A 56,875-nucleotide genomic window follows, 5' to 3' on the forward strand; every position below is an offset into this window, starting at 1 on the left:
AAGCCATCGAGCAGGCCCGCCGGGCCGCGGCCGACCTCGGCCACGACTGGGTCGGTACGGAACACACGCTGCTGGGCCTGATCCGCGTCGAGGAGAGCCCGGCCGCCCGGATCCTGCGCCAACTCGGCTTCACGCCGGACGAGTTGCGCGAGACGGTCAGGGCCGGGAGCGGCAGGTAGTCGACAGGCGGTCGGCAGGCGGTCGGGGCGTGGTCGTCAGCGCGCGGCGACCAACTCCTGGGCACTGCTGACCGTTCCGTCGGCGTGCCGGGTGAGCCGCAGCACCAGTACGTGCCGCCGGTCGGCCGGCGCGGTCACATAGAGCGGCCGGCCCTTGTTCAGGCCGGGTGCCTTGAACTCCAGCCGGGAACCGAAGGCTCCCGCGGCCATGTTGCAGCCCTTGGCCAAGGTCCGGCCGAAGGGATCGTGGTCGTGGGCGGTCGCGTCGACGTCGTAGTCGACCTTCTTGTTCTCGGGCTTGGCCACCGTCCCGACGTTCATCGTGACCCATGCGTGGACCTTCACGTCCGTGCAGACGGAGACCGTGCTGACGGCCTGCGGATCCGGGTCGCCGATGTCGACGCCTTCGGTGTCCTTCCCGGTCGACAGGAGGGCGCCGCCCAGCGCGGCGACCCCCACGACGACGATGGCCGCGCCGAGCAGAATCATCGAGCGGGTGCGAACGATCGGGAACATGGCCCCTCCGGGGAAGCGGTGTTGTCGCTTCGTAGGAGAGCCGCAGCAGTGCGGGAGTTGCGGCCGGAGTCGCTTCAAGACACCTCTGTGACAGGTGAGTTGACGGACCGTTACGGGTTCTGGCGACGGCTGGGTCCGAAGTGCTGCTCGCCCGCCGGATCGATGTCCACGTCCAGGCCGTTCAGGAGGCCGGCCAGCATCGTGAAGTACCCGACCGTGGTGATCAGCTCGACCACCTGACGGTCCGTGAAGTGCTTGCGCAGCGCGCCCAACGTGGCCTCCGCGAGGGTGTGTCGGGCCAGCAGTTCCTCCGTCGCGGTCAGCAGCGTCCACTCCACCTCGTCGAACTCGCCCTCCTCCGCCCGGAGTTCGACGATCGCGGCCAGCTGATCGGCCGTCACCCCCGCGTCCAGCGCGATCGGACGGTGCTGGACGAGCCCGTACGCGCAGTCCGTACGCGCCGCCACCGCCATCACCGCCAGCTCGCGCAACCGCACCGGCAACGACGACCCGAGCACGGCCATGGCCAGGTCTATCGCGGGACCCGGCAGATCCGGGGCGTGCGAGAGCATGCGGAACGCGTTCAGGGGAGTGGGGAGCTTGTCCACGGCGGGGGCGGAATGCTCGGGGTACGGGATGCGAGCCACGGGTGACCTCACTGGGATCCGGCCGATCGAGGGGCGGGTAACGGGTACGGGGGGGCGGGCAACGGGCGACGGGCAACGGGCACGGGCACGGGCACGGGCACGGGCACGGGCACGGGCACCCATCGCCGTACCCTCCTCACTCCTGCCGGAACCTCTCCCGCAACTTCGGGAACCGTTCCGCCAGTACCGCCTCGTTCTCCAGGTCGAGCGCTGCCCCGAGCGGCTCGGCGGGCGCCGGGGGGATCCCCAGGTCGGGGGCGACGGTGCCGGTGAGCTGCTCGTACGCCTCGTCCGCCGCGAACCCCAGCTCCTCACCGTCGCCGTCGATCTCGTCGTCGAAGTCGTCGATGAGGTCGGCCAGCGCGTCGGGATCGTGCACGGCACCCTCGTACACCTCGCGGCCCTGACCGATCAGCCAGCACCGGAAGAAGTCGAACGCGTCGTCGCTCGCCCCGTCGAGCAGCACCCACGCGGCACCCCACAGGTCCCAGGTGTAGGCGCGGTTGTAACGGGCCTCGAAATGCCGGGCGAAGTCCAGGACCAGCTCCGGGTCCAACTGCAGAAGCCGGTCCACGAGCAGGTCGGCCTGCTCCTCGGGGTCGCCCTCGGCGGCCTCGCGGGTGCCGTCCACCAGCTCCCAGAACTCCGTCTCGTCCATCACGGGTCAAGCATCGGTCCTGGACGGGTGGCGCGCACGTGGAGTGCAGCGGATTGTCACCTGGAGCGGGGCAGATCGTTATGGGCGGTACAGCGCGCCCAGCGGCACCACGCCGCTCACCAACCGCTCCCGCAGACTCTCCGGAGAGGGCACCGCTGAGTCGGGCCAGGACTCCGCGAGCTGGTTGGCGGGTGATCTTCTCGATCCCTCCGGGCCGGCCGGTCGCCTGGAGGGGAGCGGATCGCTACGTCCCGTACAGCGCCGCCAGCCGCAGCGTGTCGCTCGTGAACCGTGCCCGCAGACTCTCCGGCGCCAGCACCTCCACGTCCGGCCCCAGCCCGGCCAGCTGCGCGTGGGCGACCTCCTCTGACTCCACCGGGAGGGTCACCGTCAGCCATCCGTCGCCGTCCTCCGGCGTGCCCGCGCGCTCCAGTGCCTCCCTGGCCGCGGTCGGATCGACGGCGTACGGCAGTCTCCGCGCGCCGTCGGGCGACAGCCGCACCACCACCTCCGCCCGGAGGATCGACCGCGCGAACTGCCCCGCCCGCTCCTGCCAGAACGCCGGAAGATCGAAATCCTCCTGCCGTACGAAGCGCTCGTCGGCCCCCGCCGGATCGATCGCCGTGAACCGGTCGATCCGGTACACCCGGAAGGAATCACGGCCGGCGACCCGGGCGCACAGGTACCAGACGCCCGCCTTGAGCACGAGCCCGTACGGCTCCAACTCCCGCTCGACCTCGGCGTCCCCGCGCCGGTACCGCGCGACCACCCGGCGGTCGTCCCACACCGCGTCCGCCACGGCGGGGAGCAGTTCGGGGGTCTTGGGCTCCGTGAACCAGCTCGGCGCGTCGAGGTGGAACCGTTGCGCCGCCGCCCGCGAGGCATCCGACAGGGAGGGGAGAAGAGCCGCGGAGACTTTCAGCCGGGCGGCCGACGCCGCGTCCTCCAGCCCCATCTCGCGCAGCGCCCCCGGCACCCCGCTCAGGAACAGCGCCTCCGCCTCGCCGCGGGCCAGCCCCGTGAGCCGGGTCCGGTACCCGCCGACGAGCCGGTACCCACCGGCCCGCCCCCGGTCCGCGTACACCGGGACCCCCGCCTCCGACAGCGCCTGCGCGTCCCGGGTGACGGTCCGCTCGGACACCTCCAGCTCCCGCGCCAGCTCGGCGGCGGTCATGCCGGCGCGGGACTGGAGCAGCAGCACCATTTTGATGAGACGGGCAGCGCGCATGCGTTCATGATGAGGGGTCTGATCTCGCCCCCGCCGCCCCTACCCGTCCCATCCTTCCGGGGCTCCGCCCCAGACCCCGCTCCTCAAACGCCGGAGGGGCTGCATTTCAGCCCCTCCGGCGTTTGAGGACGAGGCCGTTCAGGCCGAAGCGGGGGTCTGGGGGCGGCAGCCCCCAGGGACGGGACGGGTAGGGGCGGCGGGGGCGAAAACACCCCCTACAGCCCGTAGCGCTCCCGCGCCTCCTTCACCGCCGTGGCCTTCACTTCCCCGCGCCGCGCCAGCTGCGCCAGCGCCGCCACGACGATCGACTCCGCGTCGACGCCGAAGTAACGCCGAGCCGCGTCACGGGTGTCGGACAGACCGAACCCGTCCGCCCCCAGCGACGACCAGTCCTGCTCGACCCACTGCGCGATCTGGTCGGGAACCTGCCGCATGTAGTCGGAGACCGCGAGCACCGGCCCCTCGGCCCCGTGCAGCGCCTGCCGCACATACGGCACCCGCTCCTCGCCCCGCAACAGCGCCGCATCCGCGTCCAGCGCGTCCCGCCGCAACTCGGTCCAGGACGTCGCCGACCAGACATCGGCCGCCACACCCCACTCCTCGGCGAGCAACCGCTGCGCCTTCAGCGCCCAGTGGATCGCCGTACCGGAACCGAGCAGCTGGATCCGCGCCGCGTTGGCGGCGGGCGAAAGCCCCGCCGATTCCGCCGTGTTGAAGCGGTACAGGCCCTTGACGATGCCCTCGTCGATACCGAGGCCGGCCGGCTTGGCGGGCTGCGGGATCGGCTCGTTGTAGACGGTGAGGTAGTAGAAGACGTTCGGGTCCTCGCCCTGGGCCGTCTCGCCGTACATCCGGCGCAGACCGTCCTTCACGATCGCCGCGACCTCGTAGGCGAACGCCGGGTCGTACGAAAGAGCCGCCGGGTTCGTCGCCGCGATGACCGGCGAGTGACCGTCCGCGTGCTGGAGACCCTCGCCCGTCAGCGTCGTACGGCCCGCCGTCGCGCCGACCAGGAAGCCGCGGCCGAGCTGGTCGCCGAGCTGCCACATCTGGTCGGCCGTGCGCTGCCAGCCGAACATCGAGTAGAAGATGTAGAAGGGGATCATCGCCTCGCCGTGCGTCGCGTACGACGTCGACGCGGCGATGAAGTCGGCCATCGAACCGGCCTCGGTGATCCCCTCGTTGAGGATCTGGCCGTTCTTGGCCTCCTTGTAGTACATGAGCTGGTCGCGGTCGACGGGCTCGTACGTCTGGCCCTTGGGGGAGTAGATCCCGAGCGACGGGAACAGCGACTCCATGCCGAACGTGCGCGCCTCGTCGGGGACGATCGGCACCCAGCGCTTGCCGGTCTCCTTGTCGCGGACCAGGTCCTTCACGAGACGTACGAACGCCATCGTCGTCGCCACGTTCTGGCTGCCCGAGCCCTTGTCGAAGGACGCGAACGCCTTCTCCGCGGGGGCGGGGAGCGCGGGCAGCGCGTGCGTACGACGGGCCGGGGCCGGACCGCCGAGGGCCGCGCGGCGCTCCTGGAGGTACCGCACCTCGGGGGAGTCGGCGCCGGGGTGGCCGTAGGGCACGACCCCGTCGACGAAGTCGCTGTCCTTGATGGGGAGTTCGAGCAGATCACGCATCTGCTTGAACTCGTCCGTCGACAGCTTCTTCATCTGGTGGTTGGCGTTCTTCGACGCGAAGCCCTCGCCCAGCGTGTGGCCCTTGACCGTCTGCGCCAGGATGACCGTCGGGCCGCCCTTGTGCTCCAGGGCCGCCTTGTACGCGGCGTAGACCTTGCGCGACTCGTGACCACCGCGCGAGAGGTGGAAACACTCCAGGATCTTGTCGTCGCTCAGCAGCTTCGCCAGCTCGACGAGCGCCGGGTCCTTGCCGAAGAAGTCCTCGCGGATGTAGGCGGCGCCGCGCGTCTGGTACGTCTGCACCTGGGCGTCCGGTACCTCGCGCAGCCGTCGTACGAGCGCGCCCGTGGTGTCGAGCTGGAACAGCTCGTCCCAGGCGTTGCCCCACAGGGACTTGACGACCTTCCAGCCGGCGCCCCGGAACTGGGCCTCCAGCTCCTGCACGATCTTGAAGTTCGCGCGGACCGGGCCGTCGAGGCGCTGGAGGTTGCAGTTGATGACGAAGGTCAGGTTGTCCAGACCCTCGCGGCTCGCCAGTGCGAGGGCCGCCGTCGACTCGGGCTCGTCCATCTCGCCGTCGCCGAGGAACGCCCAGACGTGCGACTCGGAGACGTCCTTGATGCCGCGCGCGGTCAGATAGCGGTTGAAGCGCGCCTGGTAGATCGCGGAGAGCGGGCCGAGGCCCATCGACACCGTCGGGAACTCCCACAGCCAGGGCAGCCGGCGCGGGTGCGGGTACGACGGGAGGCCGTTGCCGCCCGCCTCCTGGCGGAAGTTGTCGAGGTGCGCCTCGGTGAGGCGGCCGTCGAGGAAGGCGCGGGCGTAGATGCCGGGGGAGGCGTGGCCCTGGATGTACAGCTGGTCGCCGGAGCCGGGCGCTTCCTGGGATTCCTTGCCCTTGAAGAAGTGGTTGAAGCCGGTCTCGTACAGCCAGGCCGCCGAGGCGAAGGTGGCGATGTGGCCGCCGACGCCGTGTTTCGCGCCCCGGGTCACCATGGCCGCCGCGTTCCAGCGGTTCCACGCGGTGATCCGGTGCTCCATCGCGTCGTCGCCGGGCGCGGACGGCTCGGCGGCGGTCGGGATGGTGTTGACGTAGTCCGTCTCAAGCAGCTTGGGCAGCGCGATGCCGTTGCCCTCCGCGCGCTCCAGCGTGCGGCGCATCAGGTACGCCGCACGGTGCGGGCCGGCAGCCTTCGTCACGGCGTCCAGGGAGGCCTGCCATTCGGCGGTCTCCTCGGGGTCGCGGTCCGGGAGCTGGTCGAGCTCGCTCGGCTGGATGGCGTAGGGGTCGGTCATGTCGCCGCCTTCCTCAGTCGAAGGGGGGTGCCCTCGTCGGCAAGGGGTGTTTTCGGGGGTGCCCTTGGTCTTTGGCAGGACAGGGCGGCGGGCCCCGTGGTGGGAGCCCGTCGGTGACTGTAACTCCCTGATCGATGATCGATCAAAGGTTCCCGGGCAAAATATCTTGATTACGAGAAAGTCGGCACGGGGTGCCTTTTGCGAGGGCACCGGGTGCCGTGTTTTTCGCCGGTTTCCGGGGAGTTTTCGCAGGTGAGCATAGCTGCGCTCGGCTGCGTCACGGGCGCGGCGCGCAGCCCAGAACGTGCGCCTTCACCAACTCCGCGATACGCGGATCCCGGCGCCGGAACGCGGCCACCAACTCCTCGTGCTCCTCCGCGTACGACTGCTGCACCGTCCCCAGCCAGCGGATCGACAGCGCCGTGAACACCTCGATGCCGAGGCCCTCCCAGGTGTGCAGCAGCACCGAGTTCCCGGCCGCCCGGACCAGCTCCCGGTGGAAGCCGACCGTGTGCCGCACCTGACCGGTGCCGTCCGCGTCACGGTCCGCCTCGTACAGGGCGGCGACATGCGGCTCAAGTGCTGAGCAGTCCTCCGCCAGCTTCTCCGCCGCCAGCTCCGCCGCGATGGCCTCCAGGCCGGCCCGCACCGGGTAGCTCTCCTCCAGGTCGGCCGCGGTCAGATTCCGTACCCGTACGCCCTTGTTCGGTGCCGACTCGATCAGCCGCAGCGACTCCAGCTCGCGCAGCGCTTCGCGCACCGGCGTCTGGCTGACCTCCAGCTCGGTCGCGATCCGTCGCTCCACGATCCGCTCGCCCGGCTTCCAGCGCCCGCTGACGATCCCCTCCACGATGTGCTCGCGGATCTGTTCGCGCAGCGAGTGGACGACGGGCGCGGTCATGAGAGCTCCTTAAGGGCGTTTGACATCTAGACAATAAGGCCGCGCGCCCGCTCGGGAGGGGCGCACGGGGGCGCTTTCCTGCAGGTGAGACGAGACTTACACGCTGTCAGGGCAACCGGCTCCGTAAAGACCCGTACCGGCCCGGGACCGGAGCCGTCACCGCCGTGTCACCGGCAGAGCCTCCCCGCCCCGAACGGTGTCGCCGTCCATAGGGGGTGTCGGGAGAGGTACCCCTCGGCACATCGGGGGATGGCGTGAACAGTGGACTTTCTCGCGGCGCGGGGCTCGGACCGGTGGCCGTGGCGGCGCTGACCCTGGGGGTGGCGGGGTGCGGGCCGACACCTTCCCACGCGGCGGCGACGACCGGTACGCCCCTGCGGAACATGTCCGGCATCGCGTCCGGCGGCGGCGCCTGCGTCTTCGTGAAACCGGACGGCGCCCAGAAGCTCGGCCACGTCGGCCGGGGCTTCCGTATCACGGGGACGAACCAGTGGGAGTACGGCGCCGTCGAGAACCCCACCGACAAGCCGTACACCCCGCCCGGCGGCGACATCGGCGCCTGGCACACCACGGGATCGTACGCCCGGATGCTGAGCGACATGTCCCGGGACGCCCTCCCCCGCTCTCGGCTTCGCCGGGCCGCCCAGGACATGGTCCGGCAGGTGGAGGGACGGGGCTTCCTCGTCGGCATCGCCCCGAGGACCGGGAAGCTCACCTCACGGGACTGCCTGAGAAACACGGCGCCCCCGCCCGGAAGGCTCCGGAACGGGGGCACCGTACAAACGGACCAGGTGGCTTACAGGCCGAGCTCGACCTCGAACTCGCCCGCCTCCAGGATCGCCTTGACGGCCGTCAGGTAACGGGCCGCGTCGGCGCCGTCCACCAGGCGGTGGTCGTAGGAGAGGGTCAGGTACGTCATGTCGCGGACGCCGATGACCGTGCCCTCCTCCGTCTCGATGACGGCCGGGCGCTTGACCGTGGCGCCGATGCCGAGGATCGCGACCTGGTTCGGCGGCACGATGATCGTGTCGAAGAGCGCGCCGCGCGAACCGGTGTTGGAGATGGTGAAGGTCGCGCCGGACAGCTCGTCCGGGGTGATCTTGTTCGCCCGGACCTTGCCCGCCAGCTCGGCGGTGGCCTTGGCGATACCGGCGATGTTCAGGTCGCCCGCGTGCTTGATGACCGGGGTCATCAGGCCCTTCTCGGAGTCCACCGCGATACCGACGTTCTCGGTGTCGAAGTAGGTGATCGTGCCCTCGTCGACGTTGATCCGGGCGTTGATGGCCGGGTGGGCCTTCAGCGCCTGGGCCGCCGCCTTCACGAAGAACGGCATCGGGGAGAGCTTGACGCCCTCGCGCGCCGCGAAGGAGTCCTTCGCCTGGCCGCGCAGCCGCATCAGCCGCGTGACGTCGACCTCGACGACCGAGGACAGCTGCGCCTGCTCGTGCAGCGCCTTGACCATGTTGTCGCCGATGACCTTGCGGATGCGGGGCATCTTGACGGTCTGGCCGCGGAGGGGAGAGGCCTCCAGGGTCGGCGTCTTCTTGGCGGCGGCGGCCGGAGCGGCGGCAGCGGCGACGGGCGCCGGAGCGGCTGCGGCGGCCTTCGCGGCCTCGGCGGCGGCGATGACGTCCTGCTTGCGGATACGACCGCCGACGCCGGTGCCCTTGACGGTGCCCAGGTCGACGCCGTTCTCGGCGGCGAGCTTGCGCACCAGCGGGGTCACGTAGGCGCCGTCGTCCGTGGCCTGCGCGGCGGCGGGCGCCAGAGCGGCCGGGGCCACCGGAGCCGGAGCCGGAGCCACGACCGGCGCGGGGGCCGGGGCGGCGGGGGCGACCGGAGCCGGAGCGGCGGCGACCGGGGCGGGCGGTGCGACCGGAGCCGCGGGGGCCACCGGCGCGGGGGCCGGAGCCGGAGCGGCGGCCACCGGAGCGGGTGCCGGGGCGGCCGGAGCCGGAGCAGCCGCCGGAGCGGCACCCGGGGCGCCGACGACGGCGAGCTTGGCGCCGACCTCGGCGGTCTCGTCCTCGCCGACCAGGATCTCCAGCAGGACGCCGGCGACCGGCGAGGGGATCTCGGTGTCGACCTTGTCCGTGGAGACCTCAAGGAGGGGCTCGTCCTCAGCGACCTCCTCGCCGACCGCCTTCAGCCAGCGGGTGACGGTGCCCTCGGTGACCGACTCGCCCAGTGCGGGCAGCACGACGTCGGTACCGGAGGCGCCACCGGCCGGAGCGGCGGCAACGGGGGCGGGCGCGGCCGGGGCGGGCGCCGGAGCCGCGGGGGCCTCGGCGACGGGCGCCGGAGCGGGAGCCGCCACGGGCTCGGCGGCCGGGGCCGGGGCAGCGGCGGGGGCGCCGGTGCCGTCGTCGATCACGGCCAGCTCGGCGCCGACCTCGACGGTCTCGTCCTCGGCCACCTTGATGGAGGCCAGCACACCGGCGACGGGCGAGGGGATCTCGGTGTCGACCTTGTCGGTCGACACCTCCAGCAGCGGCTCGTCGGCCTCGACGCGCTCGCCCTCGGCCTTCAGCCAGCGGGTGACAGTGCCCTCGGTGACGCTTTCACCGAGCGCCGGAAGGGTTACGGAAACCGCCATGGTTTCGGTTGCTCCTTACGAATTGCGGAAGTCTGTGTCGTCGTCCGACCGAGGGGGTCAGTCGTGGGAGTGGAGAGGCTTGCCCGCCAGTGCCAGGTGGGCCTCGCCGAGCGCCTCGTTCTGCGTCGGGTGGGCGTGGATCAGCTGGGCGACCTCGGCGGGCAGCGCCTCCCAGTTGTAGATCAGCTGGGCTTCGCCGACCTGCTCGCCCATACGGTCGCCGACCATGTGGACGCCGACCACGGCACCGTCCTTCACCTGGACGAGCTTGATCTCGCCCGAGGTGTTGAGGATCTTGCTCTTGCCGTTGCCCGCGAGGTTGTACTTCAGAGCGACGACCTTGTCCGCGCCGTAGATCTCCTTGGCCTTGGCCTCGGTGATGCCCACGGAGGCGACCTCGGGGTGGCAGTACGTCACCCGGGGGACACCGTCGTAGTCGATCGGAACGGTCTTCAGACCGGCCAGACGCTCCGCCACCAGGATGCCCTCGGCGAAGCCGACGTGCGCGAGCTGGAGCGTCGGGACCAGGTCACCGACGGCGGAGACGGTCGGGACGTTCGTCCGCATGTACTCGTCGACCAGGACGTAGCCGCGGTCCATGGCGACGCCCTGCTCCTCGTAGCCGAGACCGGCGGAGACGGGCCCGCGGCCGACGGCGACGAGCAGCACCTCGGCCTCGAACTCCTTGCCGTCGGCGAGGGTGACCTTGACACCGGACTCGGTGTACTCGGCCTTCGAGAAGAAGGTGCCCAGGTTGAACTTGATGCCGCGCTTGCGGAAGGCGCGCTCAAGAAGCTTGGAGGAGTTCTCGTCCTCAAGGGGGGCGAGGTGCTTCAGGCCCTCGACGATCGTCACGTCGGCGCCGAAGGACTTCCACGCGGAGGCGAACTCCACGCCGATGACACCGCCGCCCAGGATGATCGCGGACTGCGGCACGCGGTCCAGGACGAGGGCGTGGTCCGAGGAGATGATCCGGTTGCCGTCGATCTCCAGGCCCGGCAGCGACTTCGGCACGGAGCCGGTCGCCAGCAGGACGTGGCGGCCCTGAACGCGCTGGCCGTTGACGTCGACGGAGGTGGGGGAGGTGAGCTTGCCCTCACCCTCGATGTAGTGCACCTTGCGGGATGCGATCAGACCCTGCAGACCCTTGTAGAGGCCCGAGATGACGCCGTCCTTGTACTTGTGGACGGCCGGTACGTCGATGCCCTCGAAGGTGGCCTTGACGCCGAACTGCTCGCTCTCGCGGGCCTGGTCGGCGATCTCGCCCGCGTGGAGCAGAGCCTTCGTGGGGATGCATCCTCGGTGCAGGCAGGTGCCGCCGACCTTGTCCTTCTCGATCAGGGCGACGTCCAGTCCCAGCTGGGCCCCGCGCAGCGCCGCGGCGTAACCGCCACTACCACCGCCGAGGATCACTAGGTCGAAAACGGTGCTGGCGTCGTTCGCCACGTCACGTCCTCCATGCATGTGCGCCGTACGCCGGTCGTCAGTGACCGCGCGGCGGCTGGTGTCCGGCCGCTCTTTCTCCGGCCCTGTGGTGGGGGCCCTGTCCTGCCGAGCCCATCTTCGCACTTGTCCGGGGCCAACGAGACGCCGGGCCGGGGTGTGAGACGCCACACGCTCACTTGAGAGACAGCGGATTGGTGAGACACCTGGGTGCGACCCCCAGGGGCGCGGGGCTGTATCGATATGCAGCTCCGCTGCGGGGCGCGACCGGACCCGCAGTCGCCGCAGAGCTAGGTGCGACCCCCTAGGGGCGCGGGGAACTGCGCGACCGGCCACAACCGACCCGCAGTCGCCCACGCACCTAAAGGCATCGAGCTATTGGGCGAAGAAGGTCAGCCCAGATCCCCCGCCGCGGTCAGCTCCGCAAGCCGCACCAACGTACGCACAGCAGACCCCGTCCCACCCTTGGGGGTGTAACCGAAGGGGCCGCCCTCGTTGAACGCGGGCCCAGCGATGTCGAGATGCGCCCAGGTGATCCCCTCACCCACGAACTCCCGCAGGAACAGCCCGGCGACCAGCCCGCCCCCCATCCGCTCACCCATGTTCGCGATGTCGGCGGTGGGAGAGTCCATCCCCTTACGCAGGTGCTCCGGCAACGGCATCGGCCAGGACGGCTCCCCGACCTCCTCCGCGGCCTCGACAATCGCGGAGCGGAACGCCTCGTCGTTGGCCATCACACCGAACGTCCGGCTCCCCAGAGCCAGAACCATCGCCCCCGTCAGCGTCGCCACGTCCACGATCGCGTCCGGCTTCTCCGCCGACGCCGCCCACAGCGCGTCCGCGAGGACCAGCCGGCCCTCCGCGTCCGTGTTGAGGACCTCGACGGTCTTGCCGCTGTACATGCGCAGCACGTCACCGGGACGGGTCGCGGAACCGGACGGCATGTTCTCGGCGAGCGCCAGCCAGCCGGTGACGTTGACCGCGAGGCCGAGACGGGCGGCGGCGACGACGGCGGCGAACACGGCGGCGGCACCGCTCATGTCGCACTTCATCGTCTCGTTGTGCCCGGCCGGCTTGAGCGAGATGCCGCCCGAGTCGTAGGTGATGCCCTTGCCGACGAACGCGAGGTGCTTGGTCGCGTCGGTGTGCGTGTACGTCAGCTTGACCAGGCGCGGACCGGCCGCAGAACCGGCGCCGACGCCGAGGATGCCGCCGTAGCCGCCCTTCTCCAGGGCCTTCTCGTCGAGCACCTCGACCTTGATGCCGTGCTCCTTGGCCGCGGTCTGCGCCACGGCCGCGAAGGCCTCGGGGTCGAGGTCGTTCGGCGGGGTGTTGACCAGGTCGCGGGCGCGGTTCAGCTCCTCGGTGACCGCCAGCGCACGCTCTACGGCCGCCTTGTACTCCTTGTCGCGCGGCTTGCCGCCGAGCAGGGCGACCTCGCCGAGCGGGCCCTTGCCGTTGCCCTTCGCGTCCTTGCCGTTGTCCTTGTACGCGTCGAAGGAGTACGCGCCGAGCAGCGCGCCCTCGGCGATCGCGCCGGCGTCGGCCGCGTCGGTGAGGGGGAGCGCGAAGGCGGCCTTCTTGGCGCCGGTGAGGGCGCGGGCGGCGACGCCCGCGGCCCGGCGCAGTGCCTCGGCGCCGTAGGCCTCGTCGTCCTCGGGCTCCGGGCCGAGCCCCACCGCGAGGACGAGCGGCGCCTTGAAGCCGGCCGGGGCGGGCAGCTTCGTGATCTCGCCCTCGGCACCGGAGGCGCCCAGGGTCTCCAGGATGCCGGCGAGCCTGCCGTCGTACGCCTTGTCCACGGCGTCGGCGCCCGGTGCGACGACCGGGCCCTTGCCGCCCTTGCCGACACCGATCACGATCGCGTCGGCCCGCAGGCCGGGCGCCGCGGCGGTGCTGAGAGTGAGAGCAGTCACAGTGGTGAATTCTCGCTTCCGATGTGGAGTTGCTGTGGTCGAGCGGGGTGGGTCGACCGGGCCCGACAGCCGACCCTATTTCCGACCTGCGGCGGCGGTAGGCAGGGGGTGCTGGCGAGTGCCCAGGACGAGCCTACGCGCGTCTGCACGACGGCTCATTCACGCCAGGGGTTCACCTGGCGGGACGGAGTGGCCGCTTCTCGATCCTCGCCCCGGATGTCCACCCTCCTCGCCACCACCCCCGTCGTCGCGGTACCGGGCATGGGCGATCATCCTGGGGTACCCGGCCCCACACCGGGAAGCGCTGGCAGCCCCGCCCGGGCGCCGCCCGGCAGTGGCAGCTCAGCGGGCGCCTGGACACCTCCGTGGACGTGCCGGTCTACGACACCGGCGCCTGGGAGGGCTTCCGCCCGGACGCCGGGAAGTTCCCCAAGTCGGCACTGGGCAAGGGCAACGGCTGGAAGGGCGAACGCCGGCTCGACATCCGCCTCGTCGCCAAGCTGGCCCACGCCCGGGGCATGGCGGTCGGCCTGAAGAACGACCTCAAGGCGGTCTTCCACGTCGAGTACGAACTCCCGACCACAAAATTCTGCGCGAACTCCCGCCGCCTGAAGCTGAGTTCGCTGAACATGCCCGAGGGCAGCCAACCCGGGGGCGCGGGGCTGTGACATGTGCGGCTCCGCCGCGCGGGCGCGACCAGCCACCACGCACCCGCACTCACCCACTCAGCGCAAGCACCACGAGCGCAGTCGTAGCAGCAGTCTCCGCAAGCCCCCCGAATACGTCCCCGGTAACCCCACCGAACCGCCGCCGACAGTGCCGCAGAAGAATCTCAGCGACGACGAGTGCCACGACAAGCGCAGGCGCGATCCCGTACATCCTGAGAGCCGACCCGCACGCCCAACCCACGACCACAAGCCCCACCACCAGGCCCAGCGCCCAGCGAACCGGCACAACCCCCGCAACCGCGGCCCCCAGCCCCTCCGGCCGGGCCGCCGGCACCCCCGCACGAGCACCCCAGGTCAACGCGAGCCGTGCGGCGACCGCCGATACGACCGCCGCCCCCGCCCCCCGGGCCCACGAGTCGCCGTACAGCTGCGCCAGCACGGCCACCTGAGCCAGCAGGACGAAGACAAGGCTGAGCACCCCGAACGGCCCGATGTCCGACTGCTTCATGATCCGCAGCGCGTCCTCCGCCGGCTTCCCGCTCCCGAGCCCGTCCGCCGTGTCCGCGAGCCCGTCGAGGTGCAGACCCCGGGTGAGGACGGCGGGTACGGCGACGCCGCCGACCGCGGCGAGCAGCGGGCTCGCGCCCAGGAACAGGAGCAGCAACCCGAGCCCCGCCGCGCAGCCACCGACGACCACCCCGACAACCGGCGCCGCCATCATCCCGGCGCGCGCGGCTTCGCGGTCCCACCGGGTCACCCTCACCGGGAGCACGGTCAGGGTGCCGAAGGCGAAACGGAGGCTGTCGAGGCGCGGGGTCTTGGACACCGGCGCAGGTTACCCGGCGATCAAGGAGAGGCTCCCGGCGGCCGTCGCTAAAGTGCGCATATGGGACATTGGCTGCACCGCAACATCGTCGAGCCGGGCAAACTGCCCCTGCTCCTCGCGCTGACCGCCTTCGTCCTGACGTTCCTCATCACCCGGGTCATCACCCGCCTGATCCGCGCCGGCAAGGGCCCCTTCGGCAACATCAAGGCCGGTGACGTCCACATCCACCACGTCGTCCCCGGAGTCGTACTCACCGTGCTCGGCGGCTTCGGCGCGGTGGCCAGCACGCGCTACGGCGTCGGGTCGGCCCTGTTCGCGATCGTGTTCGGGATCGGCGCGGGCCTGGTGCTGGACGAGTTCGCGCTGATCCTCTACCTCGACGACGTGTACTGGACCGAGGCGGGCCGCAAGAGCGTGGAGGCGGTGGTGCTCACGGCGGCCCTGGTCGGCTTCGTCCTCGCCGGTTTCTCACCGTTCGGCGTCAACGACCTCAGCGCCGCCGAACTCCACGACCGCGCCGGCGTCATCGTCAGCGTCGCGGTCAACTTCCTCTTCTCCCTGATCGCCCTGAGCAAGGGCAAGGCCCGTACGGCGGTCTTCGGTGTGCTGGTCCCGCTGGTCGCCGTCGTCGGGGCGATCCGCCTGGCCCGCCCGGGTTCCCCCTGGGCGAAGCGCTTCTACCGTCGGCGCCGCCACCGGGCCCGGGCCCGTTCCACCCTCCGCGCCTACCACCACGACCGCCGCTGGGCGGGCCCGCGCCGCGCCTTCCAGGACTGGATCGGCGGGAAACCGGATCCGGAGCCGGCGCGGATTCCCGGGCGCCGGTGAGCGCGTCCCACCACGCCCGCCCCGCCGCGCCTAGCTCCCTCGGCGCCGCCGATGCCGTACCGCCGAAGCCAGGCACAACAACCCCACCGCGATGATCGCCGCCAAGTGCTCCTTGCCGGCGAGGTTCCCCTTCAGCATGACCTCGACCGCCATCGCCCCGGTCACCGCCAGCGCCGTCGCGTACGCGCCGTAGCGCCACGCCACGAACACCGCGAGGCCGACCACCGCGGCCGAGGGACCGGTGTCCACGACCAGCCGGTCCGAGCTGGGCAGCCCGAACGGGTTGTCGAAGCCGAGCCAGATGCCCAGCCGGGCGTACAGCGTGCCGGCGAGGGTCGCGGTGTAGGCGATGACCAGGGTGCGCCAGCGGCCGATGCAGATCTCCGCGATGCCGAACACGAAGAGGATCTGCGCCAGCGCGCCCCACACGGGCAGGTCGAGCGCCGGGACGAAGAGGGAGAGCGGGGTGCGCAGGAGCGCCAGCCACAGCGGGTCCTCGGCCCGTACCGCGCCCGCGTCCTGCACGAACTGGTAGCCCCACGACTGGTTCTGCACGACCTGCAGCGCCGCCGTCAGCAGTACCGCCCCGAGCGTCATCGGGATCGCCCACCGGCGCCGCTTCAGCAGCGGCTCGCGCACGGTGACGTAGAGCAGTCCCCATTCGGCGCGGGCCCAGCGGGCGAGGCGGTTCATCTGTGCGTCTCCAGGTGCTTGCGGTGCAGCCACTTCGGCAGTCCCGGCGCCTCCAGGAACCCCTCCGCGCGCGCCGCCGCGAGGCCGATGCGCAGCAGGTCCGCGCTCTTCTCGAAGAGCAGGAACCGGGGTTCCCAGATGGGCCGGTACTTGGCGTTGGCGCGGTACAGCGACTCGATCTGCCACCAGCGCGAGAAGAAGCTGAGGAGTGACCTCCACAGCCGCAGCACCGGCCCGGCGCCGATCCGCGCCCCCCTTTCGAAGACCGAACGGAACATGGCGAAGTTGAGCGAGACCTGGGTGATCCCGATCTCCTGGGCGCGGCGCAGGAGTTCGATCACCATGAACTCCATCAGCCCGTTGTCGGAGTCGCGGTCCCGCCGCATCAGGTCGAGCGACAACCCGCGCGGACCCCACGGCACGAAGGACAGCACCGCCCTCAACTCACCGTCCCCGTCGGTGCATTCGAGCATCACGCAGCGCCCGTCGTCCGGGTCCCCGAGCCGCCCCAGCGCCATGCTGAACCCGCGCTCCGTCGCCCCGTCCCGCCAGTCGTCCGCCCGCTTCAGCAGATACGCCATCTCCTCGGCCGGAATGTCCTCGTGCCGCCGGATCCGCACGGTGTACCCGGCCCGTTTCACCCGGTTGTAGGCCTGCCGTACGGTCCGCATGGCGCGCCCCTCCAGCGTGAAGTCGGCGACCTCGACGAGGGCTTCGTCCCCGAGTTCGAGGGCGTCGAGTCCGTGCCGCGCGTAGACGGTGCCCGCTTCCTCGCTCGCGCCCATGACGGCCGGAATCCATCCGTGAACGCGGGCTTCCGCCAGCCACGGCTCGATCGCGCCGGGCCACGCCTCGGGATCGCCGATCGGGTCGCCGGACGCCAGCGACACCCCGCCCACGACCCGGTACGCGACGGCCGCCTTGCCGGTCGGCGACCACACCACGCTCTTCTCCCGGCGCAGCGCGAAGTACCCGAGCGAGTCCCGCTCGCCCTGCCGCTCCAGCAGTACCCGCAGCTTCTTCTCGTCGTCCTCGGTGAGCGGGTCGACGGCACGCCGGGAGCGGAACGCGGCGTAGAACACGGCGAGGACGAGGATCGTGCTGAGCACGTTGATGGCGACGTTGGCCCAGTTCGGGGTCCAGATCCCGGGGAAGCGGTTCTCCGGGGCGTCGATCGTGACCAGCCGGAACGCGCCGTAGTGCCAGCGCTCCACGAACGTCGAACGGGACGCGTCGTGCGCCTGGTTGGTGACCGTCACCAGCAGCCCGGCCAGCAGCGAGGCGACCAGGGTCCCGCCGACGGCGACGACGGCGGCCAGCCGGGGGTTGGACCGGTCGCCCTTGGCGTAGAACTCCCGCCGCCCCACCAGCAGCGCGGCGACGAAGGCCGCCGTCAGCGCCAGGGAGACCCAGTTCTGCGCGTAGCGCCGGATCTCCGGGAACGACATGGCGAACGCGAACAGCGCCAGGAACAGCCCGCTGACCACCAGGTTCAGGATCCACGCGGCCCGTTTGCGGCGCCGCATGGTGATGGCGAGGAACGCCGTGAACACCCCGGAAGCGAAACCGGCCGTCAGCAGATACGGCGTGAAGAAGTTCTCCTGGTTGTGCCGTCGTACGTCCTGCCCCAGCGAAAACCACGCCGCGCTGAGGAAGTTGATGAACGCGACGGCCCGCAAATACCAGACGGCGAAGGCCGCGGCCCGCCGCGAGGCGCCTGAGCTATGACGTTCTTGAACGGGCCCGACCCGGACATCTCCCATGAAGGAGGATCATATGGGCGTTGCTGCGGCGAACACTTCTTTTCCGTCGCCGCAACGACCGGGCCCACGTTACTTACTCCCGGGGCTTCTCCACGCCGGGCCTCGCCGCCTATCCGTCGGGCTTCTCCACACCGGCCCCCGTCACCTACTCCTCGGGCTTTCCCACACCGGCCGACTTCTCGACGTCGGCGGGCTTCTGCGCGTCGGCTGATGTCCCGGCGGCGGGCTTCTCGACGTCGGCCGGTGTCTCTGCGTCGGTCGGCTTCTCCGGGTCGGCCGGCTCCTGCACGTCGGTCGGCTTCTCCGGGTCGGCTGGCGCCTGCACGTCGGCTGGCGCCTGCACGTCATCGGGCGTCTCGGCGCCGACCGGGTCCTCGGTCTTCTCCGGGCCTGCGGCCGGTTCCTGCCCCGCGGTCTTCTCCGGGCCTGCGGCCGGTTCCTGCCCCGCGGTCCTCTCCGGTCCCACGGCCGCCTCCGGCCGCGCGGCCTGTTCCGACCTCGCGGGACTCTCCGGCTCTGTGGCCCGCTCCGGCCGAGCGGCACCCTCCGGCTCCGCAACGGATACGGGCGGCTCCACGGCAGCCACGGGTTCCGTAGCCGCGTCGGCCTGCGCGGCAGGTACAGGTTCCGCAGCTACATCGGGTTCTGCGGCAGGCACGGGCTCCGCAGCCGCATCGGCCTTCACAGCAGCCGCAGGTTCCGCAGCGACGTCGGCCTTCACAGCAGCCGCAGGTTCCGCAGCGACGTCGGCCTGCGCGGCAGCCGCAGGTTCCGTAGCCGCATCGGTCTCCACGGCAGACACGGGCTCCGTAGCCGCGTCGGCCTCCACGGCAAGCACAGGCTCCGCAGCCGCAGCCGCCTCCACCGTGGCAGGGGAACCCTCCGCCAACTCATCCCGCTTGAGCGGGAGTTCGGCGGCGAGTGCCGCCGCGGCCTGCACCAGGGGCAGCGCGAGCAGCGCGCCCGCGCCCTCGCCGACGGTCACGCCGTGGTCGAGGAGGGGCTCCAGGGCCATCCGGTCCAGCGCCTTCGCCTGCCCCGGCTCCCCGCTGTTCTGCCCGGCCAGCCACCAGTCCGGCGCCCGGAACGCGACCCGCTGGCCCACCAGCGCACAGGCCGCGGCCACGACCCCGTCCAGGATCACCGGCAGCTTCCGTACGGCACTCTGGAGAAGGAACCCGGTCATCGCGGCGAGGTCGGCCCCGCCCACCGTCGCGAGGAGCTGCAACTGGTCGCCCAGCACCGGCCGGGCCCGCCGCAGAGCGTCCCGGATCGCCGCGCACTTGCGCATCCACGCCAGGTCGTCGATCGGGAGGCCGCCACGCCCGGTGACGACGGACGCGTCGGTGCCGCACAGCGCGGCGATCAGGACGGAGGCCGGGGTCGTACCGCCGACGCTCACATCGCCGAGGACCACCAGATCCGTACCGGAGTCGGCTTCGTCGTTCGCGACGGCGACGCCGGCCTCGAACGCGGCCGTCGCCTCCTCCAACGTCAACGCGTCCTCGATGTCGATCCGCCCGCTGCCCCGCCGTACGCGGTGCTTCACGACCTCGTCGGGCAGTGCGCCCGGCTCGCAGTCCAGGGCCATGTCCACGATCCGTACCGGCACCCCGAGCCGCCGGGCGAGCACCGCCGCCGGGCTGCCGCCCTCCAGGACCGAGCGCACCAACTGGTCGGCGCTGCCCGCCGGTCGGGCCGACACGCCGAGCGCGGCGACCCCGTGGTCACCCGCGAACAACACGACACGCGGCCGTTCGACCGGCCGTACCGGCACGGCGCCCTGCGCCGCCGCCAGCCACTCACCCAGGTCGTCGAGTCGGCCCAGCGACCCGGGCGGCACGATCTGACGTTCACGCCGCGCCTCGGCGTCGCGCCGCACACCGCCGTCGGGGCGCTCGATCAGGTCGGTGAAGTCGTCGAGATTAAGCGAGCTCATTCGCCGAACAGTACCGGCAGCGATCGCACGCGACAGAGCCACATGGCCACCACGCGCCCCGGACGTCCTTGCCCTCAAGATCGAGATCCCGTACGTATCGTTTTGCACCGTTTTGCCGTACGTCTCCGGGAGCCGCCCATGAACAGCCTGCGCACCCGCGTCAGCACGCGCGTCAGCGCCCTCGACGAACGCCGCCGCCACCGGGCACTGGCCCGCGCGATCCTGCGGCTCCTCCCCGAACCGGAGAGCTGGCTGGACATCGGCACGGGCGACGGCCACTTCCCCGAGACGGCGAAAGAACTCTTCCCCTACACGTCCTTCGACGGCCTCGACCCCACCCCACGGGTCGTCCGGGCCCGCGCGGCCGAACGCATCGAGGAGGCCTACGCCGGCCACCTCACGGACCCGCACATCACATCCGCCCTGCACGCCCGCTACGACGTCGTCAGCCTCCTCCGCGACCGCTCACCCGCCCCCGACCCCGAGGCCGAACTCCAGGCGGCCCTCGCGGTCCTGCGCCCCGGCGGCCTCCTCCTCATGGAAGGCCGCCCGGACGACCTGCGCGCCCAACTGGTCCCCCAGGACTGCGAGATCGTCACCGAACACCGAGGCTTCCAGGACCGGCTCCCGCCCCCGCAACGGATCATCGCCCGCAAAAACCACCAGCCGTGACCGCCCTAGCCGCGCAGCTTGAGCGCCTGCCCCGCCACCACCAACAACACGTGCTCGCACTCACCGGCGATCGCGGCGTTCAACCGCCCCAGCTCGTCCCGGTACCGGCGCCCGGACGCGGTCGCCGGCACGATCCCCGAGCCCACCTCGTTCGACACGGCGACGAGGGTCCGCCGCGTGGCACGCACGGCCGCCGTCAACTCCCGTACCCGCTCCCGTAGTTGCTTCTCCCCGCCGTCCCCCCACTCCGTGTCGTCCCAGGCCCCCACGGAGTCCATCGCGTCCGTCAGCCACAGCGACAGACAGTCGACGAGCAGCGGCGGCCCGTCCTCGGCCAGCAACGGCACCAGGTCGCACGTCTCCGCCGTACGCCACGAGCCCGGCCGCCGTTCCCGGTGCGCGGAGACCCGGGAGGCCCACTCGGTGTCCCCTTTGCGCGAGCCGCCGGTGGCGACGTACAGCACGTCAGGGAAGGCCTCCAACCGCCGCTCGGCCTCCGCCGACTTCCCGGACCGCGCCCCGCCAAGGACCAGCGTCCGCCGCGGCACATCGGGCACGTCCTCGTACACCCCCACGGTCAGCGTCGTCCCGTCCGGCACGGCCCGCGCCCCCACGGCCGCCAGCCGCCGCGCCAACTCGGCCCCCGGCGCCACATCGTGATCGAGATGCACGGCGACGACATCGGTGGTCGGCCCCATCGCCCCCACCGCCCGCAGCTTGGCGAGCGCGTCCGGCCGCCCCACGACATCGGCGAGCACCATGTCGTACGAGCCGCCGTTCCCCTCCTCCAACCCGGCCGGCGCGCCCCCCGGCGGCAGATACAGCACCCGCTGCCCGTCGGGGCCGGTGACGGCGTACCCGGTACCGGGCGCGTCCATCGCCACCGCCCGCACCCGATGCCCCGTCAGCAGCGCCAGCTCCCGCCCGTCCGGCACCCGCCCCGGCTGCGGCAGCCCCGCCGGCACCTCCACCGGCGGCCCGTCGTGCGGATGCGACAACAACACCTGCCGCACACCTCCGAGCGAATGCCCCGCCCGCGCGGCGGCAAAGGCCGCCCCCGGCGTCAGATCGAGCAACAGCGTCCCGTCCACGAGCACGGCGGTAGCAGCCCGAGCATCCACCCCGAGCGAAACGGCACAGGCCGCACAGGGACAGTCGAGGCGGGGGAGTCCAGCGGGGGCACCGGTGCCGAGCAGAGTGAGTTCCACGGGCTGATTTTCGCCGTTCACCGGTGAACATGCGCGCCCTGGTCCCACATAGGGGCGCGGGGCTGTGACATGTGCGGCTCCGCCGCGGGGCGCGATCAGCCCCCACCGGCCCGCAGACCAAGAACTTCCGGAACATGATCACGGCCAACCCGGCGGAGCGCATACGCTGCTGGTCTGCATACGCTCAGACCTTGGAGGCGTACATGGCGGCATGGATCTGGCGGTTCGAGAAGTCCGACGGGACCGAGGTCGAACCGGCGGTACAGCCGGAGGAGTTCACCACACAGGGCGACGCGGAGTCCTGGCTCGGCGAGATCTGGAAGGACCTCGTCGCAGGCGGCGCGGACCAGGTGTTCCTCTTCGAGGACGGCACGCAGATCTACGGTCCGATGAGCCTGCACGCCGAGGACGCGTAACCCGTCGTAGGCCAAAGAGGTCGGGGGCGGCCGGAGAATCACCGGCCGCCCCCGCCTCGTTCCCCATTCCGCGAGTGTCTCTTTGGGGTGAATATCCGGCCCGCACTGCCCACCCGAACGGATGTGCGATCAGCCCCGCACGCCGCACAGATGCAGCAGCGCGGCCACCGCCCGATACGGATCCGTCCGCCCCGCCCGCTCCTCGGCGGCCAGCAGCGGCGCGAGGTCCGCCGGGATCTCGACGCCCTCGGAAGCGGTGTCGGTGAAGACCCGCACCCCGTACCAGGACTGCAACGGCGCCCCGATCCCCGCCAGCGTAGCGGTGAGGGTGTCCAGCCGGTCCGCCCGCACATCGAGGCCCAGCCGGTTGCGATAGGCCGTCGAGTCGAACGCGGTCAGCGCGCCCGCCCAGTCCCAGGAGAGTCCGGGCCGCATCGCCAGCGCGTCGGCGTTCCGCACGAGAAGCGACAGCAGGCCGCCCGGCGCCAGCATCCGCGCAAGACCCGCGAGCAGCGGATCGGGCTCGGACACGTACATGAGTACGCCATGACAGAGCACGACGTCGAAGCTGCCCGGCAGGAAGTGCACGCCCGTGTCCCGGCCGTCGCCCTCGATGATCCGCACCCGCTCCCGGATGCCCTCGGGCTCGCCGGACAGCGCCTCGCGGGCCGCGGCGATCATCCTCGGTTCCTGTTCCAGCCCGGTCACCTGGTGTCCGGCCCGGGCCAGCCGCAGCGCCTGCGTGCCCTGGCCCATCCCGACGTCGAGCACCCGCAGCCGCTGCCCGACGGGATACCGGCCGGCTATCTGCTCGTCGAGCTGCCGGGCCACCAGTTCCTGTCGTACGACATCCCGCAGCCCGCCCAGCCTGCTCAGCCAGGCGTCCGCCGCGCCCCCGGAGAAGGAGTCCGCGCTCAGGGCTTCTCTCCGCGCTTGACCAGCGGCTTCGGCAGCCGGAGTCGACGCATCTGGAGGGAGCGCATCAGCGCGTAGCGGACCGTGCCCTTGGTGTTCTGGCCCGGGAAGCGCTCGGCGAGCAGCTTGCGCAGCCGGAACGCGCTCCAGAAGGAGTCGACCACGATCAGCACGATCACCACGAGCCACAGCAGCAGCGCGATGCTCTGCAGCGCGCCCACCCGCACCACGCTGAGCACGAGGATCACCACGGCCAGCGGCAGGAAGAACTCGGCGATGTTGATGCGCGAGTCGACGTAGTCACGCCCGAACCTGCGGACCGGGCCCTTGTCACGCGCGGGCAGGTACCGCTCGTCACCGGTGGCCAGCGCGGTGCGCTGCCTCTCCATCGCCGCACGCCGCTCGTCGCGCTGGCGCTTGGAGGCGTCCTTGCGCGTCATCGAGGTGTTGGCGACGCTCCGGCGCTGGGTCTGCGACTCACTGCGCTTGGGCGTGGGCCGACCCTTCGGTGCCTGAGGGTCTCGGGGCTGCTTGGAGTCGGTCGGCGACGCCTTGTCGGCGGTCGCGGCCTTCTCTTCCTTGGAACGGCTACGGAACACAAAAGCCAAGCTTACGGGGTGGACGGGGTTGGACCCCAGTCCCCTGGGGAACGATCCGGCAACACCGGTCGTCTGTAGGGGGACAAGGGGAACGCTGCAGACGGTCGGCCCGGGCGCTGATCCGGGTGGTTGTCCGGAGAGGTACCCGGGGTGTTACCCGGGGAACACCTACTCCTTACGCCGGAGCGGGACCGTAGGCAGTCGTCCTTGGGGATGACCGCATCAGTCCCCGAACAGTGCGGTAATGGATGCAGGGCCCGTACTGTGGGTTCTGTTGCAGTCGCTGGAGCTGGAGTCCGTCAGAAGGGGGCGCGCGAAGCCCATGAGCGGTGTCATGAAGCGTATGGGGATGATCTTCCGCGCGAAGGCGAACAAGGCCCTTGACCGGGCCGAGGACCCGCGCGAAACCCTCGATTACTCGTACCAGAAGCAGCTGGAGCTGCTTCAGAAGGTGCGCCGGGGAGTGGCCGACGTCGCCACCTCCCGCAAGCGTCTGGAGCTCCAGCTCAACCAGCTGCAGTCGCAGTCCTCGAAGCTGGAGGACCAGGGCCGCAAGGCGCTCGCCCTCGGCCGTGAGGATCTGGCCCGCGAGGCACTCTCGCGCCGCGCCGCGCTCCAGCAGCAGGTGACGGACCTGGAGACGCAGCACACCACCCTCCAGGGCGAGGAGGAGAAGCTCACCCTCGCGGCCCAGCGCCTCCAGGCCAAGGTGGACGCCTTCCGTACGAAGAAGGAGACCATCAAGGCCACGTACACGGCGGCCCAGGCGCAGACCCGGATCGGCGAGGCCTTCAGCGGCATCTCCGAGGAGATGGGCGACGTCGGGCTCGCGATCCAGCGCGCCGAGGACAAGACCCAGCAGCTCCAGGCCCGCGCCGGCGCCATCGACGAACTGCTCGCCTCCGGCGCCCTCGACGACCCCACCGGCATGGCCAAGGACGACATCCAGGCCGAGCTGGAACGGCTGTCGGGTGGTACGGATGTAGAGCTGGAACTCCAGCGCATGAAGGCGGAGCTGGCCGGCGGCTCGTCGGCGCAGCAGCAGGCGATCGAAGGCGGCAAGGACCAGTCCCAGTCGCAGTCGAATGCGTCGGCTCAGCCGCAGGACACTCCGCGCTTCGACAAGCAGTGACCTGATGTGACGGCCCACGCCTGAGGAGGGCGACATGATCGTACGGATCATGGGGGAGGGGCAGGTGAGGCTGGCCGACAGCCACCTCACCGAGCTGAACAAGTTGGACGACGTACTCCTGACGGACATACAGAACGGCGACGGCCCCGCCTTCCGGCAGACCCTCCAGGCCCTCCTGGCCAAGGTCCGCGAGCTGGGCGAGCCCCTGCCGGACGACTCCCTGGAGCCGTCGGAACTCATCCTCCCGGCCGAGGACGCGACCCTGGAGGAGGTCCGGGACCTGCTGAGCGACGACGGCTTGATCCCGGGGTGACCGCTCCTTTGTGCGCATTTCAGCGTCGGCCGGCACAATCCAGCCCGTCCGGCGTTTGAGGACCAGGCCCCTCCAGGGCCTAAGGGGGGTCTGGGGGCGCAGCCCCCGGGAGGGACGCCATACGGTGCCAGAATGAGCGTTCTCGACCGAGCCCGCTGCCAAGCGAAGGCGCACCCCTCCGCGCTGGACGCGGCCCTCGCCGCCGCAGTGCTCGTGTGCATGGTGGCCGGGTCGTTCGTGGACCCGCACGGAGGGCACGGCGTCAGCTGGGGCATCCGCACCCCGGACCCGCTCAGCCTGGTCATGATGACGGTCGGCGCCGCCGCGCTCGTCTTCCGCCGCTACGCCCCCATGACGGTCCTCGCCGTCACCGGCACCGCCTCCCTCGTCGAGAGCGTCACCAGCGACCCCCGCGCCCCGGTCGCGATGGGCGCCGTGGTCGCCCTGTTCACCGTCGCGGTCACCACCGACCGCGCCACCACAATCCGGGTCGGTCTGCTCACGATGACCGTGCTGACCGGCGCCGCGATGCTCGGCGGCCCCCTCCCCTGGTACGCCCAGGAGAACCTCGGCATCTTCGCCTGGACCGGCATGGCCGCCGCCGCGGGCGACGCCGTACGCAGCCGCAAGGAGTTCGTGCACGCCATCCGCGAGCGCGCCGAACGGGCGGAACGCACCCGCGAGGAGGAGGCCCGCCGCCGCGTCGCCGAGGAACGCCTGCGCATCGCCCGCGACCTGCACGACGTCGTCGCCCACCACATCGCCCTGGTCAACGTCCAGGCCGGCGTCGCCGCGCACGTCATGGACAAGCGCCCCGACCAGGCCAAGGAAGCCCTCGCCCACGTCCGCGAGGCCAGCCGCTCCGCGCTCAACGAACTCCGCGCCACCGTCGGCCTGTTGCGCCAGTCCGGCGATCCCGAGGCCCCCACCGAACCGGCCCCGGGCCTGGACCGTCTCGAAGAACTCGCCGGCACCTTCCGCAGCGCGGGCCTGCACGTCGAGGTCGCCCGCGCGGACAACGGCACCACCCTCCCCGCCGCCGTCGACCTCGCCGCCTACCGCGTCATCCAGGAAGCCCTCACCAACGTCCAGAAGCACGCCGGTACGGAGGCGAAGGCCGAGGTCAGCGTCGTACGTGTGGGCCCGAACGTGGAGGTCACCGTCCTCGACAACGGCTCCGGCGAGGACGAGGACCCCGACTCCGGCGGCGGCCACGGCCTGCTCGGCATGCGCGAGCGCGTCACCGCCCTGCGCGGCACCCTCACCACCGGTCCCCGGTACGGGGGCGGCTTCCGCGTCCATGCGATCCTGCCCGTCAAGACCCGCCCACGCGCTTCGGGGGACCCCGTATGACGACGATCCGTGTCCTGCTCGCCGACGACCAGGCCCTGCTGCGCAGTGCCTTCCGCGTACTCGTCGACTCCGAGCCCGACATGGAGGTCGTGGGAGAGGCCTCGGACGGCGCGGAGGCCGTACGGCTGGCGAAGGAGCAGCGGGCCGACGTCGTGCTGATGGACATCCGGATGCCCGGCACGGACGGCTTCGCCGCCACCCGCATGATCAGCGCCGACCCGTCCCTCGCCCACGTCCGGGTGGTCATCCTGACGACGTTCGAGGTCGACGACTACGTCGTGCAGTCGCTGCGCGCGGGCGCCTCCGGCTTCCTCGGCAAGGGCTCGGAACCCGAGGAACTCCTCAGCGCGATCAGGGTCGCGGCGGCAGGGGAAGCCCTGCTGTCCCCGGTGGCGACCAAGGGCCTGATCGCCCGCTTCCTCGCCCAGGGCGGCGCGGCGGACGACGACCGCGACCCCGCCCGCGCCGAACGCCTCGAAGCCCTCACCGTCCGCGAACGCGAGGTCCTCGTCCAGGTCGCCGGCGGCCTCTCGAACGACGAGATCGCCGAACGCCTCGAAGTCAGCCCGCTGACGGTGAAGACCCACGTCAACCGCGCCATGTCCAAACTGGGCGCCCGCGACCGGGCCCAACTCGTCGTCATCGCCTACGAGTCGGGGCTGGTCCGGCCGCGGGTGGAGTAGAACTGAGACGTCTACGGCAGCGCCAGCATGCGCTCCAGCGCCAGCTTGGCGAACGCCTCCGTCTCCTTGTCCACCTCGATGCGGTTGACCAGGTTGCCCTCGGCGAGGGACTCCAGGGTCCAGACCAGGTGGGGGAGGTCGATGCGGTTCATCGTCGAGCAGAAGCAGACCGTCTTGTCGAGGAAGACGATCTCCTTGCCCTCGGGCGCGAAACGGTTCGCGAGCCGTCGTACGAGATTCAGCTCGGTGCCGATGGCCCACTTGGAACCGGCCGGAGCGGCCTCAAGTGCCTTGATGATGTACTCCGTCGACCCGACGTAGTCCGCCGCCGACACGACCTCGTGCTTGCACTCGGGGTGGACGAGGACGTTGACCCCGGGGATGCGGGCGCGGACGTCCTCGACGGACTCCAGCGAGAAGCGGCCGTGCACCGAGCAGTGGCCGCGCCACAGGATCATCTTGGCGGCGCGCAGCTGGTCGACGGTCAGCCCGCCGTTCGGCTTGTGGGGGTTGTAGAGGACGCAGTCCTCAAGGGACAGGCCGAGATCCCGCACCGCGGTGTTGCGGCCCAGGTGCTGGTCGGGAAGGAACAGGACCTTCTCGCCCTGCTCGAAGGCCCACTCAAGGGCCCGCTCGGCGTTCGAGGAGGTGCAGATCGTGCCGCCGTGCTTGCCCGTGAACGCCTTGATGTCCGCGGACGAGTTCATGTACGAGACGGGCACGACCCGCTCGGCTATGCCGGCCTCGGTCAGCACGTCCCAGCACTCGGCGACCTGCTCGGCGGTGGCCATGTCGGCCATCGAGCAGCCGGCCGCGAGGTCCGGCAGGACGACCTTCTGGTCGTCGCCGGTCAGGATGTCCGCGGACTCCGCCATGAAGTGCACACCGCAGAACACGATGTACTCGGCCTCGGGGCGCGCGGCGGCGTCCCGGGCCAGCTTGAAGGAGTCGCCCGTGACGTCGGCGAACTGGATGACCTCGTCGCGCTGGTAGTGATGGCCGAGCACGAAGACCTTGTCACCGAGCTTCTCCTTGGCCGCACGGGCCCGCTCGACCAGATCCGGGTCGGACGGCGAGGGCAGGTCACCGGGACACTCGACGCCGCGCTCGCTCCTCGGGTCGGCCTCACGGCCGAGAAGCAGCAGGGCGAGGGGCGTCGGCTGTACGTCGAGCTCCTGGGTCTGGGCGGTGGTCACGACACGCACCCTTTCTTTTCTGACAGACAAGCCTTTTCGTCGAATTGACGTTATCTATCATAACTGCTTCACGTCAGTTTGACGATGCCCATAGCGTCGATGTGACATCAATCCCGGTACGCGCTCGGAGTTCGCTCGGAGTTCGCTCAGCGGGGGACCTTGCGGGGGTGTGCGAGCATGGAGAGAGGTGCCGGGGGAAAGACACCGGGCGCGGCCCGGAATGAATCCACGGCCCCGGCGGTTGACATCGTCGGCAAGCAGTCTCCGTACAACCCGGGAGAGATGTAGATGTCCGTATCGGACGAGACCAGCACCGTCACCGACGGCATCCTTCTGTCCGACGCCGCCGCGGCGAAGGTCAAGGCCCTGCTCGACCAGGAAGGCCGGGAGGACCTGGCCCTGCGCGTCGCCGTGCAGCCCGGTGGCTGCTCGGGCCTGCGCTACCAGCTCTTCTTCGACGAGCGCTCCCTCGACGGCGATGTCGTCAAGGACTTCGGCGGTGTCAAGGTCGTCACCGACCGCATGAGCGCCCCGTACCTGGGCGGCGCCTCCATCGACTTCGTCGACACCATCGAGAAGCAGGGCTTCACGATCGACAACCCGAACGCGACGGGCTCCTGCGCCTGCGGCGACTCGTTCAGCTAAGCCTGACGCGTCGCGCGACTGAGCGGAACGAAGGCGGCGGCCCCCTCCGACAGGGCCGCCGCCTTCGGGCTTCTCCGCTGCGCGCGCGCCGGTTACCGGGCCAGCGAGGGCCCGGCCCCCACCTTCCGTACGGTCTCCACGGGGATCGCCTTGCCGTCCGACCCCACGACCTTCCGGTCGCCGAGCGGCGCCTTCAACCGCACGGTCTGGTGGTAGATCTTGGCGATCATGATGCAGATCTTGTTCGGCCAGGGCGTCGCGGTCACCGTGACGGTCACCTGGTCCGACCCCTCCACGGCCGCGGCCTTGTAGTCCGCGCACACCCCGCCGGTGAAGGCCACGGTGAGGCTCTTCCCGTCGGCCGAGTAACCGTCCACCTTGACGTCACGCGACGCCGCCGACGAGGTCGAAGTGGGGGTGGGCGCAGACGTGCCGGCCGAGGTCAGGTACTGCGGATCGATCGCCGGATACGTCACCGTGAAACCGTCCTGCCCGCTCGCCTCCCGCACCTCGAACAGCCAGGACGGCACGAGCGTCTGCTTCCCGTTCACGGAGTGCGCGGCGAGCCCGAACACCGCGTGCTCGACGGTCGCGGAAGCCTGCGTCGGCGTCGGTGTCGCGGGGGAGCCGGTCGACGATCCGCAGGGCTCTTCCAGCCGGTCCTTCAGCGGTACGGGACTGGCGCAACCGCCGATGCCCATGCGGTGGTCGGTCTTCGGCGCGGCGTTCATCAGGTCCAGAGTCTTCTTCGCGCTCAGCACCGGATAGACGTCACCCTTCACCGGCACCGCCAACTGCCCACTCCCGCCGACGACTTCACCCTGGGCGCCGACGGTGAGCCCGGTGGTCCACCCGTGCGTGGGCAGCCCGCCGATCACCGGCTCGGCGTTCACCACCCGCTGCGCGCCCATGAGTTGGCTCGCGTCGACCTTCGCGTCGTCCTGGCCGACGGCCTTGAGGACCGGGGCGGCGGCCTTCTCCGCGACGGCGACACTCACCGGGCTGGTGCTGGAAGTACCGGGATCGTGGGCGCACTTGAGGGTGTCGGTGCAGTTGTCGGTGCCGGGCGCGTAGCGGCTGAACGTCCACATGCCCGGCGCCGCCTTGTTCACCTGCAGACTCGGCCCGCTCCCGTCCTGCCCGCCGACCTTCCAGTACTGCCCCTCGGCCACCGGCGTCCCACTCACACCGAGCGCCTTCGCGAGCCGGACCACGTCGTCCTTGGCGACGTCACCCCGGGGCGAATAGACGGCAGCGGATTCCGGCCCACCGGGCAGCTTGCCGGCGGCCTTGTACGTCTCGCCGTACGGATTCGGCTCCCCGGACGCGATCCCGCTCGTACCGCCCGAGGCGTACCCGTCGAGCGCGAGCGGCGGGGGAGTCCCGTCGGCGCCGGAGGCCGCGGATCCCGTCCCGTCCCCTGAACTCCCGGAAACGGACGAGGACGACGCGAGGTACGCCCCGCCGCCTCCGACGAGGAGTACGGCGGCGGCCACGGACGCGATGACCAGGGGGGAGCGGGATCGTGATCGCGCCGGGTGCGTGTCGTCGGTGTCGGGGGAGCGGTCGGGCAGGGGTAGATCGGTGTCGGGAGGTGTGGCGGGGGCGGGGTGTTCCGGTGGGGCGGCCTCGGCGCCGGATGCGGCGAGGCTGATCTCCTCCGGCTCCTCTGGTTTCTCCGGTTCCTCCGACGGTCCGGCCTGCGACGGTCCGGTCTCCGACGGTCCGGTCTCCGACGGTCCGGCCTCCGACCGTCCGGCCTCCGACCGTCCGGCCTCCGTGCCGGACTCCGGCGGGTCGCTTGCTTCCGCGAGGTCTGCGTCTACGTCGGACGCCCTGGGCTCCGTCGCGTCCCCCCGACCAGGACCGCCCTCCGCGCCGGACACCGTAGAACCGGCCACTTCGCCACGACCGGTCCCGGCACCGGACGCTCCGCCATCGGCCATGTCCCCGCCGACCCCGGTCTCGTCGACCTCGGGCCCCTTCGCGGAGCCCTTCGCGGCGTCCCCCACGCCCCGCACGTCACCGGAGGCGCCGGTCGTGTCGTCGTTGTCGGGTCGCTCGGTGTTCACCGCATCGCTCCTTCGGCTGCGCAACTGTCCCTTGACCCTGACCCGGCCCTGTCAAAGGGCCGGGCGGAAGGGTCGTATCCCGCATCCCCTTTACGGGGGACGGCGATGGGACGCAGCGGGGGAGCGCACGGTTCCCGGAGCGCGCCGATCAAGTCGAACGGCTCCGTTTGATGCGACCGGCTCCGCTCGGTCGCCGTGCTCCTCAGTCGCCGTACTCGGACATCCCGTCCAGCAGCCGGGCGGACTTCGACGGCACGGACACGCCGTGGATGAGTGACGGGGACACCGGAAGGGAAACGATCCGGTCGGGAACCGTCCAGTGGGGAGCCATCCGGGCACAGTCGCCGCGCAGCGCCGCCAGATCGGCCTCACCTTCACCTTCGAGGTGGGCCGGAGTGGGGCCGGGGAACTTGAGGTTCGTCATAGCGGCACCGTAGGCACGCTTGAGCTCGCGAAGAAAGATCTACTATCGGGTAGTTTTGGCCGCTTCAGAGCCGCCGCGCCGACCGGGTAGCGTGAACTGTCAACGCAGCCTCCCTCAGGAGAGTCCTCGCCGTGCGCATCGCAGTCACCGGCTCCATCGCCACCGACCACCTCATGACCTTCCCCGGCCGCTTCGCCGACCAGCTGGTCGCGGACCAGCTGCACACGGTGTCGCTCTCCTTCCTGGTCGACAACCTCGACGTACGCCGGGGCGGCGTCGGCGCCAACATCGCCTTCGGCATGGGCCAGCTCGGCACCACGCCGATCCTGGTCGGCGCCGCCGGCTCCGACTTCGCCGAGTACCGCGACTGGCTCGACCGCCACGGCGTCGACACGGACTCGGTCCGCATCTCGGAGACGCTGCACACCGCCCGTTTCGTGTGCACCACCGACTCCGACCACAACCAGATCGGCTCCTTCTACACCGGCGCCATGAGCGAAGCCCGCCAGATCGAGCTGAAGACCGTCGCCGACCGCGTGGGCGGCCTCGACCTGGTCCTGATCGGCGCCGACGACCCCGAGGCGATGCTCCGCCACACGGAGGAGTGCCGTACCCGGTCCATCCCCTTCGCCGCCGACTTCTCCCAGCAGATCGCGCGCATGGAGGGCGACGACATCCGCATCCTGCTGGACGGTTCGGCGTACCTCTTCTCGAACGAGTACGAGAAGGGCCTCATCGAGTCCAAGACCGGCTGGAGCGACGAGGAGATCCTGTCCAGGGTCGGCCACCGCGTCACCACCCTCGGCTCGCGCGGTGTCCGTATCGAGAAGGTCGGCGCGGACCCGATCGAGGTCGGCTGCGCGGAAGAGGAGCGCAAGGCCGATCCCACGGGTGTCGGCGACGCGTTCCGGGCGGGGTTCCTCTCGGGGCTGGCGTGGGGGGTTTCGCTGGAGCGGGCGGCGCAGGTGGGCTGCATGCTTGCGACTCTCGTCATCGAGACGGTGGGTACGCAGGAGTACCAGTTGCGGCGGGCGCACTTCTTGGACCGGTTCACCAAGGCGTATGGCGACGAAGCGGCGGTGGAAGTACGTAAGCACCTGGGCTGATTCGTCGGGTGCGGGTGCGTGGGGGCTGGTCGCGCAGTTCCCCGCGCCCCTGAAGGGGCGCTCAACTCACCCGGCGGATTACGTACGCCGGGCCCTCCTCTTCACCCACGTACTCCTGGCCCCGCATCTCGCACCATGCCGGGATGTCCAGTCGTGCGGCCTCGTCGTCTGACAGGACCTTGACCGTGCCGCCGACCGGGACAGCGCCGATGACCTTGGCGAGCTCGATGACCGGGATCGGGCACCGCTTCCCGAGGGCGTCCACGACGAGCGAGAACTCCTCCTCTACGACTGTCACGGGCGTTGCCGCCCCCAGCTTCTCCCGCACCCCCGCCACCGCGCCCGGCAACACCGCGAGGAACCGCTCGACGTCCTCCTCCAGCGCACCCCTCGGCAACGACACCCGCACATTCCCCTCACTCAGCACCCCCATCGCCTTCAGCACATGGCTGGGCGTCAGCGTGCTGCTCGTGCAGGACGAGCCGGAGGAGACGGAGAAACCGGCGCGGTCCAGTTCGTGGAGGAGTGTCTCTCCGTCGACATAGAGACAGGAGAAGGTGACGATCCCGGGCAGTCGCCGCACCGGATCGCCGACCACGGACACGCCCGGCACCAGCCGCGGCACCCGCGCCCGGATCCGCTCCGTCAGTTCCCGTAGCCGTAGCGCCTCCTGGGCCGCCTCCGTGCGCACCGCGCGCAGTGAGGCCGCCGCGGCCACGACGGCCGGGATGTTCTCGAACCCGGTGGCGCGCCCCGACTCCCGTTCGTCGACGGGTCCTTGAGGCGCGAAGCGCACCCCCTTCCGCACCGCCAGCAGCCCGACCCCCGCCGGTCCGCCCCACTTGTGCGCGCTGGCCGCGAGCAGCGACCACGCGCCCTCGACCCGTTCCCACCCCAGCGACTGCGCCGCGTCGACCAGCAAGGGCACCCCGACCGCCCGGCACGCCTCGGCCACCTCGGCGACCGGCTGCACCGTCCCCACCTCGTGGTTGGCCGACTGGAGACAGGCCAGCGCGGTGTCCGACCGCAGGGCATCGGCGTAGGCCGCGACGCTCACCGCCCCCGTACGGTCCACGGGAACCTCGGTCGACGAACCGCCCTCCGCGACCAGCGCCTCGGCCGAATGGAGCACGGAAGAGTGTTCAACCGCTGACACGATCAGGTGACGCCCGACGCGCCGCCGCCCCGCCAACGCCCCAGCGATACCGGTATGCACGGCCCGAGTACCGGAGGCGGTGAAGACGAGCTCGTCAGCCCGGCACCCGACGGCCTCGGCGGCAGCCTCACGTGCAGCATCCAGCAGCAACCGAGCCTTGCGCCCCTCCCGGTACAGCCGAGCAGGATCCGCCCACCCCTCGTCCAGAGACGCCAACAGCGCCTGCCGCGCGACGGGATGAAGGGGATGACTGGAGGCAGCATCGAAGTAGGACACACCGCAACGTTAAAGCGGACCTGGGCTTTCGTTAGGGGCGCGGGGAACTGCGCGAGCAACCACAACGCACCCGCACCCGCCCAAATCACCTGAACCCCCGAGCTATTAGGCGCAAGGAGTAACGGGCGACGCGTATGCCACCCTCCCCGCGAACCCCCGGAGGGCGTCGGCTAGGGTTTGGTCCGCATAAACATCCAAACCCCTGCCCGACGCAGGGCGGCGACCGACCCGCGTGAAGGCAGGCCGCAGCCAATCCGCGCGGGCGAGACTCTCGGGAAGGCGCTACGTGAGTCCCAACGGCTCCGACCGCTCGCCGCGGCGCCCGATGCGGCGGAAGCTGCTGCAGGCAATGACTGCGGGCCTGGTCCTGGCGACCGCGACCGGTTGCACATCCAAGGACTTCCCTCGCCTTGGTTTCCCCACCCCGACCACGGAGGAGGGTCCGCGGATCCTCTCCCTGTGGCAGGGATCCTGGGCTGCCGCGCTCGCCGTCGGCGTCCTGGTGTGGGCCCTGATCATGTGGAGCGTCGTGTTCCACAGGCGCAGCCGCACCAAGGTCGAGATCCCCCCGCAGACCCGGTACAACATGCCCATCGAGGCGCTGTACACGGTTGTTCCGCTCATCATCGTCTCGGTGCTGTTCTACTTCACCGCCCGCGACGAGACGAAGCTCCTGAGCCTCGACAAGAAGCCCGACGTGACGGTCAACGTCGTCGGCTTCCAGTGGAGCTGGGGCTTCAACTACATCGAGAACGTCGACGGTGTCAGTGGCGACGCGACGACCGACAAGAACCTGGCCGCGATCCCGGACCGGTTCAAGAAGGACTTCCCGGCGAACGCCGGCGGTGTCTACGACGTCGGTACGCCCGCCACGAAGAACCCGCAGACCGGCAACCCGGGTCCGACCCTCTGGCTCCCCAAGGGCGAGACGGTCCGCTTCGTCCTCACCTCACGTGACGTCATCCACGACTTCTGGGTGGTGCCGTTCCTGATGAAGATGGACGTCGTCCCGGGTCACACCAACGCCTTCCAGGTGACCCCCACCAAGGAGGGCACCTACCTCGGCAAGTGCGCCGAGCTCTGCGGCGTCGACCACTCCCGGATGCTGTTCAACGTGAAGGTCGTCTCGCCGGAGCGCTACCAGCAGCACCTCAAGGACCTCGCCAAGAAGGGGCAGACCGGTTACATCCCCGCTGGCATCGCGCAGACGAGCCACGAGAAGAACCGGGAGACGAACAACCTGTGAGCATCCTCAACGAACCTCAGGGTGCCGCGGCAGCAGAGTCCCACTACGCGGATGAGCTGCCGGTAAGGCGCAAGCAACCCGGCAACGTCGTGATCAAGTGGCTCACCACCACCGACCACAAGACGATCGGCACGCTGTATCTGGTCACGTCGTTCGCGTTCTTCCTGATCGGCGGCGTCATGGCGCTGCTGATGCGCGCCGAGCTGGCACGGCCCGGTCTGCAGATCATGTCGAGCGAGCAGTTCAACCAGGCGTTCACGATGCACGGCACGATCATGCTGCTGATGTTCGCGACGCCGCTGTTCGCCGGTTTCACGAACTGGATCATGCCGCTGCAGATCGGCGCGCCCGACGTGGCGTTCCCGCGGCTGAACATGTTCGCCTACTGGCTCTACCTGTTCGGCTCGACCATCGCGGTGGGCGGCTTCCTCACCCCGCAGGGCGCGGCCGACTTCGGCTGGTTCGCCTACAGCCCGCTGTCGGACGCGGTCCGCTCGCCGGGTATCGGCGCCGACATGTGGATCATGGGTCTGGCCTTCTCCGGCTTCGGCACGATCCTCGGCGCGGTCAACTTCATCACCACGATCATCTGCATGCGCGCACCGGGCATGACGATGTTCCGCATGCCGATCTTCGTGTGGAACGTCCTGCTGACCGCCGTCCTGGTCCTGCTGGCCTTCCCGGTCCTCGCCGCCGCGCTGTTCGCGCTGGAGGCGGATCGAAAATTCGGGGCACACGTCTTCGACGCCGCGAACGGCGGTGCGTTGCTGTGGCAACACCTCTTCTGGTTCTTCGGCCATCCAGAGGTGTACATCATCGCCCTGCCGTTCTTCGGCATCATCTCCGAGGTCATCCCGGTCTTCTCCCGCAAGCCGATGTTCGGCTACATGGGCCTGGTCGCCGCGACCATCTCCATCGCCGGCCTGTCCGTGACGGTGTGGGCCCACCACATGTACGTCACCGGCGGAGTCCTCCTGCCGTTCTTCTCCTTCATGACGTTCCTCATCGCCGTACCCACCGGCGTGAAGTTCTTCAACTGGATCGGAACCATGTGGAAGGGGTCCTTGAGCTTCGAGACCCCGATGCTCTGGGCGACGGGCTTCCTGATCACCTTCACCTTCGGTGGTCTCACGGGCGTCATCCTGGCCTCGCCGCCGATGGACTTCCACGTCTCGGACTCGTACTTCGTCGTCGCCCACTTCCACTACGTGGTCTTCGGCACGGTCGTGTTCGCGATGTTCTCCGGCTTCCACTTCTGGTGGCCGAAGATGACCGGCAAGATGCTCGACGAGCGCCTCGGCAAGATCACCTTCTGGACGCTGTTCATCGGCTTCCACGGCACCTTCCTGGTCCAGCACTGGCTGGGTGCCGAGGGCATGCCCCGTCGTTACGCGGACTACCTCGCGGCCGACGGCTTCACCGCCCTGAACACGATCTCGACGATCAGCTCCTTCCTGCTCGGCCTGTCGATCCTGCCGTTCCTCTACAACGTGTGGAAGACGGCCAAGTACGGCAAGAAGGTCGAGGTCGACGACCCGTGGGGCTACGGCCGTTCGCTGGAGTGGGCGACCTCGTGCCCGCCCCCGCGGCACAACTTCCTCACCCTCCCCCGGATCCGCAGCGAATCCCCGGCGTTCGACCTGCACCACCCCGAGATCGCCGCCCTCGACCAGCTCGAGAACGCGCATCACGGTGACAAGGCCCTCACTGGCGGCAAGGAGGCGGGCAAGTGAAGGTCCAGGGCAGGATGTTCATGTGGCTGGCCGTCTTCGTGCTGGTCATGGCGGTCGTCTACGGCGTCTGGTCCAAGGAGGCGGCCGGTACCACGGCCCTCTTCATGGCCTTCGGCCTGTGCGTCATGGTCGGCTTCTACCTGGGCTTCACGGCCCGGCGGATCGACACGCTGGCGCAGGACGACAAGGAGGCCGACGTCGCGGACGAGGCCGGCGAGGTGGGCTTCTTCAGCCCGCACAGCTGGCAGCCCCTCGCCCTCGGTGTCGGCGGCGCGCTGGCCTTCCTGTCGATCGCGATCGGCTGGTGGCTGCTGTACTTCTCCGCCCCGATCATCATGATCGGCCTGTACGGCTGGGTCTTCGAGTACTACCGCGGTGAGAACCGCACCCAGTAGCACGCACCGCACGGCCGGGAGCCCGGACACTCCGTCAGGAGGGTCCGGGCTCCTGCTTCTGCCGCAACGTGGGTCCCTCGTCCGAGTTACCCACCGCGCCGAGCTTGACGAAGCTTCATAGCCTCGGCTCATGAGCCACACACCGCGCACCCGCACCGTCGTCGGCTGCACCCTGCTGGTGATCTCGCTCGGCGCGGGCATCACCGGCTGCGGATCCGACGGCAACCCGCTGTCGGCCAAGCCGTACGACGCGGCGGGGCAGATCTCCTTCAACGGCCCGTCCGGCAAGGGCAAGAAGGCCGACCCCGACAAGCCCCTGGTGGTCACCGCCTCCGGTGACGACGGGCGCATCACGGATGTCACGGCCATGGACGCCATGGGGCGCTACGTCACGGGCGAACTCGCCGCCGACGGCAGTCACTGGCGCAGCACCTCCCCGCTGGCCGCCAACGCCCACTACACGGTGCGGGTGAGCACCGAGGACGAGGACGGCGCCCCCGGCCGCAAGGTCCTCACCTTCGACACCACGAAGCCGACGACCAAGAAGAGCCTGACGGTGAAGTTCGGTCCGGACGCGGGCAAGTACGGCGTCGGCCAGCCGGTCACCGCCGAACTGAACAAGCCCGTCAAGGACAAGGCACAGCGGGCCATCGTGGAACGCGCCCTCAGAGTGGACTCCACGCCCGCCGTGGAGGGCGCCTGGCACTGGGTGGACGACGAGACGCTCCACTACCGCCCCAAGGAGTACTGGCCCGCCCACGCCACCATCCAGGTCCACAGCGACCTCGACGGCGTGAAGATCAGCGACCGCCTCTGGGGCGGCAAGTCCAAGCCGCTCAAACTCACCACGGGCGACAAGATCATCGCCGTGACGGACGCCTCGTCCCACGAGATGACGGTCTACAAGAACGGCGAGGAGATCAACGAGATCCCCGTCACCACCGGCAAGCCCGGCTTCGAGACCCGAAACGGCGTCAAGGTCGTACTGGGCAAGGAGTACTTCGTACGGATGCGCGGTACCACCGTCGGCATCTCCGAGGGCTCCTCGGACTCGTACGACCTCCCCGTGTACTACGCGACCCGCGTCACCTGGAGCGGCGAGTACGTCCACGCCGCCCCCTGGTCCGTGGGCGCCCAGGGCTCCGAGAACGTCAGCCACGGCTGCACCGGCATGAGCACCAGCAACGCCGAGTGGTTCTTCGACACCATCCACGAGGGCGACGTCGTCAAGGTCGTCAACTCCAACGGCGACGAAATGGAACCCTTCGGCAACGGCTACGGCGACTGGAACCTCGGCTGGAAGAACTGGCGGGGCGGCAGCGCGCTGGTAGGCGGAACCCCGGATGGTCCCAGGCCCGAAGACGCGGCGAGACTTCGCCCCGAGTCAGTGTGACCCACCTGGAGGTGACCCACCCAGGGGCGCGGGGAACTGCGCGACCAGCCACAACGGGCCCGCAGTCGCCAAGAACCCCGCATCCCACCCCACTAGGCGCTCAAAGCCCGCTTCTCACGCAACAGAGCAGCGAGCGACGCCGCGAACTCGACAGGGTCCACCGGCAAGGTCACCGCGGCGTCCGCCCGGCTCCACGTGGCCAGCCACGCATCCTGAGGCCGCCCGATAAGCACAAGCACCGGCGGGCAGTTGAAGATCTCGTCCTTCACCTGCCGGCACAACCCCATGCCACCCATCGGCACGGACTCCCCGTCGAAGACACAGACGTCGATCCCACCCCGGTCCAGCTCTTTGACGACCGCAGCCTGCGTCGCGCACTCCAGGAACTCGACCAACGGCGCGTCCGGAGCCGGCCTGCGCCCGGTGGCAAGCCGCACTTGCTCGCGGGTGTTGGAGTCATCGCTGTAGACCAGCACCGTGGCGGTCGGCTGCATGCTTCCTCCGAAGGTCCGTTCCAAGGTCCGTTGCGCGGATGCTACTCCCTTGAACACCCCGTCAACACCTGTGGGAACACGCCTGCGATGGGCCATCCGGGCAGTACACACGCTGCGAACACTCCGAACGGCACCCCCCGGAGTGAGGGCGGGATAAGCGACCGACATAATGTCGGTCGTGGCGACAGCAACGACAGTAGAAACCGGGCACGCGCACCCGTCGGTCAACCGGCCGAACCTCACCAGCGTCGGAACCATCATCTGGCTGAGTTCCGAGCTGATGTTCTTCGCGGCCCTCTTCGCGATGTACTTCACCCTGCGATCGGTGACCGGTCCGGATCACTGGAAGGAGATGGCGAGCCATCTCAACCTTCCGTTCTCCGCGACCAACACCACGATCCTGGTGCTCTCCTCCCTCACCTGCCAGCTCGGCGTCTTCGCCGCCGAGCGCGGGGACGTGAAGAAGCTCAGGGGCTGGTTCATCATCACGTTCGTGATGGGTGCGATCTTCATCGGCGGTCAGATCTTCGAGTACACGGAGCTGGTGAAGAAGGACGGCCTGTCGCTGTCCTCCGACCCGTACGGCTCGGTGTTCTACCTGACCACCGGCTTCCACGGCATGCACGTGACGGGCGGCCTCATCGCCTTCCTGTTCGTCCTCGGCCGCACCTACGCGGCGAAGAGGTTCACCCACGAACAGGCGACCGCGGCCATCGTCGTGTCCTACTACTGGCACTTCGTCGATGTCGTCTGGATCGGCCTCTTCGCCACGATCTACTTGATCAAGTAGTCGGGCCCGATCCCGCGCGCGCCCAAGAAGCGCACATTCCAGAAGCATCGACGCAGAAGATCCTGACACCGGGGTAATCCGTGAAAAAGCTCTCCACACGACGACGCCATCCGCTGGCGGCGGTCGTCGTACTCCTCCTCGCGCTGGCGGCAACTGGGGGGCTGTACGCCGCGTTCGCGCCCGCGAGCAAGGCGCAGGCCGACGAGTCCGCCCAGTCCCTCGCCATCGACGAGGGCAAGAAGCTCTTCGCCGTCGGCTGCGCAAGCTGCCACGGCACCGGCGGTCAGGGCTCCTCCGACGGTCCGAGCCTTGTGGGCGTCGGCGCCGCGGCGGTCGACTTCCAGGTCGGCACCGGCCGGATGCCGGCGCAGCAGCCGGGTGCTCAGATCCCGGCCAAGAAGGTCATCTACTCCCAGGCCGAGATCGACCAGCTCGCGGCGTACATCGCCTCGCTGGGCGCCGGTCCGGTCATCCCGACGAAGAACGAGTACGGGCCCGAGGGGTCGGACATCGCCAAGGGTGGCGAGCTGTTCCGCACCAACTGCGCCCAGTGCCACAACTTCACCGGCAAGGGCGGCGCGCTGACGCACGGCAAGTACGCGCCGAGCCTTGAGGGTGTCGCACCGAAGCACATCTACGAGGCCATGCAGACCGGCCCGCAGAACATGCCTTCCTTCCCCGACACCACGCTGTCGTCGAAGAACAAGAAGGACATCATCGCGTACCTCAACGCGGTCAACGGCGACAACACCGAGAGCCCCGGCGGGCTTGAGCTGGGCGGTCTCGGTCCGGTCAGTGAGGGTCTCTTCGCCTGGATCTTCGGTCTGGGCGCGCTGATCGCGGTAGCCGTCTGGGTCGCCGCTCGGACCGCAAAGGCCAAGAAGTCATGAGTAGCCAAGACATTCCAGAAGAGAACCTGCCCGCTGAGCAGGACGCGCACGGCGCGGTGTCGGTGGCGGACGAGCACGACCCGTTCGCCGACCCGGGACTGCCGCCGCACGAGCACCGTGTCCAGGACATCGACGAGCGGGCCGCCAAGCGGTCCGAGCGCGTCGTCGCCTTCCTGTTCACCCTGTCGATGCTCGCCACCGTCGGCTTCATCGCCTCGTACGTGGCGATCCCGCACGACAAGCCGATCTTCGTCTTCCCGATCGGCCGCGTCAACGCGCTCAACTTCGCGCTGGGTCTGACCCTCGGTACGGCGCTCTTCACCATCGGCGCGGGCGCGGTCCACTGGGCCCGCACCCTGATGTCCGACGTGGAGGTCGCCGACGAGCGGCACGCGATCGAGGCACCCCCCGAGGTCAAGGCCAAGGTGCTGGCCGACTTCAAGCAGGGTGCCAAGGAGTCGGCGCTCGGCCGTCGCAAGCTGATCCGCAACACGATGTTCGGCGCGCTGGCCCTGTTCCCGCTCTCCGGCGTCATGCTGCTGCGCGACCTGGGCCCGCTGCCGGGCACCAAGCTCCGGCACACCCTGTGGTCCAAGGGCAAGCTCCTCGTCAACATGAACACGAACCTGCCGCTGCGTCCCTCGGACGTGGCCGTCGGCTCGCTCACCTTCGCCAAGCCCGAGGGCCTGGAGGAGACCGACGAGGAGTTCCAGACCGAGATCGCCAAGTCGGCGCTGATGATCGTCCGGCTGCAGCCGGACAACATCAAGGACAAGCGCGAGCTGGAGTGGGCGCACGAGGGCATCGTGGCCTTCTCGAAGATCTGCACCCACGTGGGCTGCCCGATCTCCCTGTACGAGCAGCAGACGCACCACGTGCTGTGCCCGTGCCACCAGTCCACCTTCGACCTCTCCGACGGTGCCCGAGTGATCTTCGGCCCGGCCGGTCACGCCCTGCCGCAGCTGCGCATCGGTGTGAGCGACGAGGGCTACCTCCAGGCGCTCGGCGACTTCGAGGAGCCCGTCGGTCCTGCATTCTGGGAGCGCGGATGAGCACTACGACGAACACAGACTCGCGTGCGCGCGAGAAAGCACCGGCCGGCGAGAAGATCGCCGACTGGGCGGACGGACGGCTCGGGATCTACTCCCTCGCCAAGTCCAACATGCGCAAGATCTTCCCCGACCACTGGTCGTTCATGCTGGGTGAGGTCTGCCTCTACAGCTTCATCATCATCATCCTCACGGGTGTGTATCTGACGCTGTTCTTCCACCCGTCGATGAACGAGGTGACGTACCACGGCAGCTATGTCCCGCTCCAGGGGCAGCTGATGTCGGAGGCGTTCAACTCGACGATGCACATCTCCTTCGATGTGCGCGGCGGTCTGCTGATCCGTCAGATCCACCACTGGGCGGCGCTGATCTTCCTCGCCGCCATGTTCGTGCACATGATGCGCGTGTTCTTCACGGGTGCGTTCCGCAAGCCGCGTGAGGTCAACTGGCTGTTCGGCTTCCTGCTGTTCGTCCTGGGCATGTTCACCGGCTTCACCGGTTACTCGCTCCCGGACGACCTGCTCTCCGGCACCGGTGTCCGCTTCATGGAGGGCGCGGTCCTGTCCGTGCCGATCGTCGGCACGTACCTGTCGTTCTTCCTCTTCGGCGGCGAGTTCCCGGGCGGCGACTTCGTCGCACGGTTCTACTCGATCCACATCCTGCTGCTGCCGGGCATCATGCTCGGCCTGGTGGTCGGCCACCTGATCCTGGTCTTCTACCACAAGCACACGCAGTTCGCGGGCCCCGGAAAGACGAACAACAACGTCGTCGGCATGCCGCTGCTGCCGGTCTACATGGCCAAGGCCGGAGGCTTCTTCTTCCTGGTCTTCGGTGTCATCGCGGCCGTCGCGGCGATCGCCTCGATCAACCCGATCTGGGCCATGGGCCCGTACCGTCCGGACATGGTGTCCACGGGCGCCCAGCCCGACTGGTACATGGGCTTCTCCGAGGGCCTGATCCGTGTCATGCCGGGCTGGGAGATCAACGTCTGGGGTCACACGCTCGTCCTGGGTGTGTTCATCCCGCTGATCATCTTCCCGCTGGTCCTGGTCGCGATCGCGGTCTACCCGTTCATCGAGTCCTGGGTCACCGGCGACAAGAGCGAGCACCACATCCTGGACCGCCCGCGCAACGTCCCGACCCGTACGGCCTTCGGTGCCGCGTGGATCTCGTGGTACTTCGTCCTGCTCGTCGGTGGCGGCAACGACATCTGGGCCACGCACTTCCACCTGTCGATCAACTCGATCACCTGGTTCGTGCGCGTCGGCTTCTTCGTGGTGCCGGTGCTCGTGTTCATCGCCACCAAGCGGGTCTGCCTCGGCCTCCAGCGCCGCGACCGGGACAAGGTGCTGCACGGCCGCGAGTCGGGCATCATCAAGCGCCTGCCGCACGGTGAGTTCGTCGAGATCCACGAGCCGCTCAGCCAGGACGCGCTGCACACGCTCACCGCGCACGAGCAGTACGTGCCGGCCGCGATCGGCGCGACCGTCGACGAGAACGGTGTCGAGCGCAAGGTGAAGGGCTCCGAGAAGCTGCGCGCCAAGCTGAGCGAGGCGTACTACGGCGAGGAGTCCCAGATCCCCAAGCCCACCGTCGAGGAGTACAAGGAGATCACGAGCGGCCACGGCCACCACTGATCGCTGAGGCGTCGCCACGCCGCGGTCGAAGGGCCCCGTCCGAACACCGGACGGGGCCCTTCGCCGTGCCCGCGGCTGGATAGGGTGGGGGAGGTCTTTCGAACCATGTTTCTACGACACTCAGGAGCGGCCGTATGAGCGCTGTGACCCCCGCTGGAGGCGACACCGCGGCGGCCCGTTCCTGGCCCGACGTACTGAGCGCCCTGCTTGCCGGACAGGACCTGAGCACCGCCGACGCGGCGTGGGCGATGGACCGGATCATGAGCGGGGAGGCGGCGGACGCGCAGATCGCCGGTTTCCTGGTGGCGCTGCGGGCCAAGGGCGAGACGGTCGAGGAGATCACCGGTCTCGTCGAGACGATGTACGCGCACGCCAAGCCGCTGGACATCCCGGGGCCGGCCGTCGACATCGTCGGTACGGGCGGTGACCGGGCCAAGACGGTCAACATCTCGACGATGTCCGCGATCGTGATCGCCGGCACCGGCGCGAAGGTCGTCAAGCACGGCAACCGTGCCGCGTCCTCGGCGAGCGGTTCCTCCGACGTGCTGGAGAAGCTCGGCATCAACCTCGACCTGCCGACCGAGCAGGTGGCGCGGGTGGCGGCGGAGGCCGGGATCACCTTCTGCTTCGCGGCCAAGTTCCACCCCGCGATGCGGTTCGCCGGCGCGGTCCGCGGAGCCCTGGGGATCCCGACCGCGTTCAACCTCCTCGGCCCGCTCACCAACCCGGCCCGCGTCACCGCCTCGGCGGTCGGCTGCTTCGACACCCGGATGTCGGGGCTCATCGCCGGGGTGCTCGCCGAACGCGGTTCCTCCGCGCTGGTGTTCCGCGGTGACGACGGCCTGGACGAGCTGACGACCACCGCCACCTCCCGGGTGTGGATCGTCCGCGACGGCAAGGTCACCGAGGAGGCCTTCGACCCCCGGGAAGTCGGCCTCCCACTGGTGCCCATCGAGGCGCTGCGCGGTGCCGGCCCCGAGTACAACGCGGGCGTCGCCCGCCGTCTCCTGGACGGCGAGACGGGCCCGGTACGGGACGCCGTACTCCTGAACTCGGCGGCTGCGCTGGTGGCCCTGGAGGCGGAGGACGGGCCGCTGGTGGACCGGATCCGGGCCGGGATGGCGAAGGCGGCGGAGTCGATCGACTCGGGTGCCGCCAAGCGGACGCTGGAGCGCTGGGCGGCTGCCACCAACGCGTAGCGGCACGTACGGCGGTCGTCGTCCCGCGATCCGGACACGGGTTGCGGGACGACGATCACGTCGCGTAAGTTTTCTGACCAGGTCATGAGTGACAGTCATGAGGCCCCGGCCGACTGTCCGGCAACCCTCCGTCCGTGGCGGGGTGCCCCGGGTGAAGACCAGGCCGTAGGCAGCGAGGTCTACGGCAAGCGCGGGCCCCTCGAAAGACACCAGGGGTCCTGGTCATCGAGGGAGCCCTCTGTGAGCAAGCGAATGCGATAGGGCGCCGAGCCCCGCCTCCGCATACCCCCTTTCACCCTCCTCCGTGCTTGAGCCGTCCGCGCTCGCCCGGCGGAACCCCCTTGCCTCTCACAGGAGTTCGCCATGTCTGTCTCCACCGCTGCCGCCGCCCGGACCATTTGTGCCCAGATGCCCGTTCTCGGCCGGGATGTCACCGTCCCGCTCGTCACGGGCGGCGAGGTCACCTACGCGGCGCTCGACTACGCGGCCAGCGCCCCCGCCCTCCAGCGCGTCTGGGACGACGTGGCGGCCTACGCCCCGTACTACGGCAGCGTCCACCGGGGCGCCGGCTACCTCTCGCAGCTCTCCACCGACCTCTTCGAGAACGCCCGCAGGACGGTCGAGGAGTTCCTGGACTGCCGCCCCGACGACCAGCTGATCTTCACCCGCTCCACCACGGACTCCCTCAACCTCCTCGCCGCCGCGCTCCCCGCCGACTGCCAGGTCTTCGTCTTCGAGACCGAGCACCACGCCTCCCTGCTGCCCTGGAAGGACGCCCAGGTCACCTACCTCAACGCCCCGCGCACCCCGCACCAGGCCGTCGAGACCCTGAAGCAGGCCCTCGCCGCTCGCGACCCCCAGGGCCCGGCCCTCGTCTGCGTCACCGGTGCCTCGAACGTCACCGGCGAGCTGTGGCCGGTCCGTGAACTCGCCGCCGCCGCGCACGCCCACGGCGCCCGTATCGTCCTGGACGCCGCCCAGCTCGCCCCGCACCACCCGGTGTCCGTCCAGGATCTCGACGTCGACTGGATCGCCTTCTCCGGCCACAAGTTGTACGCCCCCTTCGGCTCCGGAGTCCTCGCCGGCCGCGCCGACTGGCTCCAGGCCGCCGACCCCTACCTCGCGGGCGGCGGCGCCAGCCGCAAGGTCACCCGGCGCGAGGACGGGGGAGTGGACGTGGAGTGGCACGACAGCGCCGCCCGCCACGAGGCCGGCTCCCCGAACGTCATCGGCGCCTACTCCATCGCGTCGGCCTGCAAGGCGCTCACGGAGGCGGGCTTCGACACGCTGGTGGCCCGCGAGCAGCACCTGATCGAGAAGGTGCGGGCAGGCCTGGCCGAGGTCCCGGAGGTCCGCGTCCTGTCCCTCTTCGGCGACGACGCCCCGCGCGTGGGCGTGATCTCCTTCGTCGTCGACGGCTGGAACAGCTCCCACTTCGCCGCCGCCCTCTCCGCCGAGTACGGCATCGGCGTCCGCGACGGCCTCTTCTGCGCCCACCCGCTGGTCCGCACCCTCCTCGGCAGCGACCCCCAGACCCAGGGCGAGTGCGGAGCCCCCGAGGCGGCCCCGGGCGAGAAGTCCCTCAACGCCATCCGCATCAGCTTCGGCGCGGGCACCCCGGACGAGCACGTGGAGCGTTTCGTAGGCGCGGTACGCGAACTGGTGACCAAGGGCGCCAAGTGGACTTACCACACGGAGAACGGCCGCTGCGTCCCGGCGGTGTGAGGTAAGCGCGGTCCGATGCACATGCCCTTCGGGGCAGCACCCTTAGGGGCGCGGGGCTGTATCGATATGCGGCTCCGCCGCGGGGCGCGACCAGCCACAACGCACGGTCAGTCGCAAACGCTCCGCGCCCCCCCCACCCCACTAGGCGCTCAACCTCAAGAGTCCAGCCCAATAGCGAACGCAGCCTCAAGGTCATGCTGCGAGTACGTCCGAAACGCCACGTGCGTATCCGTCCCCTCCACCCCGGGGATCTTGCTGATCCGCCCGGGGATCACCTCGGCCAGATCCTCGTGCTGCCGCACCCGCACCATCGCGATCAAGTCGTACGTACCGGTGACAGAGAAGACCTCGCTCACGGATTCGAGCGCGGCGATCGACTCGGCGATCTCCGGAATCCGGTCCACGCTGGTCTTGATGAGGACGATCGCGGTGATCACGGCTGGTTCTCTCCCTCGGGGACCGTTGCTGGGGCGGGTTTCACTCTAGTCGTACGACCGAACCGCACCCACGCGTAGCCGAACCCCAGCGTGAAGCCCACGAGGTGGGCGAGATACGCCACCCCCGGCCCCTGCGCGGCCTGGCCCGCCGCGAGCCACTGCAACGCCGCCCAGAACGGCAGGACGACCCACGCGGGGAAGCGCAGCGGCAGGAAGAAGAGGAAGGGGAGGAGACTCGTCACGCGGGCCCGGGGGAACAGGTACAGGAACGCCCCGAGGACCGCCGAGATCGCCCCGGACGCGCCGACGAGGGACTGCGCGGAGTCCGCGTTGGCCGCCGCGTAGCCCAGCAGGGCCAGGTAGCCGCAGACGACGTAGAACAGGGTGAACTCGACCCGGCCCAGCCGTTCCTCGGTCATCGCTCCGAAGACGTAGAGGAAGAGCATGTTGCCGAGGAGATGGATCCAGCTGCCGTGGATGAAAAGGGCCGTGACCGGAGTCAGTGCCTCCCGGGCGGGGGCGGCGAACAGGTCGGACGGCACCACGCCCCAGCGGCGGAAGTACGCCCGCTGTGCCACCAGCAGCGCGTCCCCCGTGCCGTAGGACGGGACGAAGCCCGAGGCCGGGCCGAGGACGAAGATCAGACAGCACAGGCCGATCAGGGTGTACGTCATGGGCGCCGAGGTGCCGCGGAACGTCCTGACGAGTGCCGAGCCCCAGTTGCTGATCATGGATACAGAGCATGACGTAACGGGACGCAGTGGCATAGACCGCCTCGCCGCCGGAAGGGCCCTGTGGACGGCCGAGCGGCGAGTACCCGCCAGGCCGTAGGGTTACGAGCCACACTCGCCGGGGAAACCGGCGATCACGGAAACTGGAACGAAGGAAGCGGACAGCCACGATGACGGTTCCCCTGCCGACTGCCTCCACGCGGTGGCGCTGCACCCTCTGCGGCAACCTCACGCGCTTCGACGTGACGCGCTCGTCGAAGGTCGTGGAGTACCTCCACCTGGACCTGGCCGGTGAGCCGAAGGTGGAGGAGCGCGAGGTGGTCAGTGAGACCATCGAGTCGGTGCGCTGCCGCTGGTGCAACGCCGTGGATCAGGTGGAACTCGTGGACAGGCCGGGCGCCGGCTCCTGAGAGGGAGTGGCCCCGCACAGGTATTGGGGTGTGAGGGATGGTGGAGAACTCAGGCGGGGGGCCGGGCGACGGCGCCGCCGAGGTGCTCGACCGCCCGCTGCCCGATGGCGTGCGGAAGCGGGTCGTGCAGATCGTCTCCGACGGCTTCGGCGGTCTCACCGTCGCCGAACTGCCCGCGCAGCTACGACAGTACGCCCGCTTCGCCCCCAACCGGCGCGCGAAGTTCGCGGGCAACGCCATGGCCGCCGCGCTGGAGACCGATCCGCTGTTCCGACAGCGGATCGGGGAGAAGCTGAGAGAGGCCCAGTCGGAACTCGCGGGCGCTGTCGACTCCGGCTCGCCGCCCCCGGCCGCGGATCCGCTCGATGTGGCGGCCGCGGCCTATGTTCTGCGCCCCACCGGCTGGGTGAAGCTCGTGACCGCCGCCGGCGAGGAGGCGCTGCGCGCCGACGCCGAACGCGCCGACGAGGAGAACCGGGCCGAGCTGGAGCGGCTGCGCGAGGAGCTGGCCCTGGCGCGGGACGCGACCCGGACCGAGACCGAGCGGCTGCGCACCGAGCTGGACGCGGCGAAGAAGGAAGCGGAGTCGCTTCACCGCAAGCTGCGCTCCGCCCACAGTGACATCAAGCGCGGCGAGGCCGCCCTGCGCAAGCTGCGCGCCGAGACGGACGCCGCGCGCGCCGAGGGGCAGACCCAGCTGTCCGCCGCCGAGAGCGAGGGGCGGCGCCTCAAGGCGCGGCTCAGCGAGGCGGAGGCGTCCCTGGAGGCCACCCGCAAGGCGGCCCGGGAGGGGCGCAGCGTCGAGGACATGCGGGTACGGCTGCTGCTCGACACGGTGCTGGAGGCGGCCCAGGGGCTGCGCAGGGAACTGGCCCTGCCGCCCGTCTCCGTACGGCCCGCCGAGACCGTGGACGCGGTCGAACCGGGACGAATGACCCCGAAGGACATCGCCGCGCGGGCGCTGTCGGAGAACGACCCCGCGATCCTCGACCAGTTGCTGGCGCTCCCGCAGGCCCACCTGGTCGTCGACGGCTACAACGTCACCAAGACCGGGTATCCCCAAATGCCCCTGGAGAAGCAGCGGTTGAGGCTGCTCGGGCAGCTCTCGCAGCTCGCCGCGCAGACCGGCGCCGAGGTCACCTGTGTCTTCGACGGGGCCGAGCTGGCCGCGCCGGTGCTGCTGGCGCCGCCGCGCGGAGTGCGGGTGCTGTTCTCCAAGCCGGGCGTCACCGCCGACGAGTTGATCCGCCAGCTGGTGCGCGCGGAGCCGCCGGGCCGGCCGGTCATCGTCGCCTCGACCGACCGCGAGGTCGCCGACGGCATCGCGAAGGCGGGCGCCCGCCCCGTCGCTTCTGCGGTACTCCTCAAGCGACTGTCGTGAAGGTCAACGTACAGGTTTAATGCCGGAATTGACCGAACCGTCACGCAACGTAGCGTCAATCGACCATCACTGCATGTTGGTTATGGGCAAAGAATGCTTTGAGTGACGGCATTTTTTCGTGTGAGGATTTGAACTGATCACAGGAACATCACTAGGGTCGTGCCTCGAACCTCCGAACGGGTGATCACTCAATAGAAGGAGCTCGACTCCGTGGCGTCCCATCGTCGACCGAAGCAGCCGAGCCGCACGCGTGTGACTGTGCTGACCACCGCAGCCGCAGCCGCCGTTGCCTTCAGCGCTCAGGCCGCCAACGCCGCGCCGAGCGAGAAGCCCAGCAAGGACGAGGTCAAGTCGAAGGTCGACGCCCTCTACGAGCAGGCCGAGCAGGCCACCGAGAAGCTCGACGGGGCTCAGGAGAAGCAGAGCAAGCTCCAGAAAGAGATCTCGACCATCCAGGACAACGTCGCCCGCGGCCAGGAGGAGCTCAACAAGCTCCGGGACGGCCTCGGTTCGATGGCGAGCGCCCAGTACCGCACCGGTGGCATCGACCCCTCGATCCAGCTGTTCCTGTCCTCGAACCCGGACGACTACCTCGACAAGGCGTCCACGATGGACCAGTTGAGCAGTCAGCAGGTCGAGGCGCTCACGAAGATCCAGGGCAAGCAGCGCGAACTCGCCCAGGAGCGCGCGGAGGCGAGCACCAAGCTCAAGGACCTCTCCGCCACCCGGACCGAGCTCAAGAAGAAGAAGGACGAGGTCAAGGCCAAGCTGGCCGCGGCCCAGAAGCTGCTCAACACGCTGACCGCCGCCGAGAAGGCGTCGCTCGCGCAGGAGCAGGTCCAGGCCGCCAACCGCTCCAGCTCGCGCGTGAACCTCGGCACCACCGGTTCCGCCTCCAGCCGCGCCGCCGCGGCCTTCGCCGCCGCCCAGTCCGTGATCGGCTCGCCGTACGTCTACGGCGCCTCCGGCCCCTCCTCCTTCGACTGCTCGGGCCTGACCTCCTGGGCCTACGCGCAGGCGGGCGTCTCCATACCCCGCACGTCCGAGGCGCAGGCGAACGCCGGTACCCGCATCTACAGCGAGAGCGACCTCAAGGTCGGCGACCTGGTCATCTTCTACGGCGACTACCACCACGTCGGCCTCTACGCGGGCAACGGCCAGGTGCTGCACGCCCCGCACACCGGTGCCGTCGTGCGCTACGAGTCGATCGGCAACATGCCGTTCCAGTTCGGCGTCCGGATCTGATCCGTCCGCATCCGGTGCCTCTCCGGTCGTTCCCCGGCCCTTGCGCACCGCCCGAACGGGCGAATCACGACACACCAGGCTGACTCCACGCCCCGCCGATGACCTGCGTCATAGGCGGGGCGTCACCTTGTGTGCCCGCGCCGGTCTTTGGCCCGCACCCCTTCACAGAGCTACTGTCTGGCGCGTTTCCCCGCACCGGGGAAACGGTCCGTGTCCGCCAGCGGAAGGAAGTGCGGCTTCCCGTGGGATCCCGTCGTCGCCCTGCACCGTCCGGGTTCGACCGAGGCGCCAGCGCCGCGGTCTGCGTCCTGTCCGCCGCCGCGGCGGCCCTCGGCGCCCTGCCGGCCACCTCCGCCGTGGCCGCGCCGCACGACGACAGCCGGGCCGAGGTGGACCGGCTCTACCAGGAGGCCGAGAAGGCGACCGAGGCCTTCGACAAGGCCGACGAGCGCGCCGGGCAGCTGCACCGGCAGGTGAGCGACGCCCAGGACCGCATCGCCCGGCAGCAGCAGCGCATCAACACCATGCGGGACGCGCTGGGTTCACTCGCCGGCGCCCAGTACCGCTCCGGCGGCATCGACCCCACCGTCGCGCTGCTGTTCTCCGACGACCCGGCCGACTACCTCGACAAGGCCTCCGTCCTCGACCGGATCACCACCCAGCAGGCGGGCGAGCTCAAGGACCTCCAGGAGGCCATGCGCGAACTCGCCCAGGAACGCACCGAGGCCGCCGGACACCTCGCCGAACTGGAGCGCAGCCGCAAGGCCGTCGCCAGCCACAAGAAGACCGTCGAGCAGAAGCTCGCCAAGGCCCGGCAGATCCTCAACGGGATGCCGCTCGCCGACCGCGCCGCCTTCGACCGGGCCTCCCGCTCCTCCCGCGAGGACATCCCCGACCTCGGCGCAGGCGTCCCTTCCTCGGGCCGCGCCGCCGCGGCCGTGGCCGCCGCCCAGTCGGCGCTCGGCAAGCCCTACATCTGGGGTGCCAGCGGCCCCGGCGGCTTCGACTGCTCCGGCCTGATGCAGTGGTCGTACGCCCGCGCGGGCGTCCATCTCCCGCGCACCTCGCAGGAACAGCGCTACGCCGGGCACCGGATCCCGCTCTCCCAGGCCCAGCCCGGCGATCTCGTCGTCTACCGCTCCGACGCCAGCCATGTCGCCATGTACGTGGGCAACGGCCAGGTGATCCACGCCCCCTACCCCGGCGCGCCCGTGCGCTACGACCCGGTCGGCATGATGCCGGTCTCGTCGGTCACGCGGGTCTGAACCGCCGCGAAAGGGTCGTACGATCGGGAAGTGACTGGTCGTAGGCGGGCGTCGCGCTCCGGAGTGCTCGCACTGTGTCTGCTGCTCGGCTCGCTGGTGGCGTGCGGCGGACAGCCCGCGGCGAACAGCGCGAAGGCCGAGGTCCAGAGCCTCCTCGACCGCCGGTCCGCGGCCGTCCTGCACCACGACGAGACGGCGTACACGCGGACCGGGGCGCGCACGGCCTACGAGAACCTGAGCGCCGTACCCCTGGCGTCCTGGTCCTACCGCCTCACCTCGCTCCACCGCACCGGCGCCACCGCGACCGCCGGCGCCGAACTGAGCTACCGCGTCAAGGGCTACGACACCTCGCCCGTCACCGTCGGCCGCGCGCTCACCCTCCGCCTCACCGCCGACGGGCACTGGTACGTCGACTCCGACAAGCCCGCGAAGAAGTCCGGCCAACAGCTCTGGGACCAGGGCAGGGTGAGCGTGGTCAAGGGCGCGCACAGCCTGGTGATGGGGGTCGGGCAGGACACCGACACCCTGAGTGACTACCGCGCCCTCGCGGACCACGCCGTACCGGCCGTGTCGGCTGCCTGGGGCACCGACTGGACCCGGCACGTCGTCGTGCTCGTCCCCGGCTCCCTGGACGGCATGGCGGGGCTCCTGGGTTCACCGGCGGCCTCCTACCGGGGCATCGCGGCGGTGACGACGGGGGAGGCGGGCGGTTCGGGCCGGGCGCCCGCAGACCGGATCATCGTCAACCCGGACGCGTACGCGCTCCTGGGCCCGGTGGGCAAGCAGGTCGTCCTCACCCACGAGACGACCCACGTCGCCACCCGCGCCCACACCACCCCCGCCACCCCCCTCTGGCTCTCGGAGGGCTACGCCGACTGGATCGGTTACCGGGGCACCGGCCGCACCCCGGCCCAGGCCGCGCCGGAGCTGTACCGCGCGGTCCAGGACGGCCACCTCCCCGCCGCCCTCCCCGCCGACAAGGACTTCGGCTTCAGCAGCGAGGCGACCGGTCTGGCCCAGGCCTACGAGGGCGGCTGGCTGGCCTGCCGGATGATCGAGGACCGGTGGGGAGTGGGCCGACTGGGCACGTTCTACCGGGCTGTCGGTGCCCACAAGAAGCGGGCGGGGGCGGTGGAGGACGCGATGAAGAGCGTTCTGCGTACGACACCGGACGACTTCACCGCGCAGTGGCGCGACTATCTCAGGGCTCAACTCGGCTGATACGGCGACCGGTTCGTCTTGGCTGCCGGGCGTTCGACATGCGCCTCAACTCGTAGCCGTGCAGCGGCTGTTCGGCGAGGAGGCCGACGTTCTCAGCCAGCGTTCGCGATGGCCGTGCAGTGCGCGGTCGCCGGCGTGCTCTTCGGGCGTGTCCGGCGTCAGGAGGACGCCGAGGTCGCCTTCGAGCGGGTCGCCTGACTCGGGAGCGGCGGTACGTCCGCCCAGGTGACCGAGGCCCGCCACAGCTCCCGTGCGGCGGTGACGGCCGCGGCCACCAGCAGGCCGTTGCGGACCAGCAGCAGGACGATGCCCAGCCCGTTGCTGGTGACCACGTCGGCGAACCGGATCGGGAACTCCAGGACCGTCACGAAGGCCGCCGCCAGGACCAGGGCGACCGGGAGTCTCATGCGGCTGGCGCGGAAGCAGGAGCAGACGGCGGCGAGGCCGATCAGCCACACGACGTACTGGGGGCTGATGACCCGGCTCGTCACCGTGAACATCAGCACCGCCACGAAGGCCGCGTCCGCGAGGGTGTGGGGGAGGAAGCGGGCCGCCATCAGGCGCCAGAGGATCAGCCAGCCGAAGGCGATCCCGGTGAGGCCGAGGGCGGCCGTGCTGACCCAGTTGACGTAGGGGCCGACGAACTCGACCGAGCCGTAGTTGAGGAGCACCTGGCCCTGCCAGCCGAAGTGCCGGGCCACATGGAAGACGAGGGAACCCAGCGACTCCACCTCCGTGCCCCGCTCGCGCTGGAAGGTGAGGAAGGTGAACGCGCCCGGCATGGACACCGCGAAGAGGGCGGCGATCGCCGCCACGGTCACCGCCGCCGCGCCCCATGCCCGGCGCTTGACCGCGCCCAGCAGGAGCAGCGCCGGCCAGACCTTCAGCAGCGCCCCGAAGCCGGCCAGCGCGCCCATCACACGCGGGTGCCGGGCGCCGGCGAGCAGCGCGGCCACGGCGACCGCGGTCACCATCACGTCGTAGCGCGCGTACACGGTCGGGCCGAGGAGGGGGACGCCCGCCGTCCAGACCCAGGCGCCGCGCAGCGTCCGGCCGGGGCGCAGGCCCGTGTACAGGAGCAGGGCCAGGACGGTCAGGTCGGCCAGGAAGGCCAGGACGAAGAACGCCGACGCGTAGTCCAGGAAGCCCAGCAGCGCGGGGGAGAGGATCGGGAGGGCGGCGGCGGGCGGGTACTGCCAGGTGACGTCGTCCAGGGGGAAGGAGCCGTGGCGGAGTGTCTCGTACCAGCCCTGGTAGATCACCGACACGTCGCTGGTGACGTCCGGGCCCGGGAACACGACCACCTTGAAGACGAACAGCAGGAGTACGACTCGGGTCAGGCCCCAGGTCCCCAGCAGCAGCGCCAGCCGCCGTCTCGTGCCCGCGATCTCCACCTGTACCCCTGTTCCGTGCCGTGCCCGCCGGGTGAGGGTCACATGTTCTCCCGATCTGCTGTGCGATGGCCATGAAGCGCGGCCGTGACGAGCGTCGACCACTCGGCCGGTAGGGTCTGGCCCGTGCGCAAGACCCTGATCGTGACCAATGACTTTCCGCCCCGGCCCGGTGGCATCCAGGCTTTTCTGCACAACATGGCGTTGCGCCTGGAGCCCGAGCGGCTCGTCGTCCACGCCTCGACCTGGAAGCGCGGCAGGGAGGGCGCGGAAGCGACGGCGGCCTTCGACGCCGAGCAGCCCTTCACCGTCGTACGCGACTCCACGACCATGCTGCTGCCGACACCCGCCGCGACCCGCAGGGCCGTCGGGCTGCTGCGGGAACACGGGTGTACGGCGGTGTGGTTCGGGGCGGCGGCGCCGCTCGGGCTGATGGCGCCGGCGCTGCGGAAGGCCGGTGCCGAGCGGCTGGTGGCCACCACGCACGGGCACGAGGCCGGGTGGGCGCAGCTGCCCGCCTCGCGTCAACTCCTGCGCCGTATCGGGGAGTCGACCGACACGATCACCTACCTCGGGGAGTACACACGCTCGCGGATCGCCGGTGCGGTCAGTCCGGAGGCGGCGGCGCGGATGGTCCAACTGCCGCCCGGCGTCGACGAGAAGGTCTTCCACCCGGGGTCGGGCGGCGCCGAGGTACGGGCGCGGCTCGGGCTCACCGACCGGCCCGTCGTCGTGTGCGTGTCCCGCCTCGTGCCGCGCAAGGGGCAGGACACGCTGATCCTCGCCATGCCGCGCATCCTGGCCCGGCAGCCCGACGCCGTCCTGCTGATCGTGGGCGGCGGGCCGTACGAGAAGGACCTGCGCAGGCTCGCGCGCGAGACCGGCGTCACCGACTCCGTACGCTTCACGGGCGCCGTGCCCTGGTCCGAACTGCCCGCGCACTACGGCGCCGGTGACGTCTTCGCGATGCCGTGCCGGACCCGGCGCGGCGGTCTCGACGTCGAGGGACTCGGCATCGTCTACCTGGAGGCGTCCGCCACCGGGCTGCCCGTCGTCGCCGGTGACTCCGGCGGCGCGCCGGACGCCGTGCTCGACGGCGAGACCGGGTGGGTCGTGCGGGGCGGTTCCCCGGAGGAGGCCGCCGACCGGATCGTCGCGCTGCTCGGCGACCCGGAGCTGCGGCAGAACATGGGCGAGCGGGGCCGGCAGTGGGTGGAGGAGCGGTGGCGCTGGGATCTCCTCGCGGAACGGCTCCGGGCACTGCTGTAAAGACGCGTCCGTCAAAGGCTTCGACGGCGCCTCTGCCCAAAGCTTCCGCCAAAGGTCCGATCCATACTCGTCAGTACCCCTAGGCGGAAGCCAATAATCCGCAGATGCTGCGCGCATGACAGCAAAACTGACGCAGCATCAGCTGACGAGACGTCAAATCCTGGGCATGATCGCCCTCCAGACCGCCGCCACCGCCGGTCTCACCCGAATCGGCCTGCAGTCCGCGCAGGCCGTCGAACCCGCCGCGGTCACATCCGCGACCGCGATCGTCGTCGGCTCCGGCTACGGCGGCGCGGTCGCCGCCCTCCGCCTCGGCCAGGCCGGCATCACCACCGTCGTCCTGGAGATGGGCCGGCTCTGGAACACCCCGGGCGCGGACGGCAAGATCTTCTGCTCCACCGCCGCCCCCGACCAGCGCTCCATGTGGTTCAAGACCCGCACCGAGGCACCCCTCGCCAGCTTCCTGTGGCTGGACGTCGTCAACAAGGACATCACCCCGTACCCGGGGGCCCTGGACCGCGTGCACTACGACAACATGTCCGTCTACGTCGGCCGGGGCGTCGGCGGCGGCTCGCTGGTCAACGGCGGCATGGCGGTCACCCCGCGCCAGTCGTACTTCACCGAGCAGTTCCCCACCGTGGACGCCACCGAGATGTACAACACGTACTTCCCGCGCGCCCGCACCATGCTCGGCGTCAACACCATCGACCCGACGTGGTTCGAGTCGACGGAGTGGTACCAGTTCACCCGCACCTCGCGGAAGGCCGCCACCAACACCGGCCTGACGACCACCTTCGTGCCCAACGTCTACGACTTCGGCTACATGCAGCAGGAGGCGGCCGGCACCGCCACCAAGTCGGCGCTCGCCCAGGAGGTCATCTACGGCAACAACTACGGCAAGAAGAGCCTCGACAAGACCTATCTCGCCTCGGCGCTCGGCACCGGCAAGGTCACCATCCACACCATGGAGAAGGTGAAGGCCGTCACACGGGCGAGCGACGGGTCGTACGTGCTGACCGCCGACCGGATCGACGACACCGGCACGGTCGTCGAGACCAAGCAGTACAGCTGCACCTATCT

General features: G+C 70.2%; 52 protein-coding genes, 1 pseudogene and 1 riboswitch (2 of these 54 running past the window's edge). Of the genes and pseudogenes, 29 read left to right on the top strand and 24 right to left on the bottom strand.

Going from position 1 to position 56,875, the window contains the following annotated elements:
• On the top strand, positions 1-179 hold the end of the coding sequence (locus ACIQBL_RS24845; RefSeq protein ID WP_401945127.1) for a Clp protease N-terminal domain-containing protein. Its footprint begins 502 nt before the window's first position; 179 of the gene's 681 nt are visible here — the last part of the coding sequence; the start codon falls outside the window, past its left edge; the stop codon is at positions 177-179.
• A gap of 36 nt (positions 180-215) precedes the next feature.
• Here ACIQBL_RS24845 and ACIQBL_RS24850 read toward each other — a convergent pair whose 3' ends face one another.
• The 6 genes from ACIQBL_RS24850 to ACIQBL_RS24875 form a co-directional block, all read right to left on the bottom strand.
• The gene (locus tag ACIQBL_RS24850) at positions 216-695 is read right to left on the bottom strand and encodes a hypothetical protein (protein ID WP_401945128.1); all 480 of its coding nucleotides are present in this window, start codon (positions 693-695) and stop codon (positions 216-218) included.
• 110 nt (positions 696-805) lie between these two features.
• Positions 806-1,342, bottom strand: coding sequence for a carboxymuconolactone decarboxylase family protein (locus tag ACIQBL_RS24855; RefSeq protein WP_401945129.1), 537 nt, complete (start codon positions 1,340-1,342; stop codon positions 806-808).
• Between the two features lie 136 nt (positions 1,343-1,478).
• Positions 1,479-2,000: a DUF4240 domain-containing protein gene (locus ACIQBL_RS24860; protein ID WP_401945758.1), complete on the bottom strand. Its 522-nt coding sequence runs from the start codon at positions 1,998-2,000 to the stop codon at positions 1,479-1,481.
• 244 nt (positions 2,001-2,244) lie between these two features.
• Entirely contained in the window at positions 2,245-3,228 is a 984-nt protein-coding gene (locus ACIQBL_RS24865; RefSeq protein ID WP_401945130.1) for a helix-turn-helix transcriptional regulator, read from the bottom strand.
• A gap of 215 nt (positions 3,229-3,443) precedes the next feature.
• On the bottom strand, positions 3,444-6,155 hold the full coding sequence (gene aceE / locus ACIQBL_RS24870; RefSeq protein WP_401945131.1) for a pyruvate dehydrogenase (acetyl-transferring), homodimeric type: 2,712 nt from the start codon (positions 6,153-6,155) through the stop codon (positions 3,444-3,446).
• Between the two features lie 277 nt (positions 6,156-6,432).
• Complete coding sequence (locus ACIQBL_RS24875) at positions 6,433-7,056, bottom strand: GntR family transcriptional regulator (protein WP_019065401.1); 624 nt, start codon at positions 7,054-7,056, stop codon at positions 6,433-6,435.
• 254 nt (positions 7,057-7,310) lie between these two features.
• On the opposite strand from ACIQBL_RS24875, the gene ACIQBL_RS24880 reads away from it, so the two are divergent.
• Positions 7,311-7,916, top strand: coding sequence for a hypothetical protein (locus ACIQBL_RS24880; protein ID WP_401945132.1), 606 nt, complete (start codon positions 7,311-7,313; stop codon positions 7,914-7,916).
• Here the strand turns inward: ACIQBL_RS24880 and sucB are convergent.
• From sucB to ACIQBL_RS24895, 3 genes are all read right to left on the bottom strand, one after another.
• A complete protein-coding gene (gene sucB / locus ACIQBL_RS24885) occupies positions 7,853-9,652 on the bottom strand; it encodes a 2-oxoglutarate dehydrogenase, E2 component, dihydrolipoamide succinyltransferase (RefSeq protein ID WP_401945133.1) in 1,800 nt (599 codons plus the stop codon). The two genes, ACIQBL_RS24880 and sucB, sit on opposite strands and share 64 nt — an antisense overlap.
• 57 nt (positions 9,653-9,709) lie before the next feature.
• Positions 9,710-11,098, bottom strand: a complete 1,389-nt coding sequence (gene lpdA, locus ACIQBL_RS24890) for a dihydrolipoyl dehydrogenase (RefSeq protein WP_401945134.1) — start codon at positions 11,096-11,098, stop codon at positions 9,710-9,712.
• Between the two features lie 389 nt (positions 11,099-11,487).
• Positions 11,488-13,011: a leucyl aminopeptidase gene (locus tag ACIQBL_RS24895; protein ID WP_401945135.1), complete on the bottom strand. Its 1,524-nt coding sequence runs from the start codon at positions 13,009-13,011 to the stop codon at positions 11,488-11,490.
• A 203-nt stretch (positions 13,012-13,214) separates the two neighbouring features.
• Between ACIQBL_RS24895 and ACIQBL_RS24900 the strand changes: the two genes are divergently transcribed.
• A complete protein-coding gene (locus ACIQBL_RS24900) occupies positions 13,215-13,679 on the top strand; it encodes a hypothetical protein (protein ID WP_401945759.1) in 465 nt (154 codons plus the stop codon).
• A gap of 49 nt (positions 13,680-13,728) precedes the next feature.
• Here ACIQBL_RS24900 and ACIQBL_RS24905 read toward each other — a convergent pair whose 3' ends face one another.
• Positions 13,729-14,505 carry an adenosylcobinamide-GDP ribazoletransferase gene (locus ACIQBL_RS24905; RefSeq protein WP_401945136.1) on the bottom strand — a complete coding sequence of 259 codons (777 nt, stop codon included), beginning with the start codon at positions 14,503-14,505 and terminating at the stop codon, positions 13,729-13,731.
• 60 nt (positions 14,506-14,565) lie between these two features.
• Between ACIQBL_RS24905 and ACIQBL_RS24910 the strand changes: the two genes are divergently transcribed.
• Entirely contained in the window at positions 14,566-15,333 is a 768-nt protein-coding gene (locus ACIQBL_RS24910) for a hypothetical protein (protein WP_401945137.1), read from the top strand.
• Positions 15,334-15,363: 30 nt separating this feature from the next.
• Here the strand turns inward: ACIQBL_RS24910 and ACIQBL_RS24915 are convergent, their stop codons facing one another.
• From ACIQBL_RS24915 to cobT, 3 genes and pseudogenes are all read right to left on the bottom strand, one after another.
• Complete coding sequence (locus ACIQBL_RS24915) at positions 15,364-16,026, bottom strand: hypothetical protein (RefSeq protein ID WP_401945138.1); 663 nt, start codon at positions 16,024-16,026, stop codon at positions 15,364-15,366.
• Complete coding sequence (locus ACIQBL_RS24920; RefSeq protein ID WP_401945139.1) at positions 16,023-17,789, bottom strand: phosphatidylglycerol lysyltransferase domain-containing protein; 1,767 nt, start codon at positions 17,787-17,789, stop codon at positions 16,023-16,025. Before ACIQBL_RS24920 ends, ACIQBL_RS24915 begins: the two co-directional genes overlap by 4 nt.
• An 859-nt stretch (positions 17,790-18,648) precedes the next feature.
• Positions 18,649-19,728: pseudogene (gene cobT / locus ACIQBL_RS24925) on the bottom strand (nicotinate-nucleotide--dimethylbenzimidazole phosphoribosyltransferase); the annotation flags it as partial.
• A 138-nt stretch (positions 19,729-19,866) separates the two neighbouring features.
• On the opposite strand from cobT, the gene ACIQBL_RS24930 reads away from it, so the two are divergent.
• Positions 19,867-20,400, top strand: coding sequence for a class I SAM-dependent methyltransferase (locus tag ACIQBL_RS24930; protein WP_401945140.1), 534 nt, complete (start codon positions 19,867-19,869; stop codon positions 20,398-20,400).
• A 5-nt stretch (positions 20,401-20,405) separates the two neighbouring features.
• On the opposite strand, the gene ACIQBL_RS24935 is transcribed toward ACIQBL_RS24930, so the two are convergent.
• Positions 20,406-21,608, bottom strand: coding sequence for a bifunctional adenosylcobinamide kinase/adenosylcobinamide-phosphate guanylyltransferase (locus tag ACIQBL_RS24935; protein ID WP_401945141.1), 1,203 nt, complete (start codon positions 21,606-21,608; stop codon positions 20,406-20,408).
• Between the two features lie 203 nt (positions 21,609-21,811).
• On the opposite strand from ACIQBL_RS24935, the gene ACIQBL_RS24940 reads away from it, so the two are divergent.
• Positions 21,812-22,024, top strand: a complete 213-nt coding sequence (locus tag ACIQBL_RS24940) for a hypothetical protein (protein WP_401945142.1) — start codon at positions 21,812-21,814, stop codon at positions 22,022-22,024.
• A 129-nt stretch (positions 22,025-22,153) separates the two neighbouring features.
• Here the strand turns inward: ACIQBL_RS24940 and ACIQBL_RS24945 are convergent, their stop codons facing one another.
• Together ACIQBL_RS24945 and ACIQBL_RS24950 are read right to left on the bottom strand one after the other, a co-directional pair.
• Positions 22,154-22,855 (bottom strand): class I SAM-dependent methyltransferase, encoded by a 702-nt coding sequence (locus ACIQBL_RS24945; RefSeq protein ID WP_401945143.1) that lies wholly within the window; start codon positions 22,853-22,855, stop codon positions 22,154-22,156.
• Between the two features lie 83 nt (positions 22,856-22,938).
• Positions 22,939-23,577 (bottom strand): DUF3043 domain-containing protein, encoded by a 639-nt coding sequence (locus ACIQBL_RS24950; protein WP_401945761.1) that lies wholly within the window; start codon positions 23,575-23,577, stop codon positions 22,939-22,941.
• 283 nt (positions 23,578-23,860) lie between these two features.
• Here ACIQBL_RS24950 and ACIQBL_RS24955 point away from each other — a divergent pair, with 283 nt between their 5' ends.
• From ACIQBL_RS24955 to ACIQBL_RS24970, 4 genes are all read left to right on the top strand, one after another.
• Positions 23,861-24,670: a PspA/IM30 family protein gene (locus ACIQBL_RS24955; protein ID WP_401945144.1), complete on the top strand. Its 810-nt coding sequence runs from the start codon at positions 23,861-23,863 to the stop codon at positions 24,668-24,670.
• A 34-nt stretch (positions 24,671-24,704) separates the two neighbouring features.
• On the top strand, positions 24,705-24,983 hold the full coding sequence (locus ACIQBL_RS24960) for a hypothetical protein (protein WP_401945145.1): 279 nt from the start codon (positions 24,705-24,707) through the stop codon (positions 24,981-24,983).
• Positions 24,984-25,115: 132 nt separating this feature from the next.
• Entirely contained in the window at positions 25,116-26,336 is a 1,221-nt protein-coding gene (locus ACIQBL_RS24965) for a sensor histidine kinase (RefSeq protein ID WP_401945146.1), read from the top strand.
• Positions 26,333-27,019, top strand: coding sequence for a response regulator (locus ACIQBL_RS24970; RefSeq protein WP_401945147.1), 687 nt, complete (start codon positions 26,333-26,335; stop codon positions 27,017-27,019). The genes ACIQBL_RS24965 and ACIQBL_RS24970 overlap by 4 nt, the downstream gene beginning before the upstream one ends.
• An 11-nt stretch (positions 27,020-27,030) precedes the next feature.
• Here the strand turns inward: ACIQBL_RS24970 and nadA are convergent, their stop codons facing one another.
• Complete coding sequence (nadA, locus tag ACIQBL_RS24975; protein WP_401945148.1) at positions 27,031-28,215, bottom strand: quinolinate synthase NadA; 1,185 nt, start codon at positions 28,213-28,215, stop codon at positions 27,031-27,033.
• A gap of 288 nt (positions 28,216-28,503) precedes the next feature.
• Here nadA and ACIQBL_RS24980 point away from each other — a divergent pair, with 288 nt between their 5' ends.
• Complete coding sequence (locus tag ACIQBL_RS24980) at positions 28,504-28,860, top strand: iron-sulfur cluster assembly accessory protein (protein ID WP_019065032.1); 357 nt, start codon at positions 28,504-28,506, stop codon at positions 28,858-28,860.
• Positions 28,861-28,952: 92 nt separating this feature from the next.
• Here the strand turns inward: ACIQBL_RS24980 and ACIQBL_RS24985 are convergent, their stop codons facing one another.
• A complete protein-coding gene (locus tag ACIQBL_RS24985) occupies positions 28,953-30,932 on the bottom strand; it encodes a hypothetical protein (protein ID WP_401945149.1) in 1,980 nt (659 codons plus the stop codon).
• A gap of 202 nt (positions 30,933-31,134) precedes the next feature.
• The gene (locus ACIQBL_RS24990; protein ID WP_401945150.1) at positions 31,135-31,356 is read right to left on the bottom strand and encodes a hypothetical protein; all 222 of its coding nucleotides are present in this window, start codon (positions 31,354-31,356) and stop codon (positions 31,135-31,137) included.
• Between the two features lie 131 nt (positions 31,357-31,487).
• On the opposite strand from ACIQBL_RS24990, the gene ACIQBL_RS24995 reads away from it, so the two are divergent.
• A complete protein-coding gene (locus ACIQBL_RS24995) occupies positions 31,488-32,462 on the top strand; it encodes a carbohydrate kinase family protein (RefSeq protein WP_401945151.1) in 975 nt (324 codons plus the stop codon).
• A 61-nt stretch (positions 32,463-32,523) separates the two neighbouring features.
• Here the strand turns inward: ACIQBL_RS24995 and ACIQBL_RS25000 are convergent, their stop codons facing one another.
• Positions 32,524-33,894 carry a cysteine desulfurase/sulfurtransferase TusA family protein gene (locus ACIQBL_RS25000; RefSeq protein WP_401945152.1) on the bottom strand — a complete coding sequence of 457 codons (1,371 nt, stop codon included), beginning with the start codon at positions 33,892-33,894 and terminating at the stop codon, positions 32,524-32,526.
• Positions 33,895-34,180: 286 nt separating this feature from the next.
• On the opposite strand from ACIQBL_RS25000, the gene coxB reads away from it, so the two are divergent.
• From coxB to ACIQBL_RS25020, 4 genes are all read left to right on the top strand, one after another.
• Positions 34,181-35,140 carry a cytochrome c oxidase subunit II gene (coxB, locus tag ACIQBL_RS25005; RefSeq protein ID WP_019075805.1) on the top strand — a complete coding sequence of 320 codons (960 nt, stop codon included), beginning with the start codon at positions 34,181-34,183 and terminating at the stop codon, positions 35,138-35,140.
• Positions 35,137-36,873 carry a cytochrome c oxidase subunit I gene (gene ctaD, locus ACIQBL_RS25010; RefSeq protein WP_401945153.1) on the top strand — a complete coding sequence of 579 codons (1,737 nt, stop codon included), beginning with the start codon at positions 35,137-35,139 and terminating at the stop codon, positions 36,871-36,873. Before coxB ends, ctaD begins: the two co-directional genes overlap by 4 nt.
• Entirely contained in the window at positions 36,870-37,268 is a 399-nt protein-coding gene (locus ACIQBL_RS25015; protein ID WP_401945154.1) for a cytochrome c oxidase subunit 4, read from the top strand. Before ctaD ends, ACIQBL_RS25015 begins: the two co-directional genes overlap by 4 nt.
• 130 nt (positions 37,269-37,398) lie before the next feature.
• Entirely contained in the window at positions 37,399-38,661 is a 1,263-nt protein-coding gene (locus ACIQBL_RS25020; RefSeq protein ID WP_401945155.1) for an Ig-like domain-containing protein, read from the top strand.
• Between the two features lie 92 nt (positions 38,662-38,753).
• On the opposite strand, the gene ACIQBL_RS25025 is transcribed toward ACIQBL_RS25020, so the two are convergent.
• Complete coding sequence (locus tag ACIQBL_RS25025) at positions 38,754-39,155, bottom strand: hypothetical protein (protein ID WP_401945156.1); 402 nt, start codon at positions 39,153-39,155, stop codon at positions 38,754-38,756.
• A gap of 169 nt (positions 39,156-39,324) precedes the next feature.
• On the opposite strand from ACIQBL_RS25025, the gene ACIQBL_RS25030 reads away from it, so the two are divergent.
• From ACIQBL_RS25030 to ACIQBL_RS25055, 6 genes are all read left to right on the top strand, one after another.
• On the top strand, positions 39,325-39,945 hold the full coding sequence (locus tag ACIQBL_RS25030) for a heme-copper oxidase subunit III (RefSeq protein ID WP_019067823.1): 621 nt from the start codon (positions 39,325-39,327) through the stop codon (positions 39,943-39,945).
• 80 nt (positions 39,946-40,025) lie between these two features.
• Positions 40,026-40,835, top strand: coding sequence for a c-type cytochrome (locus ACIQBL_RS25035; RefSeq protein WP_401945157.1), 810 nt, complete (start codon positions 40,026-40,028; stop codon positions 40,833-40,835).
• Positions 40,832-41,887: a Rieske 2Fe-2S domain-containing protein gene (locus tag ACIQBL_RS25040; RefSeq protein WP_401945158.1), complete on the top strand. Its 1,056-nt coding sequence runs from the start codon at positions 40,832-40,834 to the stop codon at positions 41,885-41,887. Before ACIQBL_RS25035 ends, ACIQBL_RS25040 begins: the two co-directional genes overlap by 4 nt.
• Positions 41,884-43,521: a cytochrome bc complex cytochrome b subunit gene (locus ACIQBL_RS25045; RefSeq protein WP_401945159.1), complete on the top strand. Its 1,638-nt coding sequence runs from the start codon at positions 41,884-41,886 to the stop codon at positions 43,519-43,521. The genes ACIQBL_RS25040 and ACIQBL_RS25045 overlap by 4 nt, the downstream gene beginning before the upstream one ends.
• 134 nt (positions 43,522-43,655) lie before the next feature.
• Positions 43,656-44,720, top strand: coding sequence for an anthranilate phosphoribosyltransferase (gene trpD / locus ACIQBL_RS25050; RefSeq protein WP_401945160.1), 1,065 nt, complete (start codon positions 43,656-43,658; stop codon positions 44,718-44,720).
• 80 nt (positions 44,721-44,800) lie between these two features.
• Positions 44,801-44,917, top strand: a riboswitch (SAM riboswitch).
• A 166-nt stretch (positions 44,918-45,083) separates the two neighbouring features.
• Complete coding sequence (locus ACIQBL_RS25055) at positions 45,084-46,445, top strand: aminotransferase class V-fold PLP-dependent enzyme (protein WP_401945161.1); 1,362 nt, start codon at positions 45,084-45,086, stop codon at positions 46,443-46,445.
• Between the two features lie 155 nt (positions 46,446-46,600).
• On the opposite strand, the gene ACIQBL_RS25060 is transcribed toward ACIQBL_RS25055, so the two are convergent.
• Positions 46,601-46,882, bottom strand: a complete 282-nt coding sequence (locus ACIQBL_RS25060) for an Lrp/AsnC family transcriptional regulator (protein ID WP_019062383.1) — start codon at positions 46,880-46,882, stop codon at positions 46,601-46,603.
• Positions 46,879-47,613 (bottom strand): rhomboid family intramembrane serine protease, encoded by a 735-nt coding sequence (locus tag ACIQBL_RS25065; protein WP_401945162.1) that lies wholly within the window; start codon positions 47,611-47,613, stop codon positions 46,879-46,881. The genes ACIQBL_RS25060 and ACIQBL_RS25065 overlap by 4 nt, the downstream gene beginning before the upstream one ends.
• A gap of 170 nt (positions 47,614-47,783) precedes the next feature.
• Here ACIQBL_RS25065 and ACIQBL_RS25070 point away from each other — a divergent pair, with 170 nt between their 5' ends.
• From ACIQBL_RS25070 to ACIQBL_RS25090, 5 genes are all read left to right on the top strand, one after another.
• Complete coding sequence (locus ACIQBL_RS25070; RefSeq protein ID WP_019067815.1) at positions 47,784-48,023, top strand: hypothetical protein; 240 nt, start codon at positions 47,784-47,786, stop codon at positions 48,021-48,023.
• Between the two features lie 37 nt (positions 48,024-48,060).
• Positions 48,061-49,404, top strand: a complete 1,344-nt coding sequence (locus tag ACIQBL_RS25075; RefSeq protein ID WP_401945163.1) for an NYN domain-containing protein — start codon at positions 48,061-48,063, stop codon at positions 49,402-49,404.
• A 210-nt stretch (positions 49,405-49,614) separates the two neighbouring features.
• Positions 49,615-50,649: an NlpC/P60 family protein gene (locus tag ACIQBL_RS25080; protein WP_401945164.1), complete on the top strand. Its 1,035-nt coding sequence runs from the start codon at positions 49,615-49,617 to the stop codon at positions 50,647-50,649.
• Positions 50,650-50,891: 242 nt separating this feature from the next.
• On the top strand, positions 50,892-51,914 hold the full coding sequence (locus ACIQBL_RS25085) for an NlpC/P60 family protein (RefSeq protein WP_401945165.1): 1,023 nt from the start codon (positions 50,892-50,894) through the stop codon (positions 51,912-51,914).
• A gap of 63 nt (positions 51,915-51,977) precedes the next feature.
• Positions 51,978-53,135, top strand: a complete 1,158-nt coding sequence (locus tag ACIQBL_RS25090; RefSeq protein ID WP_401945762.1) for a hypothetical protein — start codon at positions 51,978-51,980, stop codon at positions 53,133-53,135.
• A 158-nt stretch (positions 53,136-53,293) separates the two neighbouring features.
• On the opposite strand, the gene ACIQBL_RS25095 is transcribed toward ACIQBL_RS25090, so the two are convergent.
• Entirely contained in the window at positions 53,294-54,529 is a 1,236-nt protein-coding gene (locus ACIQBL_RS25095; protein ID WP_401945763.1) for a glycosyltransferase 87 family protein, read from the bottom strand.
• Between the two features lie 123 nt (positions 54,530-54,652).
• On the opposite strand from ACIQBL_RS25095, the gene ACIQBL_RS25100 reads away from it, so the two are divergent.
• Entirely contained in the window at positions 54,653-55,795 is a 1,143-nt protein-coding gene (locus ACIQBL_RS25100; RefSeq protein ID WP_401945166.1) for a glycosyltransferase family 4 protein, read from the top strand.
• Between the two features lie 166 nt (positions 55,796-55,961).
• Positions 55,962-56,875 carry the 5' portion of a GMC oxidoreductase gene (locus tag ACIQBL_RS25105; protein ID WP_401945765.1) on the top strand. The gene runs 667 nt beyond the window's last position, so the window shows 914 of its 1,581 coding nt (coding positions 1-914); the start codon lies at positions 55,962-55,964; its stop codon lies off the right edge, out of view.

The sequence above is a fragment of the Streptomyces sp. NPDC088350 genome (assembly GCF_044753545.1).
In the GTDB taxonomy this organism is placed as follows: Bacteria; Actinomycetota; Actinomycetes; order Streptomycetales; family Streptomycetaceae; genus Streptomyces.

Excerpts from the sequence above, each read along its gene's own strand:
- ACIQBL_RS24940 (WP_401945142.1), top strand. The coding sequence starts at position 21,812 with ATGGCGGCATGGATCTGGCGGTTCGAGAAGTCCGACGGGACCGAGGTC.
- ACIQBL_RS25025 (WP_401945156.1), bottom strand. The coding sequence starts at position 39,155 with ATGCAGCCGACCGCCACGGTGCTGGTCTACAGCGATGACTCCAACACC.
- ACIQBL_RS25075 (WP_401945163.1), top strand. The coding sequence starts at position 48,061 with ATGGTGGAGAACTCAGGCGGGGGGCCGGGCGACGGCGCCGCCGAGGTG.
- ACIQBL_RS24965 (WP_401945146.1), top strand. The coding sequence starts at position 25,116 with ATGAGCGTTCTCGACCGAGCCCGCTGCCAAGCGAAGGCGCACCCCTCC.
- ACIQBL_RS24955 (WP_401945144.1), top strand. The coding sequence starts at position 23,861 with ATGAGCGGTGTCATGAAGCGTATGGGGATGATCTTCCGCGCGAAGGCG.
- ACIQBL_RS25020 (WP_401945155.1), top strand. The coding sequence starts at position 37,399 with ATGAGCCACACACCGCGCACCCGCACCGTCGTCGGCTGCACCCTGCTG.
- ACIQBL_RS25070 (WP_019067815.1), top strand. The coding sequence starts at position 47,784 with ATGACGGTTCCCCTGCCGACTGCCTCCACGCGGTGGCGCTGCACCCTC.
- ACIQBL_RS24920 (WP_401945139.1), bottom strand. The coding sequence starts at position 17,789 with ATGGGAGATGTCCGGGTCGGGCCCGTTCAAGAACGTCATAGCTCAGGC.
- ACIQBL_RS24875 (WP_019065401.1), bottom strand. The coding sequence starts at position 7,056 with ATGACCGCGCCCGTCGTCCACTCGCTGCGCGAACAGATCCGCGAGCAC.
- sucB (WP_401945133.1), bottom strand. The coding sequence starts at position 9,652 with ATGGCGGTTTCCGTAACCCTTCCGGCGCTCGGTGAAAGCGTCACCGAG.
- trpD (WP_401945160.1), top strand. The coding sequence starts at position 43,656 with ATGAGCGCTGTGACCCCCGCTGGAGGCGACACCGCGGCGGCCCGTTCC.
- ACIQBL_RS25030 (WP_019067823.1), top strand. The coding sequence starts at position 39,325 with ATGTCGGTCGTGGCGACAGCAACGACAGTAGAAACCGGGCACGCGCAC.
- ACIQBL_RS24960 (WP_401945145.1), top strand. The coding sequence starts at position 24,705 with ATGATCGTACGGATCATGGGGGAGGGGCAGGTGAGGCTGGCCGACAGC.
- aceE (WP_401945131.1), bottom strand. The coding sequence starts at position 6,155 with ATGACCGACCCCTACGCCATCCAGCCGAGCGAGCTCGACCAGCTCCCG.
- ACIQBL_RS24970 (WP_401945147.1), top strand. The coding sequence starts at position 26,333 with ATGACGACGATCCGTGTCCTGCTCGCCGACGACCAGGCCCTGCTGCGC.
- ACIQBL_RS24990 (WP_401945150.1), bottom strand. The coding sequence starts at position 31,356 with ATGACGAACCTCAAGTTCCCCGGCCCCACTCCGGCCCACCTCGAAGGT.
- ACIQBL_RS24915 (WP_401945138.1), bottom strand. The coding sequence starts at position 16,026 with ATGAACCGCCTCGCCCGCTGGGCCCGCGCCGAATGGGGACTGCTCTAC.
- ACIQBL_RS24850 (WP_401945128.1), bottom strand. The coding sequence starts at position 695 with ATGTTCCCGATCGTTCGCACCCGCTCGATGATTCTGCTCGGCGCGGCC.
- ACIQBL_RS24980 (WP_019065032.1), top strand. The coding sequence starts at position 28,504 with ATGTCCGTATCGGACGAGACCAGCACCGTCACCGACGGCATCCTTCTG.
- ACIQBL_RS25045 (WP_401945159.1), top strand. The coding sequence starts at position 41,884 with ATGAGCACTACGACGAACACAGACTCGCGTGCGCGCGAGAAAGCACCG.
- ACIQBL_RS24910 (WP_401945137.1), top strand. The coding sequence starts at position 14,566 with ATGGGACATTGGCTGCACCGCAACATCGTCGAGCCGGGCAAACTGCCC.
- ACIQBL_RS25040 (WP_401945158.1), top strand. The coding sequence starts at position 40,832 with ATGAGTAGCCAAGACATTCCAGAAGAGAACCTGCCCGCTGAGCAGGAC.
- ACIQBL_RS24860 (WP_401945758.1), bottom strand. The coding sequence starts at position 2,000 with ATGGACGAGACGGAGTTCTGGGAGCTGGTGGACGGCACCCGCGAGGCC.
- ACIQBL_RS24865 (WP_401945130.1), bottom strand. The coding sequence starts at position 3,228 with ATGCGCGCTGCCCGTCTCATCAAAATGGTGCTGCTGCTCCAGTCCCGC.
- ACIQBL_RS25065 (WP_401945162.1), bottom strand. The coding sequence starts at position 47,613 with ATGATCAGCAACTGGGGCTCGGCACTCGTCAGGACGTTCCGCGGCACC.
- ACIQBL_RS25055 (WP_401945161.1), top strand. The coding sequence starts at position 45,084 with ATGTCTGTCTCCACCGCTGCCGCCGCCCGGACCATTTGTGCCCAGATG.
- ACIQBL_RS24930 (WP_401945140.1), top strand. The coding sequence starts at position 19,867 with ATGAACAGCCTGCGCACCCGCGTCAGCACGCGCGTCAGCGCCCTCGAC.